Annotated in this window: 41 protein-coding genes, 5 tRNA genes and 1 riboswitch (1 of these 47 running past the window's edge); of the genes, 20 read left to right on the top strand and 26 right to left on the bottom strand. The window is 69.7% G+C overall.

Annotation, left to right across the window (positions count from 1 at the left end; translation table 11 throughout):
- Nucleotides 1-356 precede the first annotated feature (356 nt).
- Nucleotides 357-905: a MarR family winged helix-turn-helix transcriptional regulator gene (locus tag ABD269_RS13870; RefSeq protein ID WP_301886506.1), complete on the bottom strand. Its 549-nt coding sequence runs from the start codon at nucleotides 903-905 to the stop codon at nucleotides 357-359.
- Nucleotides 906-1,044: 139 nt separating this feature from the next.
- Between ABD269_RS13870 and ABD269_RS13875 the strand changes: the two genes are divergently transcribed.
- Nucleotides 1,045-2,355, top strand: a complete 1,311-nt coding sequence (locus ABD269_RS13875) for an MFS transporter (protein ID WP_344118434.1) — start codon at nucleotides 1,045-1,047, stop codon at nucleotides 2,353-2,355.
- Nucleotides 2,356-2,456: 101 nt separating this feature from the next.
- Here the strand turns inward: ABD269_RS13875 and ABD269_RS13880 are convergent, their stop codons facing one another.
- Nucleotides 2,457-4,205, bottom strand: coding sequence for an ATP-binding SpoIIE family protein phosphatase (locus ABD269_RS13880; RefSeq protein WP_301886505.1), 1,749 nt, complete (start codon nucleotides 4,203-4,205; stop codon nucleotides 2,457-2,459).
- A 266-nt stretch (nucleotides 4,206-4,471) separates the two neighbouring features.
- Entirely contained in the window at nucleotides 4,472-5,815 is a 1,344-nt protein-coding gene (locus ABD269_RS13885) for an NAD(P)/FAD-dependent oxidoreductase (RefSeq protein WP_425572891.1), read from the bottom strand.
- Between the two features lie 403 nt (nucleotides 5,816-6,218).
- On the opposite strand from ABD269_RS13885, the gene ABD269_RS13890 reads away from it, so the two are divergent.
- Together ABD269_RS13890 and ABD269_RS13895 are read left to right on the top strand one after the other, a co-directional pair.
- Nucleotides 6,219-6,956 (top strand): TetR/AcrR family transcriptional regulator, encoded by a 738-nt coding sequence (locus tag ABD269_RS13890; protein WP_301886503.1) that lies wholly within the window; start codon nucleotides 6,219-6,221, stop codon nucleotides 6,954-6,956.
- Nucleotides 6,957-7,690: 734 nt separating this feature from the next.
- A complete protein-coding gene (locus ABD269_RS13895) occupies nucleotides 7,691-9,496 on the top strand; it encodes a sigma-70 family RNA polymerase sigma factor (protein ID WP_344118163.1) in 1,806 nt (601 codons plus the stop codon).
- Between the two features lie 165 nt (nucleotides 9,497-9,661).
- Here ABD269_RS13895 and ABD269_RS13900 read toward each other — a convergent pair whose 3' ends face one another.
- A complete protein-coding gene (locus ABD269_RS13900; protein ID WP_344118164.1) occupies nucleotides 9,662-11,809 on the bottom strand; it encodes an asparagine synthase-related protein in 2,148 nt (715 codons plus the stop codon).
- Nucleotides 11,810-12,508: 699 nt separating this feature from the next.
- Between ABD269_RS13900 and ABD269_RS13905 the strand changes: the two genes are divergently transcribed.
- The 4 genes from ABD269_RS13905 (at nucleotide 12,509) to ABD269_RS13920 (ending at nucleotide 17,992) form a co-directional block, all read left to right on the top strand.
- Entirely contained in the window at nucleotides 12,509-13,954 is a 1,446-nt protein-coding gene (locus ABD269_RS13905; protein ID WP_301886500.1) for an NsdA family TPR-like regulatory protein, read from the top strand.
- A 300-nt stretch (nucleotides 13,955-14,254) separates the two neighbouring features.
- Nucleotides 14,255-15,463, top strand: a complete 1,209-nt coding sequence (gene lhgO / locus ABD269_RS13910) for an L-2-hydroxyglutarate oxidase (protein WP_344118165.1) — start codon at nucleotides 14,255-14,257, stop codon at nucleotides 15,461-15,463.
- A gap of 262 nt (nucleotides 15,464-15,725) precedes the next feature.
- Nucleotides 15,726-16,511, top strand: a complete 786-nt coding sequence (gene trmB / locus ABD269_RS13915) for a tRNA (guanosine(46)-N7)-methyltransferase TrmB (RefSeq protein WP_301886486.1) — start codon at nucleotides 15,726-15,728, stop codon at nucleotides 16,509-16,511.
- Nucleotides 16,512-16,648: 137 nt separating this feature from the next.
- Complete coding sequence (locus tag ABD269_RS13920; protein WP_425572892.1) at nucleotides 16,649-17,992, top strand: PrsW family intramembrane metalloprotease; 1,344 nt, start codon at nucleotides 16,649-16,651, stop codon at nucleotides 17,990-17,992.
- Nucleotides 17,993-18,075: 83 nt separating this feature from the next.
- Here ABD269_RS13920 and ABD269_RS13925 read toward each other — a convergent pair whose 3' ends face one another.
- The 4 genes from ABD269_RS13925 to ABD269_RS13940 are packed head-to-tail and all read right to left on the bottom strand — an operon-like array spanning nucleotide 18,076 to nucleotide 25,842.
- Nucleotides 18,076-19,176 (bottom strand): DEAD/DEAH box helicase, encoded by a 1,101-nt coding sequence (locus ABD269_RS13925; RefSeq protein ID WP_344118166.1) that lies wholly within the window; start codon nucleotides 19,174-19,176, stop codon nucleotides 18,076-18,078.
- On the bottom strand, nucleotides 19,173-21,074 hold the full coding sequence (gene drmB, locus ABD269_RS13930) for a DrmB family protein (protein WP_344118167.1): 1,902 nt from the start codon (nucleotides 21,072-21,074) through the stop codon (nucleotides 19,173-19,175). The genes ABD269_RS13925 and drmB overlap by 4 nt, the downstream gene beginning before the upstream one ends.
- A complete protein-coding gene (locus ABD269_RS13935) occupies nucleotides 21,071-24,229 on the bottom strand; it encodes a helicase-related protein (protein ID WP_344118168.1) in 3,159 nt (1,052 codons plus the stop codon). Before ABD269_RS13935 ends, drmB begins: the two co-directional genes overlap by 4 nt.
- Nucleotides 24,226-25,842 (bottom strand): NERD domain-containing protein, encoded by a 1,617-nt coding sequence (locus ABD269_RS13940; RefSeq protein WP_344118169.1) that lies wholly within the window; start codon nucleotides 25,840-25,842, stop codon nucleotides 24,226-24,228. Before ABD269_RS13940 ends, ABD269_RS13935 begins: the two co-directional genes overlap by 4 nt.
- A 104-nt stretch (nucleotides 25,843-25,946) precedes the next feature.
- Here ABD269_RS13940 and ABD269_RS35370 point away from each other — a divergent pair, with 104 nt between their 5' ends.
- The 3 genes from ABD269_RS35370 to ABD269_RS13960 are packed head-to-tail and all read left to right on the top strand — an operon-like array spanning nucleotide 25,947 to nucleotide 31,452.
- The gene (locus ABD269_RS35370) at nucleotides 25,947-29,579 is read left to right on the top strand and encodes a sigma-70 family RNA polymerase sigma factor (protein ID WP_425572893.1); all 3,633 of its coding nucleotides are present in this window, start codon (nucleotides 25,947-25,949) and stop codon (nucleotides 29,577-29,579) included.
- The gene (locus ABD269_RS13955; protein WP_344118170.1) at nucleotides 29,576-30,568 is read left to right on the top strand and encodes a hypothetical protein; all 993 of its coding nucleotides are present in this window, start codon (nucleotides 29,576-29,578) and stop codon (nucleotides 30,566-30,568) included. Before ABD269_RS35370 ends, ABD269_RS13955 begins: the two co-directional genes overlap by 4 nt.
- Nucleotides 30,565-31,452: a DUF6339 family protein gene (locus ABD269_RS13960; RefSeq protein WP_344118171.1), complete on the top strand. Its 888-nt coding sequence runs from the start codon at nucleotides 30,565-30,567 to the stop codon at nucleotides 31,450-31,452. The genes ABD269_RS13955 and ABD269_RS13960 overlap by 4 nt, the downstream gene beginning before the upstream one ends.
- Here the strand turns inward: ABD269_RS13960 and ABD269_RS13965 are convergent.
- The 5 genes from ABD269_RS13965 to ABD269_RS13985 all read right to left on the bottom strand — a co-directional run bounded on the left by ABD269_RS13965 (nucleotide 31,421) and on the right by ABD269_RS13985 (nucleotide 35,590).
- Complete coding sequence (locus ABD269_RS13965; protein WP_344118172.1) at nucleotides 31,421-32,740, bottom strand: DNA cytosine methyltransferase; 1,320 nt, start codon at nucleotides 32,738-32,740, stop codon at nucleotides 31,421-31,423. The two genes, ABD269_RS13960 and ABD269_RS13965, sit on opposite strands and share 32 nt — an antisense overlap.
- Nucleotides 32,737-33,750: a DNA cytosine methyltransferase gene (locus ABD269_RS13970; RefSeq protein ID WP_344118173.1), complete on the bottom strand. Its 1,014-nt coding sequence runs from the start codon at nucleotides 33,748-33,750 to the stop codon at nucleotides 32,737-32,739. The genes ABD269_RS13965 and ABD269_RS13970 overlap by 4 nt, the downstream gene beginning before the upstream one ends.
- On the bottom strand, nucleotides 33,747-34,202 hold the full coding sequence (locus ABD269_RS13975) for a very short patch repair endonuclease (protein WP_116212677.1): 456 nt from the start codon (nucleotides 34,200-34,202) through the stop codon (nucleotides 33,747-33,749). The genes ABD269_RS13970 and ABD269_RS13975 overlap by 4 nt, the downstream gene beginning before the upstream one ends.
- A 337-nt stretch (nucleotides 34,203-34,539) precedes the next feature.
- Nucleotides 34,540-34,770: a DUF397 domain-containing protein gene (locus ABD269_RS13980; protein WP_344118174.1), complete on the bottom strand. Its 231-nt coding sequence runs from the start codon at nucleotides 34,768-34,770 to the stop codon at nucleotides 34,540-34,542.
- Nucleotides 34,739-35,590 (bottom strand): helix-turn-helix domain-containing protein, encoded by an 852-nt coding sequence (locus tag ABD269_RS13985; RefSeq protein WP_344118175.1) that lies wholly within the window; start codon nucleotides 35,588-35,590, stop codon nucleotides 34,739-34,741. Before ABD269_RS13985 ends, ABD269_RS13980 begins: the two co-directional genes overlap by 32 nt.
- A gap of 267 nt (nucleotides 35,591-35,857) precedes the next feature.
- On the opposite strand from ABD269_RS13985, the gene ABD269_RS13990 reads away from it, so the two are divergent.
- Complete coding sequence (locus ABD269_RS13990) at nucleotides 35,858-36,334, top strand: ATP-binding protein (RefSeq protein WP_344118176.1); 477 nt, start codon at nucleotides 35,858-35,860, stop codon at nucleotides 36,332-36,334.
- Nucleotides 36,335-36,417: 83 nt separating this feature from the next.
- Nucleotides 36,418-36,717, top strand: a complete 300-nt coding sequence (locus tag ABD269_RS13995; RefSeq protein ID WP_301886494.1) for a hypothetical protein — start codon at nucleotides 36,418-36,420, stop codon at nucleotides 36,715-36,717.
- 41 nt (nucleotides 36,718-36,758) lie between these two features.
- Here the strand turns inward: ABD269_RS13995 and ABD269_RS14000 are convergent, their stop codons facing one another.
- The 7 genes from ABD269_RS14000 to ABD269_RS14030 form a co-directional block, all read right to left on the bottom strand.
- On the bottom strand, nucleotides 36,759-37,703 hold the full coding sequence (locus ABD269_RS14000; protein ID WP_344118177.1) for an aldo/keto reductase: 945 nt from the start codon (nucleotides 37,701-37,703) through the stop codon (nucleotides 36,759-36,761).
- 37 nt (nucleotides 37,704-37,740) lie between these two features.
- Nucleotides 37,741-39,201, bottom strand: coding sequence for an MFS transporter (locus tag ABD269_RS14005; RefSeq protein WP_344118178.1), 1,461 nt, complete (start codon nucleotides 39,199-39,201; stop codon nucleotides 37,741-37,743).
- Nucleotides 39,202-39,348: 147 nt separating this feature from the next.
- The gene (locus tag ABD269_RS14010; RefSeq protein WP_344118179.1) at nucleotides 39,349-40,572 is read right to left on the bottom strand and encodes a peptidoglycan DD-metalloendopeptidase family protein; all 1,224 of its coding nucleotides are present in this window, start codon (nucleotides 40,570-40,572) and stop codon (nucleotides 39,349-39,351) included.
- An 11-nt stretch (nucleotides 40,573-40,583) separates the two neighbouring features.
- Nucleotides 40,584-40,718, bottom strand: a riboswitch (cyclic di-AMP (ydaO/yuaA leader).
- A gap of 211 nt (nucleotides 40,719-40,929) precedes the next feature.
- On the bottom strand, nucleotides 40,930-42,150 hold the full coding sequence (locus ABD269_RS14015; RefSeq protein WP_344118180.1) for a PP2C family protein-serine/threonine phosphatase: 1,221 nt from the start codon (nucleotides 42,148-42,150) through the stop codon (nucleotides 40,930-40,932).
- A 235-nt stretch (nucleotides 42,151-42,385) separates the two neighbouring features.
- Nucleotides 42,386-44,005 (bottom strand): DEAD/DEAH box helicase, encoded by a 1,620-nt coding sequence (locus ABD269_RS14020; protein ID WP_344118181.1) that lies wholly within the window; start codon nucleotides 44,003-44,005, stop codon nucleotides 42,386-42,388.
- A gap of 241 nt (nucleotides 44,006-44,246) precedes the next feature.
- Nucleotides 44,247-44,450 (bottom strand): cold-shock protein, encoded by a 204-nt coding sequence (locus ABD269_RS14025; protein ID WP_301886473.1) that lies wholly within the window; start codon nucleotides 44,448-44,450, stop codon nucleotides 44,247-44,249.
- A gap of 215 nt (nucleotides 44,451-44,665) precedes the next feature.
- Entirely contained in the window at nucleotides 44,666-45,532 is an 867-nt protein-coding gene (locus ABD269_RS14030) for a DUF6227 family protein (RefSeq protein WP_344118182.1), read from the bottom strand.
- A gap of 179 nt (nucleotides 45,533-45,711) precedes the next feature.
- Between ABD269_RS14030 and ABD269_RS14035 the strand changes: the two genes are divergently transcribed.
- Nucleotides 45,712-46,056, top strand: a complete 345-nt coding sequence (locus tag ABD269_RS14035) for a hypothetical protein (protein ID WP_344118183.1) — start codon at nucleotides 45,712-45,714, stop codon at nucleotides 46,054-46,056.
- On the opposite strand, the gene ABD269_RS14040 is transcribed toward ABD269_RS14035, so the two are convergent.
- From ABD269_RS14040 to ABD269_RS14055, 4 genes are all read right to left on the bottom strand, one after another.
- Nucleotides 46,054-46,126, bottom strand: a tRNA-Lys gene (locus ABD269_RS14040). The genes ABD269_RS14035 and ABD269_RS14040 overlap by 3 nt on opposite strands.
- A gap of 131 nt (nucleotides 46,127-46,257) precedes the next feature.
- On the bottom strand, nucleotides 46,258-48,540 hold the full coding sequence (locus ABD269_RS14045; protein WP_344118184.1) for a DEAD/DEAH box helicase: 2,283 nt from the start codon (nucleotides 48,538-48,540) through the stop codon (nucleotides 46,258-46,260).
- Between the two features lie 204 nt (nucleotides 48,541-48,744).
- Nucleotides 48,745-49,263 carry a hypothetical protein gene (locus ABD269_RS14050; protein WP_344118185.1) on the bottom strand — a complete coding sequence of 173 codons (519 nt, stop codon included), beginning with the start codon at nucleotides 49,261-49,263 and terminating at the stop codon, nucleotides 48,745-48,747.
- A gap of 140 nt (nucleotides 49,264-49,403) precedes the next feature.
- Complete coding sequence (locus ABD269_RS14055; protein WP_344118186.1) at nucleotides 49,404-49,754, bottom strand: metallopeptidase family protein; 351 nt, start codon at nucleotides 49,752-49,754, stop codon at nucleotides 49,404-49,406.
- Nucleotides 49,755-49,937: 183 nt separating this feature from the next.
- Between ABD269_RS14055 and ABD269_RS14060 the strand changes: the two genes are divergently transcribed.
- From ABD269_RS14060 to ABD269_RS14085, 6 genes are all read left to right on the top strand, one after another.
- Nucleotides 49,938-50,010: transfer RNA gene (locus ABD269_RS14060), tRNA-Glu, on the top strand.
- Nucleotides 50,011-50,049: 39 nt separating this feature from the next.
- A tRNA-Asp gene (locus tag ABD269_RS14065) sits at nucleotides 50,050-50,124 on the top strand.
- Nucleotides 50,125-50,147: 23 nt separating this feature from the next.
- Nucleotides 50,148-50,221 (top strand) — tRNA-Phe (locus ABD269_RS14070).
- A gap of 165 nt (nucleotides 50,222-50,386) precedes the next feature.
- On the top strand, nucleotides 50,387-54,337 hold the full coding sequence (hrpA, locus tag ABD269_RS14075; RefSeq protein ID WP_344118187.1) for an ATP-dependent RNA helicase HrpA: 3,951 nt from the start codon (nucleotides 50,387-50,389) through the stop codon (nucleotides 54,335-54,337).
- Between the two features lie 117 nt (nucleotides 54,338-54,454).
- Nucleotides 54,455-54,529, top strand: a tRNA-Asp gene (locus ABD269_RS14080).
- A 195-nt stretch (nucleotides 54,530-54,724) separates the two neighbouring features.
- Complete coding sequence (locus ABD269_RS14085; RefSeq protein WP_344118188.1) at nucleotides 54,725-54,943, top strand: DUF6274 family protein; 219 nt, start codon at nucleotides 54,725-54,727, stop codon at nucleotides 54,941-54,943.
- 449 nt (nucleotides 54,944-55,392) lie between these two features.
- Here the strand turns inward: ABD269_RS14085 and bldC are convergent, their stop codons facing one another.
- A complete protein-coding gene (gene bldC / locus ABD269_RS14090) occupies nucleotides 55,393-55,599 on the bottom strand; it encodes a developmental transcriptional regulator BldC (RefSeq protein WP_003949541.1) in 207 nt (68 codons plus the stop codon).
- Between the two features lie 499 nt (nucleotides 55,600-56,098).
- Nucleotides 56,099-56,947: a DUF8083 family protein gene (locus tag ABD269_RS14095; protein WP_301886448.1), complete on the bottom strand. Its 849-nt coding sequence runs from the start codon at nucleotides 56,945-56,947 to the stop codon at nucleotides 56,099-56,101.
- A 202-nt stretch (nucleotides 56,948-57,149) separates the two neighbouring features.
- On the opposite strand from ABD269_RS14095, the gene ABD269_RS14100 reads away from it, so the two are divergent.
- Nucleotides 57,150-57,671: the 5' portion of a Leu/Phe/Val dehydrogenase gene (locus ABD269_RS14100; RefSeq protein ID WP_344118189.1), read on the top strand. 594 nt of this gene lie beyond the right edge of the window; only the first 522 of its 1,116 coding nucleotides appear in the window; it begins with the start codon at nucleotides 57,150-57,152; its stop codon lies off the right edge, out of view.

A 57,671-nucleotide genomic window follows, 5' to 3' on the forward strand; every position in this document is an offset into this window, starting at 1 on the left:
CGGGCTTTCCTCCGGGCGCTTCCCTTCGGTATTTCGTGTTTCCAACCTTACCAGATCCGTTTTCCGGCCCGTTTCCGGTCCGAATTCCGTTTCCGGCCCCCTGTTGGAGCGGGGTTTCTCGCGCCTTCCGGCGTGATCACTACTTTAGCGTATTTCCCCGGCGGCTCCTAATCGGAACCCGGTCCGGAATTCGGCACGCCGAAATCCATCCCGTTCAGGGGTCAAACAAGTAGAGATTGCCACCGATGCGGCGTGAGTGGCTGCCTCAGAACCGTGCGGTCCGTGTGGCAACCCGGAGAACATTACCCATGACCCCCACCCGTGTCAACAGCCCAGGTGCCGGGGCCCGTACGGCCTCAGTCCAGGTCGCTGAGCCGACCGCCGGCGTCCGGCTGGGCCTTCTCCACGCGGCGCAGCAGGCGGGTCAGCATCTCGCCCAGCCTGCCCCTCTCCTCTCCGGTGAGGTCCTGGAGCAGCTCCTCCTCGAAGACCGAGGCCATCCGCATCGCCTCGAGCCACTTGGCGCGGCCGTCCTCGGTGATGCCGACGATGACACGCACGCGGTTGTTCTCGTCGCGCTCTCGGGTGACGAGGCCCTCCGCGACCATGCGGTCGATGCGGTGGGTCATCGCGGCCGGGGTGAGGCCGAGTCGCTTGGCGAGGTCGCCGGGGCCCATGCGGTAGGGGTCGCCGGCGAGGACGAGCGCCTTGAGGACCTCGAATTCCGCGTTGCTCAGTCCGAGCTCCGCCGTCTGCCGCCCGTACGCGACGTTCATGCGCCGGTTGAGGCGGCTGAGGGCGGAGACGACCTTCTCCACCTGGGGATCAAGGTCCTGGAACTCGCGCTGGTAGGCGGCGATCTGCTCGTCGAGGCTCGGCTCGCGGGTGCCGGGGGTGTCAGCCATGAGCCGCAGTATGACACGACTGATTGGTGCTAAAGCCCTTTGATGTGTACTGTTTAGCTTCGAAGTTTACAGTTGAAGTCTTCAGGCTTGGACTGTCCGCCTCCGTCCCATCCTCTTCTCTCGACCTAGGTAGGTGAGTGTGACCACCGCGATGGGCGCAGCACTGCGCCGGATCCAGCTGGGCAACGCGCTGAGCGCGTTCGGCAACGGCTTCACGGTCCCGTTCCTGTTCATTTATGTGTCTCAGGTGCGGAACCTCGGCGCGAGTACGGCCGGCATCGTGCTCGCGACCTTCGCCGTGGCCGCGCTCGTCGTGCTGCCCCTCACCGGTCGGGTCATCGACCGGCGGGGCCCGCTGCCCGTCGCCATCGCCGGTACGGTCTCCGCCGCCATCGGTTCCATGGGCCTGGGCCTGGCCGACAGCCAGTCGCTCGTCGTCGCCGCGGCCGCCGCGCTCGGTGCAGGTATCGCGGTGATCCAGCCCTCGCTGGCCACGATGATCGTGTGGTGCTCGACGCCGACCACGCGCTCGCGCGCCTTCGCGATGCAGTTCTTCCTGAACAACCTCGGCCTCGGCGTCGGCGGGCTGCTGGGCGGGCAGCTCGTGGACACGTCGGACCCGTCGAGCTTCGTGCGGCTCTTCGCGATCGAGTCCGCGATGTTCCTGGTGCTGGGTGCGGCGATCGCGACCGTACGCCTGCCGAAGGTGCCCAAGGTCGAGGACGCCGTGCCGACCGACGAGTCGGCCAAGGGCGGGTGGCGGTCCCTGTTCGCGGACCGGGCCATGGTGCAGCTGTGCGTCCTGGGCTTCGTGATGTTCTTCGCCTGCTACGGGCAGTTCGAGTCGGGGCTCGCGGCGTTCGCCGTCGAGGTGACCCGGATCTCGCCCGCGACGCTCGGCATCGCCCTCGCAGCGAACACGGCTGCCATAGTGCTGGCGCAGTTCGTGGTGCTGAAGCTGGTCGAGCGGCGGCGGCGCAGCCGGGTGATCGCGCTGGTCGGGCTGATCTGGACCGTGGCATGGATCGCGGCGGGCGTCTCGGGGCTCGTGCCGGGTGCGCATGGTGTGGCGACCGCGCTGTTGATCTCGACGTACGCGCTCTTCGGTATCGGTGAGTCGATGCTGTCGCCGACGATGGCCCCGCTGGTGGCGGACCTGGCTCCGGCGCGGCTGGTCGGTCAGTACAACTCGGCCTTCGCCCTGGTGAAGCAGCTGGCGCTGGCGGTGGGCCCCGCGGTGGGCGGTCTGATGGCCGGTGGCGGGATGTACGTCGCGTACATCGCGATGCTGATCGTCTGCTCGCTCGGCATCAGCGCGCTGGCGCTGCGGATGGGCCGCCGGTTGACCCCGGAGCAGGAGACCCCGCTGCGAGCGTCCGCTGCGCGTACCGGGACTGCGGAGAAGGCCGTGGTTGTCGAGGAGACCGATCGGATGCCCGTCTCTGTGTGATGCCTCCCCCAGGCACACGGTCTCACTGCATAAATTCGCTGCACATATATACGAGAGAGCGGCTGTGGCCCGGAAACGTTTCCGGGCCACAGCCGCTCTCGTCATGTGTGACCCGCGGGGAGGGCGAATTCGCACCAGACGGCCTTGCCGCCGCCCGGTGTGCGCCGTGAGCCCCAGGACGAGGCGATGGTCGCGATGATCGAGATGCCGCGCCCCGCCTCGTCGGCGGGCTCGGCGCGACGGCGGCGGGGCAGGTGGTCGTCCCCGTCGGTGACCTCGATGATCAGCCGGCGGTCCGTGCGGCGCAGCCGCAGCCGCATGGGCGGTGTGCCGTGCTGGAGGGAATTGGCCACGAGCTCGCTGGCGGCCAGGACGCCCAGGTCGCGCAGCTCGGTCGGGAAGCGCCAGCTGACCAGGACGCCCGAGGCGAAGGCACGCGCGCGTGGCGCCGCTTCGATGCCGCCGAGCAGTTCGAGGGCGGCGTTGTGGAACAGCTCGGCGTCGTGGCCGGTGCGGGCGGGGTGCTGGAGGACGAGCATGGCGACGTCGTCGTCGTGCTCGTCGGTCACGCCGAGGGCGCGCATCAGCCGGTCGCACATGACCTGGGGCGAGCCGGTGGCTCCGGAGAAGGCGCGCTCCAGGGCCTCGACGCCCTCGTAGATGTCCTCGTTGCGCCGCTCGACGAGGCCGTCCGTATAGAGGACGGCGCTGGAGCCGGGGCCGAGGGGCATGGTGCCGGAGGTGTGCACCCAGCCGCCGGTGCCGAGCGGTGGGCCGGTGGGCTCGGCCGCGCGGCGGACCGTGCCGTCGGGGTCGCGCACGAGGATGGGCAGGTGGCCCGCCGAGGCGTAGACGAGGCGGCCCTCGTTGGGGTCGTGGACGGCGTAGACGCAGGTGGCGATCTGTGTCGCGTCGATCTCGGTGGCGAGGCCGTCGAGGAGCTGGAGAACCTCGTGCGGCGGCAGGTCGAGACGGGCATAGGCCCGGACGGCCGTGCGGAGCTGGCCCATGACGGCCGCGGCGCGCACTCCGCGGCCCATGACGTCGCCGATGACGAGTGCCGTACGGCCGGCGCCGAGGGTGATGACGTCGTACCAGTCGCCGCCGACGGCGGTGTCCTTGCCGCCGGGCTGATACGTCGCGGCGACGCGCAGGTCGTCGGGCTGTTCGAGCTCCTGCGGGAGGAGGCTCCGCTGGAGTGTTACCGCGGCTTCGCGCTGGCGGCGCTCGCTCGCGCGCAGCCGCTCGGCGGCCTCGACCTGGTCGGTGACGTCGGCGGCGAAGACGAGCACGCCCGGCTGGGTGGCGTCGTGGGGGCCGACCTCGATCGGGGAGCAGGTGAAGGTGTAGTACCCGTGGCGGGTGTCGGTCTCGGCGCCCGTCGGCGTGTCGGGGCCGGTGGTCCGCGCGTCGGCCGTGACGCGGCGGGACTTGACCGTGCGGGGCCTGCCGCTGCGCAGGACCTGGTCCATGAGGGGGAGCAGGCCGAGCTCGGTGAGCTCCGGGAGGGCCTCGCGGGCGGGAGCGCCGGGGGTGCGCGGGCCGAAGAGGGCGGCGTAGGCGTCGTTGACGTAGGCGACGCGGTGGTCGGGGCCGTAGACGACGACGGCGAGTGCCGGCACCTGGCCGAGGATGTCGTGGACGGAGAGGCCCGCGAGGCTGGGGACGGGATCGTCGGGGCCGGGCGGGGCGGACGGCGTGGTCTCGGCGCGGGCGGCGGGCACGGAGCCGGCGGTCGCGGGCGTGGGCTGGGGTGCGGCGGCCCGGTCGGCGCGCTCCATGCGTTCGGCGCGTGCGGCGGCTCGGCGCTGCGTTCCTGGGAGTCGGGCGCTCCAGCGGGTGAAGTTCACAGAGGGTTACCTCGCGGAGTCGTTCCGGGCCAGCTCGGCGACGTGTCCTGGCTGAGCCGCGCGCCCGGCGCGGGGCCGCGGTTGGCGGTACGGGGGCCTGTCCCCGGGGGAATGCTGCAAACGTCCGGATCCTCGTCGTCGTTACTCTTCGCAGATACGAGCCCACCCATGGTCACACGACCAGTGTGGCCGACGGGACTGACATTCGTCAGACGTCGGCCCCCTGTCGGGGAGTTCCCGGCTCCGCCACGGGGCCGGGACCTGCCTCAACTCGCTTCGGGGTGGCGGCCGGTGTCCGCGGCGAGTTCGAACTCGGCGCGCGGGTTCTCCAGCGAGCCGAGCGAGACGATCTCACGTTTGAACAGCCCTGTGAGGGTCCATTCGGCGAGGACGCGCGCCTTTCTGTTGAAAGTGGGGATCCGGCTGAGGTGGTAGGCGCGGTGCATGAACCAGGCGGGGTAGCCCTTGAGCTTCTTTCCGTAGACCTGTGCGACGCCCTTGTGCAGGCCGAGCGAGGCGACGGAGCCGACGTACTTGTGGGCGTAGTCCTTGAGCGGTTCGCCGCGCAGTGAGGCGAGGACGTTCCGGGCGAGGACCTTGGACTGGCGGACGGCGTGCTGGGCGTTGGGGGCGCACTCCTTGCCGGGCTCCTCGGCCGTGACGTCCGGGACGGCCGCCGCGTCGCCCGCGGCCCACGCGTGTTCGACGCCCGCCACGGTGAGGGCCGCGGTGCACTTGAGACGGCCGCGTTCGTCGATCGGGAGGTCGGTGGCGGCGAGGATCGGGTGCGGCTTGACGCCGGCGGTCCACACGAGCGTGCGGGTGGGGAAGCGGGAGCCGTCGCTGAGGACGGCGATCCGGTCCGCGCAGGAGTCCAGACGGGTGTCGAGCCGTACGTCGATGTTGCGGCCGCGCAGCTCGCGGAGCGCGTAGCGGCCCATCTCCTCGCCGACCTCGGGGAGGATGCGGCCGGACGCCTCGACGAGGACGAACTTCAGGTCGTCGGGCCGCACGTTGTGGTAGTAGCGGGCGGCGTAGCGGGCCATGTCCTCCAGCTCGGCGAGCGCTTCGACGCCCGCGTAGCCGCCGCCGACGAAGACGAAGGTGAGGGCGGCGTCGCGGACGTCGGGGTCACGGGTGGAGGAGGCGATGTCCATCTGTTCGAGCACGTGGTTGCGCAGGCCGATGGCCTCCTCGACCGTCTTGAAGCCGATGCCGTGCTCGGCCAGGCCCGGCACCGGCAAGGTGCGGGAGATGGAGCCGGGCGCGAGGATCAGCTCGTCGTAGTGCACCTCGATGGCGCCGGTGCCGTCCTCGCGGGTGGCGAGGGTGCTGATGGTCGCGGTCCGCTTGGCGTGGTCGATGGAGGTGGCCTCGCCGATGACGACCTGGCACTTGGGCAGCGTGCGGCGCAGCGGGACGACGACGTGGCGGGGCGAGATGGAGCCGGCCGCGGCCTCGGGGAGGAAGGGCTGGTAGGTCATGTACGGCTCGGGGTCGATCACGATGACGTGGGCCTCGCCCCGCTTGAGCTTTCGCTGGAGCCGGAGAGCGGTGTACATCCCGACGTAGCCGCCGCCGACGATCAGAATGCGCGCCGGTTCCTTCACCAGGGCCCCTCCTCGCGATGTCGCCCGGCCCGAGGGGGTCCGCGGCCGGGGTGCCGGGTCGCCCGGCCGGGCACAGCTTCTTCCCATGACGCACCGCCGACGGGCGTTTGTCCACAGGCCCTGCGAAATGTATGACCGGCCGCGGAGCTGATCCCTCCATGGCCTGGGCCTGGGTTCGAGGAACAAATGAGCAGGTCAGCCCCGATGTCATGGGGTTGTGGGGTGGTGCGGAAACGGGGCGGGTGAGGCTCGTACTCCAATCGGGGACGGCCTGTGCGGAACTACCCCTTCTTTCTTGACCTGGGCTCAACTATGTTCGTACTTCGTCGGGGTGTCAGAGACGTGCTCCGACAGTCAGGGCGGGGAGTCTCCGGGGGGAGACGTCATAACCGGGGGATCACATATGCACATTCAGGGCTCTCATTGGTCGACCGCTGTCGCGTCCGCCGACGCCAACGGCGGCCGGAGCACTCCGTTGCGCGTGGACGCTCAGCGCAACCTCGAACATGTCCTGCGGGCGGCTCGCGAGGTCTTCGGCGAGCTGGGGTACGGGGCGCCGATGGAGGACGTGGCGCGCCGGGCCCGGGTGGGTGTCGGGACGGTGTACCGCCGCTTCCCGAGCAAGGACGTACTGGTGCGGCGGATAGCCGAGGAGGAGACGGCTCGGCTGACCGAGCAGGCGCGTACGGCGCTGGGCCAGGAGGACGAGCCGTGGTCGGCTCTCTCCCGGTTCCTGCGCACGTCGGTGGCCTCGGGCGCGGGGCGGCTGCTGCCGCCGCAGGTGCTGCGCGTCGGCGTCGACGTGGAGGCCGAGGAGCAGATCGAGGCCCGGGTGCCGCAGCAGCGGCAGCCGGGGGTCACCGGGGGCCAGCTGCATGAACTGCGGCTGGTCGAGCAGCGGTCGGCTCCGGTCGCCGAGCGCGAGGACTCCGGCGCAGCGGCACTGCTGGAGGTCGTCGGGCGGCTGGTGGACCGCGCACGGGCGGCGGGTCAGCTGCGCGCCGATGTGACGGTCGCCGATGTGCTGCTGGTGATAGCGACGGCCGCGCCCTCGCTGCCGGACGCGGTGCAGCAGGCGGCCGCCTCCTCGCGGCTGCTGGACATCCTCCTCGAGGGGCTGCGGTCCCGGCCGTCGGAGTAGTCACCCGCGAAGCCTTCGGGCGAGCGTTTCTGTGACGGGCGCGCCCAAGTCGCCTTGGGCGCGTTCGGGAAATCCTTCCCCGTTCGGGTGGCCGCCAGTGCTCCGCATGCCCTGGGACGCCCCGGACGAGTGGTTGATGCGCATGCCGGGGTGGTGACGGCCGACACTGTGCCACGCTTCTACGGTGTTCGGGTGCGCTGGCGTGTACAGGGGCCGCCGCTATGGGCGTTGACGGCCGGGATGAACGACGCGGGAGTGAGGAAGCAGGCTCACCGCCCTCTCGCCGGATGTCCGGGCGCGGCTCCCCCGACGGTCCGAGCGTGCCTCAGCAGCGGGAGGGGGACCGGGCCACCCGTAAGGGCGCGGGAGCCGAGGCGTGGCCGGCCGGCGCATGGCCGGCCGACCGGCAGTCGGACAACCCACAGCTCGGTGACGGGCCGTCGGGTGAGCTTCCCGCGCGGTCCGGCGAGCTCAGTCGGAGCGATCCCTGGCCGATCGGGACGCGGTCGGCGGATTCCTCGTCGGCGGATTCCTCGTCGGTGGATCACCGGTCGAGTGAAACGCTGAGTGAAACGTCGGGTGAAACGCGGCCCGTCGGTTCACGGTCGGCCGACTCGACGCCGCAGGATTCGCGGTCCGGCGCGCGGCCCGGCCGTGCGCGCCCCTCGCACGCGCGGCGGTCGTCGCGTGCGCGCTCGTCCGGCACACCGTCGGGCGACGGTGCGGCCTCAGGCATGCGGCCTGCCGACGTACCCGTCTCCGACGCGCCTCTCGACGAGCCGATCGTCGACGTACCACCGTCCGACATCGAGCTCGTCGCCCGGATGCGGTCCGGTGAGAGCGTGGCGTACGAGGAGTTGTACCGCCGGCACGCGGCCGCGGTGCGGCGGTACGCGCGCAGTTGCTGCCGGGACGACCACACCGCGGAGGATCTCACCAATGAGGTCTTCGCGAACGCCCTGCAGGCAGTGCGGGGCGGCGCGGGGCCCAACGCGGCGGTGCGGGCGTATCTGCTGACGACAGTGCGGCGGGTCGCGGCGGCGTGGGCGAAGACCACGCGCCGGGAGCAGCTGATCGAGGACTTCGCGGTCTTCGCCGCGTCGGCGGCGCGCGCGTCCTTGGCCTCGGACGACGACACGCTCGACCTGGGCGCGGACGTGCTGGCGATGCGGGAGGCCGAGCAGTCGCTGGCCGTGCAGGCGTTCCGCAGCCTGCCGGAGCGATGGCAGACGGTGCTGTGGCACACCACGATCGAGGACGAGACGCCCAGCGAGGTCGCGCCGCTGCTGGGTCTGACGGCCAACGCCACGGCGGTGCTGGCGCACCGGGCGCGCGAGGGGCTGAAGCAGGCGTATCTGCAGGCCCATGTGAGTACGTCGCTCACGTCCGGTGGGGCGTGTGCGCGCTATGCCGACCGACTCGGCGCGTACGCGCGGGGCGGGCTGCGGATGCGGGCCGAGCGGGGGCTGCGCAAGCATCTGGAGGACTGCGCCCGGTGCCGTACGGCGGCGCTGGAGGTCGCCGACGTCAACACCCGGCTGCGGGCGCTGCTTCCGGTGGCGGTGATCGGGTGGCTGGCCGCCGGGTTCTCGGTCAAGGTGGCCGCGGGCCTGGCCGCGGGGGCGGCCGGTGCCGGTACGGCGGCGGGCGCGGGGGTGGCGGCGGCCGCGAGCGGGGGCACGGCCGGCTCCGGTGCGGGCGGGGGCGCGGGCGGCGCCGCGGCGAGTGAGGGGCTGGGGGCGCCGGCGAAGATCGGGATCGCGGCGGGCGCGGTGGTCGCGGCCGGTGCCGTCACCGCGTACGCCCTGATGGGCGGCTCCCCCGCGCGTCACCACGCGCCGCGGGCCAAGGCTCCGGCCGGGCCGGTGGCGACCGCTCCGGCGAACGGGCCGACGCCGTCGCCGGAGCCCGTACGGAAGGCGGCGCCCGCCGCCCCGGTCCCCGTGGCTCCGCCGCAGCAGACGACCTTGCAGCCTGCGCCGGAGGCGGTGGCCACTCCCCCGTCGCCCCGGCCGACCCCGCCTCCCGCGCCCCGTCCGACGCCCTCGGTGCCGCGGCCGCCCGCGCCGCCCCCGGAGCCCACGCCCCCGGTGTCGGCCCCGCCCGTGACCGTCTATCAGCTCAACGAGCTGACGTACGGCGGTGTGGGGGACGGCACGAAGCCGGAGGTGCGGCTGTACGAGAGCAACTGGCTGTGGCAGCGGTACGGGCTGCGGATCGGTGGTGAGGCGTACGGCGACGGTGTGAGCATGCGCGCGGCGTCGTCGGTGACCGTCGAGCTGAACCGGTCCTGCACGGCGTACGACGCGGTGGTGGGGGTCGACGACCTGACGTTCGGCTTCGGAGCGGCGCGGTTCTCCGTCTACGGGGACGGCACGCGGCTGTGGGAGTCGGATGTGGTGCGGGCGGGTGAGGGGGCGGTGCCTGTGCATGTGCCGCTGTCCGGATATCGGACGGTTCGGCTGGTCGTCTCGCCGGTGAGCGTCATGGATTCGATGACGGTGGCGGACTGGGCCCGGGCGCGGATCAGCTGCGGCTAGGTGGTGGGGGTTTTCCCCTACCCGCCCCTTCCCGCAACTGGGGCGCGTGCCCCAGACCCCCGGCCGCGGGTCCGTTGCGCCTGCGGCGGAGCGCCCTCCGGGCGCGTCCTCAACCTCCCCCAGCTACCGCTGGGAGGTGCCCCCACGGGCTGAACTGCCCGCCCCTCACAAGCTCCCCCTCGGTTCCATTCCTCCCGCAACCGCGCGTTGGCGGGGTGGTGAGGCGCCCGTCCAGCATGTGCCGCGGCGGGCGAGGAGGCGGCGGAGCCAGACCTCGGTGGAGACGAGTTCCGCGAGGCCGTCGAGCGGCAGGGCCCGGCCGTCCGCCGCCGCGTGGAGGGCGGACCGTACGACCCTGGCCTCGACCAGGCCCGCGTCCGCCAGCAGGGGCGCGTCGAAGAGTTCCAGCAGCTGTCCCACGGACGCGCGGAGGCCGGCGCGTACGGCTGCCGCGTGCGAGGCGTGCGAGGTGGCGCCCCAGCCCGGGGGGAGTTCGCGGACACCGGAGCCCGCCAGGACGGCGCGCAGCACGGATGCGCGCGCCCCCGGTTGCACACGGAGCGCTTCGGGGAGCGCGCGGCAGGCTCGTACGACCTGGTTGTCGAGAAAGGGGGCGTGGAGGCGCTGGCTGCGGACCTCGGCGGCCTGTTCGAAGATGCGGTGGTCCGCCGCGTGGCGGGCGAGTGCCGCGGCGGCGCGCCGTTCCCCGGGCCGCTGGAGGAGGCCCCGGGGGCGGACGGCCGCGGCCTGGAGGCGAACCGATACTTCGGCGAGCGCCTCGCCAGTGAGCCAGCGCGCGGCGGGGCCGGGTCTGCACCAGGTGAGGGCGGCGAGCGAGGCGTCCACGGCCCCGCCGGGACCGGGCGGCCCGGCCGCGTCCACAGGGTCGTCCAGGACCGGGAAGTCGAGCGCCAGGAGCTGTCCGGCGGCGGCCTCCAGGCCCTCCCGGTAGGACGTACGGGCCAGGCGGCGCGCCGCGCGGTAGACCGTGAAGGGGACGAACAGGGACTGCGTGGTCGGTCCGTCGGCGCGCGCGAGCGCCGATACGGGGCGCAGCAGGTGGCGGCGCCGACGGTCCATCAACAGGTCGGCGAGCCGGGCGGGATGGGCGTCCAGGACCTGCCGGGCGCCGTGTCCGACGAGGTGGTCGGCGCTGCCCGCGGACAGCCGGCGGCGGTGCCGTTCGGCGGTGACGAGGGAGGGCCCGGGTTCGTCGGTGAGCGGGCCGCCGGCCAGGTCGGCGTACGGGAGGGCCTCCTCGCCCGCGGCGACGACCACGTGGCGCAGCCGGGGGTCGGCGGCGATGGCGCGGGCCCGGTCGAGTTCGGCCTCGCGGGTCCGGCTGCCGTCCGCGGCGAGGTCGTTGAAGGTGACGGCGAGGAGCCGTTCGCCCGCGCCGTTGCCGCTCCCGGCGTGCATGCCGGCCACTCCGGGGAGCCCTGCGGCGAGGAGCGCGAGGGTGGCGGAGGCGCTGCCTCCGGAGAGGTCGGCGCCGATGCCGGGCGCCGGTCCGCCGCGTGCGGCGCGGCGCTGCGCGGGCCCCATGCCGGGTACGGGGCCGGGGTCGAGGTGGCCGCCCTCCGGCGCATGGCGGGGGGCCGCGAGGCGGGCCCGTACGGCGTCGACCAGGGCGTCCCTTATGCCCTCGACGGCCTCCTCCGGGGCGAGTTGGGGCGCGGCGACGGCGAGCGAGGCGGTCGGTTCGTAGCCCGCGATCTCGCGCGCGCCGTCGCGCAGTACGAGCGCGTGGCCGGGCGGCACGCGCCGTACGCCCATGTAGGGCGTGCCGTCGCCGAGTGCCTCCGGGGAGTCGGGGCAGGCGAGCAGGGCGGCGAGGTGGCCGACGTCGAGCTGGGCCTCGATGAGGTCGGCCAGCGGCAGCGCGGCGGTGGCGTAGGCGGTGCCCCCGGCCCAGGCCGTGTGGAAGACGGGCCGGGCGCCGGCCAGGTCGCCCGCGACGGTGAGGCGGCGTCCCACCTGGGCGACGGCCGTATAGCTGCCGGGCCAGGCCGTGAGGTGGCGCAGGGCGCCGCCGCGGGCCGCGACCAGCCCGGCCCCCAGCTCGCCGTCGGTGGCGCCGCAGCGACCGAACACGGCGAGCCGGGTGACCGCGTCGGCCTGGACGACGCGGACCTCGTCCGGGCGCCAGTCGCCGACGGCCCACAGGGGCGCGGGGTCGCCCCACAGGAGCTGGGCGCCGACCGGGTGGACGGTGGGGCCGTCGAGGCGCTCGGGGCCGCTGTCGTCGTGGCGCGGCGCGGCGCGTGGACCGGTCCCTGAGGCGGTGCTGCTCCACCCCACCAACCAGCGCATCGCGCCTCCACAGGCTGTGGACAACCAACGGATTCCGTCATCGTGCACAGCGGACCGACGGTGACGACAACGAAGAACGCGACACACCGGTCACGCCCTCGGGCCTCAACTCGGCTTGCGGCAGCGCGAGGTGTCGGACCGTCATGCCCATTGCAGGGGCCATGCTGTCACGACTGGGGGCGGAGGAACCCGACGTGTACGCGCGTGGCGCGTTGCGGGGAGATGACGGCTCCGCGTCCCGGGGCGCCGGGCGGCGAGAACCGGCCAATCTCCGGGGCGGCCACGCGGCGGGGCGCACTCGCGCAGTGCTTCGAGTCGCAAGTGCCGGTCGTCCGGCAGGCGTCCATGGGCGTCCCGGCTGGACATGTGCATGTCCGGGAGGCGGCTGACCGCCCCCCGGACCGCTCCGCCGCCCGCGGGGAATGAGGCGGCGGCTCCCCCAGCCCACTGGATCCAGTGCAGCGGGCCAACCCACGCGCCTTCCATGGAAGCGCTCTTGGGATGGCGTGGACAGAGCGCACGGCGGGCGCACAGCCCCACACAACCGGAGCACGTGCCCCTCGGTGCACGCGCGCACGGACCAGAATCCCGCCATCCGGGACAGCACCTCTTAACGGTCGGGATGCGGGGAACTACGCTGGGTTTACGAATGCCTCGTGCCTATGCCGGGGCGGGCGTCGCTGTTGCCGAGGGGTGCGCATGTCCAGGGAGCCACGCGGGCCGAACGAGAAGCTCGGCACTGTCCTCGTCCTCGCCGGAATCAGCAACGCCGGTCTCGCGCGCCGGGTCAACGACCTCGGTGCGCAGCGCGGATTGACGCTTCGCTACGACAAGACCTCCGTGGCCCGCTGGGTCTCCAAGGGCATGGTCCCGCAGGGTGCGGCCCCCCATCTGATCGCCGCGGCGATCGCCGGGAAGCTCGGCCGGCCGGTGCCGCTGCACGAGATCGGCCTCGCGGACGCCGACCCCGCGCCCGAGGTGGGGCTCTCCTTTCCGCGCGATGTCGGCCAGGCGGTGCGCTCCGCGACGGAGTTGTACCGGCTGGATCTCGCCGGTCGCCGCGGGGGCGGCGGCATCTGGCAGAGCCTGGCCGGATCCTTCTCCGTCAGCGCCTATGCCACGCCCGCGTCACGATGGCTGATAACCCCCGCCGACGGCTCGGTCGCCCGCGAGGCCCACCAGGCCGCCCGGGAGAGCGAGAACGGCGGCCCCGAGGGCGGCCCGGTGCAGCGGGTCGGCCACAGCGACGTGACCAAGCTGCGGGAGGCGGCGGACGACGCCCGGCGCTGGGACTCCAAATACGGCGGGGGCGACTGGCGTTCGTCGATGGTGCCCGAGTGCCTGCGGGTCGACGCGGCGCCGCTGCTGCTCGGTTCGTACACCGACGAGGTGGGCCGCTCGCTGTTCGGCGCCACGGCCGAACTGACCCGGCTCGCCGGGTGGATGGCCTTCGACACCGGTCAGCAGGAGGCCGCGCAGCGCTACTACATCCAGGCGCTGCGGCTGGCCCGCGCGGCCGCCGACGTGCCGCTGGGCGGCTATGTGCTGGCCTCGATGAGCCTCCAGGCGACCTACCGCGGCTTCGCCGACGAGGGCGTGGACCTCGCGCAGGCCGCGCTGGAGCGCAACCGCGGGCTGGCCACCGCCCGCACGATGAGCTTCTTCCGGCTCGTCGAGGCGCGGGCGCAGGCGAAGGCGGGCGACGCACCGGCCTGCGGCGCGGCGCTCAAGGCCGCCGAGGGATGGCTGGAGCGGGCGCGCACGGGCGATCCCGACCCCTCCTGGCTGGACTTCTACACCCAGGAGCGGTTCGCGGCCGACGCCGCCGAGTGCTACCGCGACCTGCGCATGCCGCGGCAGGTGCAGCGCTTCACGGAGCAGGCGCTGTCGCGCCCGACGGAGGAGTTCGTACGGTCGCACGGGCTGCGGCTGGTGGTGTCGGCGGTCGCCGAGCTGGAGTCGGGCAATCTGGACGCGGCGTGCGCGGCCGGTACGCGCGCGGTGGAGGTCGCGGGCCGGATCTCCTCGGCGCGCACCACGGAGTACGTACGGGATCTGCTGCACCGCCTGGAGCCGTACGGGGACGAGCCGCGGGTGGTCGAGCTCCGGGAGCGGGCCCGGCCGTTATTGGTGGCGCACGGGTGAGGTCCGGCGGGGTGCGCGCGGCCGCGGGCGGCTCCGGTGGCGTACGGCCGAGGTCCGGCCCGGCGGCGTACGGCTGAGGTGATGCTGCGGCGTACGGCTGAGGCGGTGCGGCGGCTTCCTCCCTTTCCGCCCAACTCGGCCGGTTTTCCCCGCCCGTGATCATCTCGGCCCGGTCCCCCGGTTGACCTGGGTTTCGATCCGTTGTCAGTGGCGCAGGTCATGATGGGGGGTGTGGGTGAGGCGCCGAGGTCGCCGGGTGCTCGGTCGCGGGTGTCCGGTCGGCGCGGGGAGGTGACGTTGGTGAGGGCGTACGACTGCGATGTGCTGGTGGTCGGGGGCGGGATCGTGGGCCTGTCGACGGCGTATGCGATCACGCGCGCCGCACCGGGCACGCGCGTCATCGTGCTGGAGAAGGAGCCGGGGCCCGCGCTCCATCAGACCGGGCACAACAGCGGTGTGATCCACAGCGGGATCTACTACCGCCCGGGCTCGCTCAAGGCGCGGTTCGCGGTGCAGGGCGCGGCGGAGATGGTGAAGTTCTGCGCGGAGTACGACCTGCCGTGCGAGGTCACGGGCAAGCTGATCGTCGCCACGGAGCACGCGGAGCTGCCCCGACTGCACTCCCTGGCCCAGCGCGGCCGGGAGAACGGCATCCCGGTGCGGGAGCTGGGCCCCGCCCAGATCACGGAGCACGAGCCGCACGTACGGGGCCTCGGCGCCATCCACGTCGGCACGACGGGCATCTGCGACTACGGCGCGGTGGCCCGCCACCTGGCCGGTCTCGCGGAGGACGCCGGCGCGTCCGTGCGGTACGGCGCCCGGGTCGAGGTCATCGGGCGGCGCGGCCCCGCGATCGCGGTCCGTACGGCGCTGGGCGAGGTCCTGCGCGCCCGCGCCCTGGTCAACTGCGCCGGGCTGCACAGCGACGCGGTCGCCCGGCTGGCGGGCGACGACCCGGGCATGCGGATCATCCCCTTCCGCGGGGAGTACTGGGAGCTGGCCCCGGCCCGCGCGGAGCTGGTGCGCGGCCTCGTCTATCCGGTGCCGGACCCGGCGTTCCCCTTCCTCGGCGTCCACCTCACCCGGGGCATCGACGGCACCGTCCACCTCGGCCCCAACGCCGTTCCCGCCCTCGCGCGCGAGGGCTACGACCGCCGGGCCGTACGTCCCGGCGAGCTCGCCGGCACGGTCGCGTACCCCGGCTCCTGGCACCTGGCCCGCCGCCACTGGCGCTACGGCGCGGGCGAGGTCCGGCGCTCCCTCTCCAAGCGCGCCTTCACCGACGCCGTGCGCCGCCTCCTGCCGGACGTGACCCCGGACGACCTGATACCGGCCCCCGCGGGCGTACGGGCCCAGGCGATCCTGCGCGACGGCACGCTGGTGGACGACTTCCTCTTCGCGGAGTCGCCCGGAATGGTCCACGTCCTGAACGCACCGTCCCCGGCGGCGACGGCGTCCCTCCCGATCGGGAGGGAGGTGGCACGGAGGGTGTTGAGGGGGTTGGGTTGATCTTTCGGGGTGCGCGAATTCAGCCCGTCCGGCGTTTGAGGACGCTCCCGCAGGGAGCTCCCGCCGCAGGCGGCAACGGCGGGACAGCCGGGGGTCTGGGGCACGCGCCCCAGTTTCGGGAAGGGGCGGGGTGGGGGAAAAGGCCCGCCGCAGGCGCACGCCCCATACGTGCCACCGCCACCGCCACCGCGTACCCGTACCCCCAGGCCCGTAATTCGGGGCCCGGGACCACCCCGTGCCCCGCCCGTACTATGGAAGAACTGTGTCTGAGAACCTCTCCCCCACCCCAGCAACCGCCGCGGAGCGGACCTCGCGCGAGCCGAAGTTCCCGGCCGGACCCGCCGCGGACCCGGCCGGCTCCCACCACGAGCGCCGCATCCGCTCCTTCCAGCCGCGCCGCAGCCGCGTCACCACCGGCCAGGGCGAGTCGCTGCGCCGCCTGTGGCCGAAGTGGGGCCTGGACATCGACGGCCTGAGCCGCCTCGACCTGGGCGAGCTGTTCGGCGACCCGGAGCTGCCCGTCGTCCTGGAGATCGGCTTCGGCATGGGCGAGGCCACGGCGCAGATGGCGGCCGCCGACCCCGGCACCGGCATCCTGGCCTGTGACGTGCACACCCCGGGCCAGGGCAATCTGCTCGGTCTCGCCGAGCGGAACGGCCTGACGAACGTCCGCGTGGCCAACGGCGACGCGATCATCCTGCTCCGCGAGATGCTCGCCCCCGACTCCCTCGCGGGCCTGCGCGTCTATTTCCCGGACCCGTGGCCCAAGAAGCGCCACCACAAGCGCCGGCTGATCCAGCCGGAGTTCCTGGCGCTGGCGGCCACCCGGCTCGCGCCCGGTGCGGTGCTGCACTGCGCGACGGACTGGGAGCCGTACGCGGAGCAGATGCTGGAGGTGCTCTCCGCCGCCCCGGACTTCGAGAACACCCAGCCCGACGGCGGCTACGCACCGCGCCCCGAGTTCCGTCCGCTGACGCGGTTCGAGGGCCAGGGGCTCGACAAGGGGCACGTGGTGCACGACCTGATGTTCCGGCGGCGCGCGGCCTGATCCTCGGGCGGGCGTCATCCTCCGAAGGACGACGCCCGCCGGAAGGCATCCCGACGGTGACGTGTTTCATGGCCGAGGGCCGAGGCCGTGGTCGGAACCGTCGGTTACCCGCACCGGCCCTTGGTTAGGGTCATCGGGTGCATGACTCCCCGCCCCACCAGCAGCCGATCGCCGGGCCGGCGCCCGCCCACGGCCAGCAGCCGAGCTTCACCGCGATGCCTTCGCCGGAGGGCTGGCGGTACAAGCCGCGGCGCGCCCTGTGGGACAACAAGGCGGTACGCGCGGGTGCGCTGATCCTGCTGCTCGCCCTCAGCGGTCTGGTCATCCTCGCGCTCGTCCGCGAGCAGACCGGCACCGAGGGCTTCCTGGTGGGCCTCGGCCTCGCGGTACTGCCCGTGCCGCTGCTCGTCGCGGCGTTCCGGTGGATGGACCGGGTCGAGCCGAAGCCGTGGCGGAACCTCGTCTTCGCCTTCGCCTGGGGTGCCTGCGCGGCCACCCTGGTGGCGATCATGGCCAACGGCTACGCCACGAAGTGGCTGCTGACCACCGTCGACGTCACTCAGCGGGCCGACGCCGACAAGTGGGGTGCCACGTTCGTCGCGCCGGTGGTGGAGGAGAGCGCCAAGGCGGCCGCGGTGCTGCTACTGTTCCTCTTCCGCCGCCGCGACTTCAACGGCATCGTCGACGGCGTGGTGTTCGCCGGCATCACGGCCACCGGCTTCGCCTTCACCGAGAACATCCTCTACCTGGGCAACGCCTTCGCCTCCGACCAGAGCTTCGGCTACTCGGGGGTGCCCTCGACGACGGCCGCGACGTTCTTCGTCCGCGTGCTGATGTCGCCGTTCGCGCACCCGCTCTTCACGTCGATGACCGGCCTCGGCTTCGGCATCGCGGCGACCTTCGCCCCGCGCCGCCGCGTGGCCCGCGTCCTCGTACCGCTCGCCGCCCTGCTGACCGCGATGGTCCTGCACGGCTGCTGGAACGGCTCGGCGTCCCTGTCGCCCCTCGGCTTCTTCGCCGTCTACGCGCTCTTCATGGTGCCGGTCTTCGGCGTCCTAACCTGGCTGACGATCTGGTCCCGCCAGAACGAACTCCGCACGATCCGCACCCACCTCCCCGCGTACCAGGCCGCCGGCTGGCTCACTCCGCCCGAGCCGCTGGCCCTCTCCTCCATGCGCGCCCGAGGCATAGCCCGCGACCTGGCCCGCCGCACCGGCGGCCCCACAGCGGCCCGCACGGTCGCGGAGTACATCTCCTTCGCGACCTCCCTGGCCTTCCTCCGCCAGCGCGCCAACAACGGCACGGCGGACGCCGACTTCCCGGCGCGCGAGCAGGAGCTTCTCCACCACTTGTGGCAGCGAAAGCATGTGGCTCAGCCGGCGCTGGCCCAGGCGTCGGCGGCGGTACCGCGGCCGTTTGTTCCGGTACCGGTTCGTGGGTGGGCGCCGGGGCAGGGGTGGGGGCCTGGGGGCACTAACTAGCGGAGGAGGCTAGCCGCTCCCAGAGCACCGCGCCTCGTCTGTTTCTCCAGGATGTCCAGGGGCGGCAGGATCGCGCTACAAGATCAACCGGCGTGTCGGACCAACAGGGATTTCGGGATGCTCGACAAGATGGCGGGCTCTTGGGGTCCGCGGTGAGCGAAGTGGAGATCCTCGCGGGCGCGAGTGCACAGCACGAAGAAGCGAAGACGCGCGTCCACACTGGTCGGGTCCTCTGTGTACGCGTCCAGGTCCGGCACGAAGACGCTGTCGAACTCCAGGCCCTTCATGCTGGCCGCGCTCACGATTCGGATGGGGCGCACCGAGAAGTCGATGGCGTTCCGGTACTGATCATCGTGTGCATAGGCCTGGGTGTACTTGGCAAGCCCGAGGTGCGTGAGTCTGCTCTGGATGTCCCGCAGCAAATGGGTCGACCTGCAAATGATTCCGATACTTCGCTCCGGATGCGCGTTGAAGTACTGGGAAACACCCGTGAGGAGATACTCCATCGAGGGAACCTTCAGGACAGTGGGTGTACGACCGACGCGTGTCGGCAAGGCAATCTCATCCCCGGCCTCCTCGCGGAACTCGGACGCCAGCATCGCGATCTCCCGACTGTTCCGACGGTTCTCGCGCAGCACGAGTGGATCGGCCCGCGTGGCGAGGGCCCGGCATATCTCGGACACGGTGCTCTGATCGTCGCCGATCCGCTGGTTCTCGTCTGCGCACACGGTGACGTCGACGCCAAGGGTTCGACACAACCGGTAGAAGGCGACAGGCAGGTTCTGCCCCTCGTCGATCACCAGATGCGCGGTCGACCTGACCCCCTGCAGGATGCAGTCCCGCTGCATCTCGATCCAGTCGTAGAGCCAACCGTCCTCGTCGGTCTGTGGCGGATCGGTCCGGAAGCGCCGGCGCCAGAAATCCCTGATCCACCGGTGGTAAGTGGTGACGTTGAGAGCTTCCGTGAGGTCCGGCGCCATTTGAGCGAGGTACTGATGCAGCAGGTTGGAGCGCGTGAAGAGGGCGACGTCACGACCGACGGTCGCCAGAGCCCAGGCACGGTAGACGGCCATCACGGTCTTTCCGGCACCAGGTGTCCCGGTGATGACGTGTCGTCCGTGGAACGGAAGATCGATGACGGCCTGCTGCTCGATCTCGAGGTCCAGGAGGGAGGGGATCTTCATGTCAGATCGACAGCTCCGGCCGATTCCTCGAGCGCGGCCTGGACGACTCCCCGAAAGAATCCCGGGACCTCACCGTCACCGATCAACAGTGTTCTGTCCAGAAGGGAGTTGTCGATCTCGCAGCATGTCTCGGGAAGAAGCGTGCACGCATGGCAGGCAGCACGGTTGAGATTGGCCAGAGACCTACCCGTCGAGTCCGCGCACAGAGGGTCCTGCGAGCACCACTGCGCCGATTCGAGCAACCGGATCAAAGTCTCAACGAGATTCGGCGGTTGCCCCTGTCGGACGAGCCCGCCCAGCGTCCCTTCTGCATCCCCGGCGGCTGTGTAGATGAACACGCCGGCTTGAGGCGGAAGTTCGCTGCCAGGGTCGTGGCTCCGGGCGTAGACACGTTCCCGTAGCGAGGCTGCGTTGTACCCGCTGTCATATGACAGTTGGCGAATGAAGTGATGGGCCAGAGTGTGCAGCATCACGAATCGAGGGAGAAGCTCCGGACCTGATTTCCCTCTCAGACGGTCGACCTTGAAAGAGGCATCCAGGTTGCGCTCGATCCGTCGCGTCCAGTCGCGCACCGACGGGAGCTTCTCCCAGGTGCTCACGCGTTCCTCGTCGACAGCGATGAAGATTCCTTCACCGTAGGTCTCCACGGCAGGCAACCATTGGGCCCGGGTCTGCGTGTTGACCGAAACGACGCGTCCGCCCTCGTCTCCTTCGCCGTCGTCGGAGCTGGGTTCGTACCGTGAGAATCCTTGGAGCGCACGCACCTCGCGCACCCGGTCAGCGACGACGACGGCGGAGATGCCTACAGCCAGCTCCTGCATGGACTCAGGATCGTCGTGGCCGATCCCGAGGTGGGTGCGACGCACGGAGAATGTCTTCGAGTTGGCGACGGATTCCGGGGCAGAAAAAGCCGCCCATTCGGCGATACTGAGATCATCATCCGAACCGGCCGGCAACGGAGTCGACGAAGTCTCGTCGACATGATGCCGTCGCAATGTTTCCACGAATTCCTCTGAAACCTCGCACTCGTTGGCAATAAATTGCCCGAAGGCATCAGATATCGGACTACTCCCCGAAGCATTGAAGTCCGGCCACAGACGGTGATTGACGACTCTCTGCGCCAATTCGTCTTCCTCGGACAGGCCCGCAGGTGCGGGGATGTCGAGCGCAGAGTGCGTGATCGGGAAGTACACATTGGAAGCGCCGCGCTGTACCGCCTGGGGCGTTTCCTCGCAGGGATCCGCCTCATCGGTTTCGGGTTGCCAAGGGTGGGTTCCGGGGCACTGCAAGCCCGTTTGCTTGAGGATGTTCTTCTGGCTGATGCCTGCCAGAGTGCGACCGGCCCGGCAGACGGCACAGTAGACGAGCAGGGCTTCCAGCCCAGACGAATCAGGAGTGGCGACGAACCGAAGACGGCGAACCTGGCATTGGCGCTGATCATGCCCTGCACTCTTGGAGTGAGCCCATCTACGCCAGTCGATGTCGGCCATATGGCCTGCCCTGCACACCTGGATGAAACGCATTGGGGCCAGCTGCGGTTTTCCCGTACACCGCCCGCAGGTCGGCTGCTTGTCCCGCACCTCGAGGTCTGGGCGCCAGAGCTGCATTTCCCTGCACTGAGGGCAGAACAACCACTTGGGGAACCGTACGTACGAGGGCCCGGTGCGGGTAGCGTAGGCAGCCTTCCCGGAAGGGATGACGGGGGCCGAGCGGAAGCCCTCAACCCTCAATTTCTTTGCAAGTCGAGGCGACTCCACCTGTTCGGCATTCTTTGCCCAACTCCGAATATCGGCGGCTACGAACGACTCACCTCGGATGTCGATGATCCCGCCGACACCGAAGGGAACAATGGTCTGCGCCCTGCGGACTTTACGACGAATGTCTTTCATCGCCTTCATGCTCCTCTCACGGCGATGAGGCACTCCCGGTCGACGTTGCGCATCGACTGCGCTGTCTCCCACAGGCCACCTTGCTTGCCGAAGTCGGTGAGGAGCGATGTGTGCCCTCGCCCCTGAGGCTGGTAGTAAAGACGGCGGCCCTCGCCACGAGCGATCTCGGCCTCTTGCTTCCAGGTTTCGATCAGAGAGTCCAGCTGTTCGGCTGCGGCACCGGCCTCGTCAGGATCGGCTCGCCGCGCGTGGTCCACCACGAGGTCACGGATCCGTGCGACTTCGTCCGTGTGATTGAGGATGTCCCCGGCCTTGTTCTCCGCGGACAGGCCGATTCCATGTCGCACGAGGATGGTGAGCGCCGCGTGCAAGGCTCGGTTACGAGAGGGCATGGACCACGGTGTGACGCTGGTCGGTTCGACGTGCCGGTAGAGCGAGCGGTGGTAGACACCGAACGACTCGTAGTGGGACCGGTCACGTGGTTTGGTCGAGCGGAAGAGCGTGACGATCAGTCCCGGTACATGGCGCCGGCCGACGCGGCTGGTGGCCTGGATGTATTCGGATGTCGTCTTGGGCTGTCCGTTCATGAGCATGAGGCCGAGACGCGGAACGTCGACGCCCACGGAGAGCATGTTGGTCGTAGCGAGGAACGAGACGCTGTCGCGTTCCTTGAAGCTCTTGCCCAGACGCTCGAGGAGTCGTGGTTGAGCAGCGCGCGGAATGTTGCTGGTGAGCTCGACCACCGAGTCGTCGTTCAGCTTGCGCCGCCGATTGTCGTCTTTCGTCAGGTGCTCGAGACGTGCAGGGATGTCGTCCCTTGCGATCGTGACGGTTCGTCCGAGTTCCCGCAGGCTGTTGTGATAGGCGACCGCAGTCCAGTACGCGTCGCGGAGGGTGTCGTCGTCACAGATCTCGTTCGGGGCCTGCAACGCGGCGGCCCCTACGTGAACGGTCGATGTCGAGGCGGTGTGTCCCTGTGCCATGACACCTACGTACAGACGTCCAGGCTTGTCCTTGTCGGGCGAGGCGAAGTAGGAGTGACCGGCCTTGATCCCCGCCGGGGGGAAGAGCTGCGCGGGACGACCGTAGAGGCTGCGGATCTGATCCTCCGAGCGTCGGATCGTCGCTGTCGACGCGATGACCTTCGGCACGATACCGCCTCGGGCGCAGAGCTCGAGGATGGCCGACTCGTACAGACCGACCGTCGTCCCCAGTGGGCCGGCCAGCAGGTGCAGCTCGTCCTGGATGACCAGCGAGGGGGCGCGCCTGCCGTCTCTGCCGAAGAGGTTTCCGGCCTCCGGTTCCCACGCCAGTCGCGCGAACTTGTCCACGGTGCCGAGTACAAACGTCGGAGGCTCTTTGTAGATCTGCTCGTCCACGACGGACACCGGAAGCTGCTCGTGGAAGACGCAGGTGTCGCGCGGACAGAAGAACGAGGTGGTGACTCCGTCCGCCCGAATGCCGAAGTCCCGCTCCCGTCCCTGTCGTTCCGGGACAATCTCGGTGCCGCACCAGGGGCAGCGTTCCAGTAGAAAGCGATCATCCGGTGCGTTCATCTGTTTCAGGGCCCCGAGCTCGTCCTGCGCAGCGGAGATCCTGTTCGGCGTCGTGTCCCTGCCCACCCAGAGTCCGATGGAGATGGGCTCCTGCCCGAGGTCGTGGGGCAACGGCCCGTCGTGGCCCTTCCTGATGTATTCCAGGGCACAGATGGCCGTCGCCGTACGCTGAAACTGTTGCGTGGTGAGCAGACTCAGTGTGTATCGGCTCAGCACGGCCGTGCCGCCCCCGACTGCGCCGAACCGCAGCCGGCGCCAGAGAATCTCGAAGCAGGCGGTGAGGAGGTACGCCTCCGTCTTGCCTCCGCCCGTGGGGAACCAGATGAGGTCAACCGTCTTGCGGTCCTCGTGCTCAGGGTTCATCAGACCCTCGACCACGAGCAGGAAGTACGCGAGCTGGAACGGGTGCCACGCATGGTCGCCACTGGGCTCGGTCAGTTCGAGTACTTCGCTGTCCCTGCGGCGACGGCTGCCGGCCAGTTCCGGACGGCTGTGAAGCATTTGGAGCGCCATGGCCCGATTGGCCAGGCGGAACGCCTCGCGTGCCTTGGCTCCCGACGGCGTCGACGCGGTGAGTGCCTCCACCCCTGACACCATGCGGTCGAGCGCGCCCCTGATGCGCTCGAGGATGCGTTCGGCGGGTGCGGCGGCCCATTGCCGCAGGGACTCGGCCTCCGCCTGCTGAGTGTCGCACCACTTGCGATAGCCGAGGACGAAAGAGTGCAGCTCGGCCCGGAGGTCGTCCGTGGTGAGCCCGGTCTGGGAAAGATGAGCGAGGTTGAGCACCGGTAGGTCCTTGGGCCCGTCGGGTTTGATGTGCTCGACCACCTGCTGAGGCATGACCTCCGCTGTCACAGTGGTGACCTGGTCGGTTTCGTCGTCCCACTCGACGGCACACCCGTGTCCCACGGCCCTGGTCACGATATGCCGGTACTGGACGCGGAGTTCCTGCTCCTCCTCGTCTCGGCTGTTGAGACGGGTGCTCGGATACTCGAGGATCGTTCCGCCGAGTGTCTTCGCCTCCAGTTCGACCTGGAAGAGCATCAGATCGCGGTCCTTGTACGTGCTCTCCTCTTCGTCATGCGCGTTGGCCAACACGCACGTGACGAGATGTCCGGTGCCGAAGGGGCGCCACCGGACATGCAGACGACCGTGTCCGTCCAGAACAGAGATCGGGGTCGTCTGTTCCACAGCAACGGTCTTTTTTGTGGAGAGTCGCGGTTGCCTTCGCCAGCTGCGCCGCCCGCCGTCGCGATACGTCACGTAGCGGGAGGCCCCACATGTCACCTCGATGCAACGGGCGTTGGTGAAAAAGGAGAAGCCGAGAGAGGACGGAAGCCATGCATTCGCCTCGGCCACCGGATCGTCGGCGAAGCTGTCCTCTTCTCCGCTCCCGGCCGCCGTCTCGTTGAAATCCTGCTCGCCGTCTTCCTGCGAGTGCTCCAACAAGGAGGCGCCACGCGGATACAACGTGCCCATCAGGTAGCGCCGGTCAGGAGGGTCGACGAGAGTCTCGTCGGCGGCGACGGCCGGGCCCACCAACTGCTTACGAAGGTACTTCACGAAGTCGCCTCGGTGATCGGCGAGCCGTGATGCAGAGTCGTTCACTTGAGACGTCCCTCTCGAATCAGCCCGGCCACTCCCAAGTCTTTCAATATCCGACGGGTGCCGGGGCGACAGGCCACCCAGAGCTGGGCGCGAGCCCTGGTCCAGGCGACGTAGAGCGCGTCGAGGCGGCCCTCGAGGTGTTCGGGTTCGAGGTCGATCAGACAGACGACGTGGTTCTCGTGGCCCTTGAAGTCGAGGACGGACGACCAGGTGAGACGGTGCTTCGTGCGATCAGTCCCGACCACGTCGGCGAATCGCTCGATCTTCGTGGCTCGCTGGGACAAACGGGCCGAGCTCGATTCCCAGTCGCCGGAGGCGGACAGCAACGTGACGTCCCGCAGCGAGACACCTTCCTGCACGAGTTCGTTCACGTAGGCGTCGAGGGTGGAGGCCTCCTCAGATGCGTCGTGCACGTCGGCGAAACGGACCTGCTCACCCTCACCCGCGGAGGCGACGCCCAGGTCGGCGCCCGTGTAGAGGCGGACCTCGTCCACGATTTGCACGGTATTACGGCAATTGCGCCTCATAGGTCCGCACACCAAGCCCAGAGGGCGCAGATATTCCCAGGCGTCAGGATCATAGGCCTCCGGAGCCAGTACCTGGTTGTTCTGATCGAGCATGAAGATCCATCGGCCATCGCCGAGGCCACCCGAGACCAGCTTCTCCAGGGTGTCGAGACTCTCGATGGTCATCAGATCCTGGGCCTCGTCCACGATCAGTTGGTCGAAGGTTCGGTTCTGAACCTCGTCCAACCGGTCGAACGGCAGGACGGTGATCGCGTCGCTGGTGAGGACCCGGTCCATGTGGGCAGCCAGCGTGGTGCTCGCACAGGTGAACAGAACGCTGCCAGTAGCAGACTTGCGGCGAGCCGCCTCGGCGGCGAGGAACGTCTTACCCGTGCCTGCCCCACCGGTCCAGATGAGACGTGAGTTGGACTCCAGCTCGTCGAGTCTGTCGAGCTGCTCGTTCGTGAGCCGTTCGAAAGCGACATCGAGGTGAGTCAGCCGGGATTGCAGATTGGGTACGAGGTCGAAATCGGGGCGGATGGCCCCGAGCATCTTCCCCCGCAGGGTGGCTGACACGGGGGTTCGGGCCCACCAGTTCCGCGCCAGCCAGAAGCGAATGGCTCGTTCGATTCCCTGTGCCAGACCACGTCCACCGTCGTACGCGGTCGCGCCGAGGTACTGTTGCGGCTCGAACTCGGTCGTGCGTGGGATGTCGACGTCCGTGGTGATGACGAGGTATCCGCTGGGGATGCCCTGGTTCCTCAAGTCGCCGACCAGGGCCCCGATCTCCCGCTCGAACTCATGCATACCCCCACTGGCCTGCGCGAAGGGGCTCTCCTTCGGGCCCTCCTCGCGACCGGGCGGACCGTAGTACCACTTCCCGTCGCGTTGGTGGACCCGCCCCCCCTTGACCTCGATGAAGAGCAGGATGTCGGGCATGATGACAACGAAGTCGATCTCGCCGACACGCTTCTTGTGGTGCTGAGGGAGATGAACCGTGTGCAGAGCGACGCTCTGGTCATCAGGAATCGCCTTGAGCGCCGCGAACACGCTGCGCTCGGCCCGGCTCCTGGTGCTGCTCGAGATCTCGCTCGGAATGATGCGCATCAACTCTCCCCATGGTCACGCCAACACGTCTTCAAAATACCGAGTGATGGATCCTCAGGAGCATGGGCCCTGACGAGCCGGCGCTGGCAGCGACGGCCCTATGAATGATGGACTACAGGGGAACAGGGGCGGAGCGCGAGCGCGGGGGCGTGATGATCACGGAGCGGGGCGGTGCGCCCAGCAGGCGGATGAATGAAGCCGAACGGGATGTGCTCGTCGGTCTCATACGTCGATTCACAGCCGAAGGACTCGCACACCAGACGGCTCTGAGGCAGGTGACGAGGGCAGCGCGCCTCGACGCCGAGGGGGTCCAGGCCCTGTACGAAGCCGTGGCAGCGGCGGAGGCGGAAGAAGGAGACGTCGAAGAGGAACCGGACGTCACGCACAGTGCGACTCCCTACGACGGGGCCAGTTCCGACGAGGTTCTCGACGACTTGGACTCTCCCGATGAGGAAGAGGAAGGACCGGACCTCGAGTCGCTTCGAGGGACGGTGCGTGTCGACGACCTGGAAGCGGCTCGTCGTACTGCTCGGGACCTGCTCGAGGCCGATCGAAGGCGAGCGAACCCGCACGAGCGACTGCTGAGCGCCGAGGAGGAAGTGGGGCTCTGCCTCTTGTTCCGAGGAGCCAGACACCCATCGGAGTTGTTGCCCGATGGTTACCTGGCGACGCTTCCTCTAGACAGCGAGGCGTACCGGGCCTTTTCTGCAATGGTTATCCATAATCAGCGACTCGTGCACAAGATCCTGCACGCCTCAGGGAACCGATCGGGCAATCCCATGCACGAGGATCTCGCGCAGCACGGCATGATCGGGCTAATCCGCGCCGTGGAGAAGTTCGACGTTTCCTTGGGGTGCAAATTTTCCACCTATGCCACCTGGTGGATTCGGCAACGCATTACTCGAGCTGTGATCAACGAAGGGGCATCCATTCGGCTCCCGGTTCACGTCTGGACCGATGTGGAGAAGGTGCGGAAGAGGGAGCGAGCCTTTCTCGATCAGGGCAAAAGGCCGAATGTCGACGATCTTTCCCTGGCGTGTGGGCTAAGCCCCGCCAAGGTGATGGAGTGTCTACGACTGGGCCGTCGGGCGGTCCTGTCGCTCGAGCAACCCATCGGCGAGAACGCTACTCTCGGGGAAGTGGTTGTCGATGCATTTCGTCCGGTGCCGGGCCCGGAACAGGTGTTGTGGTCCGAATTTGAGCGCGAGGAAATATTCCAGCTGTTCGATGAGTGTGTATTCTCGGAGAGGATTCGGGATATTCTTCTGCTGCGATTCGGGTTCATCGATGACACATCCTGGACACTGGAAGAAATCGGCAAGCGGATCGGAGTGACGCGTGAACGCGTTCGGCAGATCGAGAAGCGAGCACTCAAGGATCTGAGAATCCAAATGGGACTGGATCCTGACGACCCTGAAGCGGAACGCCGTCGTACGAAGGCCGCTCGAAAGATCGCTCAGCAGGCCGCTCAGGGGACTGCGCTTCGCAGAGGCCCGGAGGGGCGAGAGGAAACGGAGGCCGGCCTGTCTCTGTCGAACGACAGCGTCGGCACACCGGAGACAGAGAGCAGTTCCGAAGAGAAAGAGGGAACGGTGGCCTCAAGGGAGACCGAGTTCGGTCGGTGGTTGGCCGAGCGGTTGCAGGAAAACGGGGTGGATGCAGTCGAGCTGGCACACAGCCTGGGAGCGACGCGAGCGCTCGTCGATGCCTGGCTCGACGGCCGTTCGGCGCCTCACCCGGACCTTTTGGTCAGGGTGCAGGAGGTCCTTGGAGTCGAGGAAGAAACCGGGCAGGTCTCCGTGGTTGGTCCGGCACGACAGGTCGAACCCGTGGAGACGTCAGTCGTGTGGTACCACCGCCCCGGACACGACGATGGTGGTCGGGAGTTCGGCAACGCGGCGGCCTTCGCCTTCCAGGCCGACTTGGAGGTCCTGGCCCGTGAGGCGACCCAGAACAGTCTGGACGAGCGCAACAAAAACAACGACCGCCCAGTCAGGGTTCGCTATACCCTGCACGAACTGACCGGCGACGCGCTGGCCCGGTTCCGTACGGCGATCCGTTGGCATGACCTCCACCCGCACTACCAGGCGGCCGCCGCGCAGGACCAGAAGGTCGGACGCGTCATCAGTGCCGGTCTGCGAGAGATGCTCGAGCGGGATCGGCTGGTCCTTCTTCGCGTCGACGACTACAACGCCAACGGGCTGACCGGCGACGACTACGAGGACGGTCGATTCGCTGCAGTGGTGCGGCGCCAACTCGAAAGTCGCAAGTCGGATGTGGCGGCCGGCGGTTCATACGGCCTCGGAAAGGCCACGCTTTGGGCGACCAGCCGTCTGGGGCTCGTCCTCATGAACTCCACCCTCTCCGAACCGCACGAGGGGCGCACCCGGCGACGGCTGATCGGACGGCTCGATCTTCCCTGGCGGGAGGTCGACGGCAGGAGATTCGCCGGCCCCGCTTGGCTGGGCCGACCGGATACCGAGGCGGACAATGCAGAGGTCGCACGCTCCTGGTGGGCTGACGAGGAGACGGTCGAGAGCCTGTATCTCACCCGCGAGGGCGATGATCCCGGCACTTCCTTCCTGATCGTCGGAGCACACGATGTTGCCAGCCTCGCCGAGGCCGGGCAGGGGGAAGAAGGGGACCTGGGCGACGATGAGGACAGTCTGGAGCGCATGCACCAGAGGTTGGTCCGTGCCCTCGGTCGCAACTTCTGGGCCGCGATGACCGTGGGCGGCGGCCGCGAGCCCCTGCTGGAGGCATCGGTGCGGACGTTGCGCAATGGCGTGGAGCACCTTGGGGAGGAGCGGGTCGAGCCACAAGTGCACCAGCCTGCGCGCTCACGTGCCCTTCAGGCCTTCTTGAGCGGCACCACGGTGGACCGGATCACCGAGGCAGGCCAAGTAGCGATCAGCACTGTGCCGTTGAAGGTTCCCGAGAGGGACGGTCTCGACGGAACAGCAGGCGAACACCAGGCGGTTCTCCTCGTCACCGAGGCCACGGACGCCGATGGCAGGATCAACCAGGTGACCGCGATGCGCGGCAATCGTATGACGGTCAAGACCAGCTGGGTGCCCGGACTCCCTGTGGGGACCAACCCGTTCCAAGCGGTCCTGCTCGTGGGCCGGGCAGCGGGCGACGGCGCGCCGTTCGCGGCTGAGGCCGAGGAGTTTCTACGATCCTCCGAGCCTCCGGAGCACAACAAGTGGGGTCAGACCGAGGAGTTGAGAATGCGCTATTCGCCGTCGGCCCATCGGCGGATTGCGGCGTTGACGTCGGAGACGAACAAGGCCGTGCACAAGCTTGTGGCGATCCCCAAGGAGAAGAAGCCCAGCGGCACGAGCAAGGTGAGCAACCGTCTCAAGATCTCGGGCAAGTCTGCCGCGAAGGTCAGAGGAACGGTGGGGCCTCCGAAACTGGACGATCTCGAGGCCGTGATCGACTCAACCGGTGCTTGGCAGATCACCGCCGAGGTCAAGGTGCCGCCTGCTGGAGAGCCCTGGCGCATGAGCCCCGTCGCCAAGCTGGAGGTTCGTTCCGGCCCTCGGCCAGTGGTCAAGTGGGCCGAGCTCGTCGCTGTCAGCAACTGTGAACTGACTGACGGCGTGCTGCGTTTCACGCCGGGGACCCGCCGTGCCGTATTTCGAGGCGTCACCGATGTGTCCACGCATCCGGTGCGGGCCGCATTGACGGGTCTTGTCGTCGAACTCCAGGAAAGCAAGGGAGGTGTCGCATGAGGGCCTACCCGTACCCTCGACTGACCGGCGCGGTGACGGCGCGAGTCACGGCCGTGCGGCTGCGCGGGCCCGGTGGCACCCGTGAGCAGCTGGACACCAAGGGATACTCGGTTGTCGAGCAGGTCGTGGCACTGGGTAGGGCCGAGCGCGACGATTGGCAGACTGCACGGCTCGCCCTGACGGCGACGCTGCCGACTCGTGAGATCGAAACGAAGGGCCACTGGTCCGACGTCGCGGTTGTCGCCGTTCTGACGGAGGGGGCCACCAACGCACGCACTGTAGCCCGATTGGAACCTGGCGTGGAGGGCGGCAGGGATTGGATCGGGGAGATCGAATTCGACCGGGACGACCACCTGGACCGCGCCTCCCTCGCTGTGCACGTGGTGGCCACAGTCGGGGGGATAGCGGGTCGGATCATCGCCTCCACCGACCAGGAATGGTTGATCGACATGACGGCCGAGGCCCCGCTCAGAGAGCGCCAGCTCGACGTCAGCACGGTCAGTTTCGCCCGCGGCACGGAGTGGCTCCGGAGTTTTCGGGACGCACCCTGGATCGTGGACACCGCGGGGCGGATGCCCACCGTCCGCCTGAACTCGGATTTCGAGGGTCTCGTCGAGCTTGTGGAGGGCCATGGCTCGAAGGTGGAGAGCGTGGTGGGCGAGATGCTGCTGGCCCAGATGTGTGCCGATGTGTGGACCGCGGTCTTCCACAGCGCTATCGGCGACCTCGAGATCGAGGATGACGGGACTCCGCTCTTCCCGCCCGACTGGCGAGGTGCGGTGCTCCGCGAGATGCTCCCGGACATCGTTCCCGGACGGTCGGTGGAGGACGCTCTCCGCGAGGTGCACATCCGACGCACCGGCGAAGGGAGCTGGATGGATCTTCAACCGCGCATCCAGTACGCAGCCGCCCGTCGCGCCGAGGTACCCAAAGCGTTGGCCGGCACTGTCCGCGACATCGAACGACTCAATCAGGAGACCCACGCGTGACTTCCCGCCCCGAGCACCTGCCGGAACGGCTTGCTCTGATCTCCGACGTGCAGGCTGCCGAGTACATCTCCACAGGCCTGCTCGAGGGACGCGAGGACGTCCCTTCCATCGCGCTGAACAAGGTTGCCGAGGCGCTGCCCGGCGACGATGCCCGGCTGCGACTGCACCGAGTGCGAGATCTGATCGACGACGCCATGACCAAATTCCGGGACGAGCGCCCCACGGCAGCGGACGCGTGGTTGGCGCCGCGTCTGCACGAAACCCTTCGGTTGACGCGCAGGGAAGCGGCCGAGAAGCAGCTCTGGACATATATGGCCCTCGGTGTGGCACCGGACTACGTCGTCTGGCGACACCTGTCCGAGCCGAAAGCGGACGGTTCGCGCAGACGCGTGGCCCGGGACAAGTTCGTCGGCGCGCACTACAAGCAAACGTTCGCCCGACTCTGGTGGGCGGCCGAGCTGTTCCGCGACGGCTCGGATTACCAACCCGTCGTCGTGGCCTGCGGGAACCAGGACATGCTCAACTCCGCCCTGCGGCTGGACATAGTCGACCATCGCCCAACCGCTCAAGCCCTCGTCGGACTCATGGAGAGAGGGACTGTGCGCACCGGTCGCGAGGTCAATGCGCTGGCCTCCGCGGTCAACGCGGCTGCAGCAACGCTGATGTACGACGACATCGCCCCGGACGTGGAGCGTGACGGGGAGCCTCTGCGTGAATGGGTCGCGGGGGCCGAATCAGCCCTCCCGTCCCTCAGGAACAACCTTCCCGAGGGCCCGGAGCAGGAGCGTGTCCCGGAGGAGGCAGTTCGAAGACTGATCGCCCACTTCGAGGAGCTGTTCGTGGACGCGTCGGTCAGGGGGCGGACTTCCGACGAGAACGAGTGACTTTATGTGAGTCCTTAGGGCACTGGCTCTGATCCCCGCAGCCGATGACGCGCAGTTCGTCTGTGGTGATCTCGGGGATAGTCGGCCAAGTGGTCGCAGCCGTCAACTCATCGTCCGAGGGGGTGTTCCCGCGCAGTGCCGTGCTGAGTACGTGCATGCCGAGCCGGGGTGGTACCGCGTTGCCCACTTGCTGCGCCTGGTCGTTTCCCGACCAGGGGAAGTTGTGCGGAAAGGTCTGGAGCACCCCGGACTCACAGATCTTGAATCGGTCGTACTTCTCGGCTTCGTAGTCCGCGATGCTCTTGTAAACCTTGTTCCGGGACACCTTTCCGGTGACAGTGAAGGCGGGCTCGGACGACAGGCGCTGCCCTCGGTTCTTCGGGTTGCCCCCGGAGCCGTAGTTCGAGACGACGAAGAACTTCGTCCTGCCCTCAGTCCGGAACCGGGCCACGTCCACGCGAGAGTCCTTCAGCTCGCTGGCCGCGTCCAGGGCCTCTGCCATGGAGAGCCAACGCTGCTTGGCCCCGGGAGTCGCGGAATCGGTCGGGAGCATATCCGCCTGAACGGCATTGCGTTTCCCCCGATGCAGGTCGAAGGGCATATGAGTCGCTTCGAGCGGTTTAATGGCCCCGTGTCCCGGACGCCGGGCGACGAGTACGGCACGTGTGCGCGTCTGCGGAACCCCGAACTGCTCGGTCTTCAACTCCCAGCATTCCGCTTCGTACTTGACGCCATTGAGTCGTCCTTCGCCACCGCGCAGAAGCTTGGCATAGACCTCCCAGAGGTCCAGGACCGCAGGCACCTGCTCCAAAACGATCACCTGGTACGGGTCGCGGCCCTCCGTCTCGATCGCCTTGAGGAGCCAGCGGAGGGGCTCCAGAACCAAAGCGGTGCGTGGGTCCACACCCTGAGCGTGCAGATCATTGTCGATCTTGGTTTCGTCCTCCCCTTCCACAAGACGGTGGATGAACCCCTTCACCGTGTCCAGCGCCCGCCGTCCCGCGCCGCTTCCCGCGACAGAGAAGGACTGGCAGGGTGGCCCTCCGGCGAGCACGTCGACCGATTTCGGGATCTCGTCGAAGCGGGTCTCGCGCATGACGCTCACGTCTGCGTGAATCGTCGGCAGTCCCGCCGCATAGCGCGTCTCGCACGCGTTCCGGTCCAACTCGATCCCGATGCTCTTGAAGCCCAGGAAATGCGCTGCCACGTCGAGTCCACCAGGACCCGCGAAGAGGTCCAAGATGCGGACACCGTCGAGATGGCGATCTTGTGTTTCTGGGCTGTTCATGGGGTTGAAGTGTAGCCGGCGACGGAGGGTGTGGACTTGGGCGCCTCGAGTGCGGCTCGGATCGCCAGCCCGAGCGCTCTGCCCACCGGCGGCGGTGAGGCGTGCCCGATCTGGCGATAGCGGGCTGTCTTCTTCCCGGCGAATCTCCAATCGGACGGGAAGCCCTGCAGGAGCGCGGCCTGGTCCGTCGTGATCTTGACCATCCCGTGACGTCCCGTCTCAGGGGCCCAGGCGAAGTCCGGGCCGGGAACGTCGTCGGCCACAGTTCCCCCATCGACTCCCATCCGGGCCCAGGCCTTCTTCGTCCCCGTCGGCCCGAGATCCGCGCCTCCCCGCCTGTCCGACCCACCCACCAGGGTCGGGGCCACGCTGAGCGCCTGGGCTGCCCACCGGTCGGCGTCCCGCCAACCACCCATGGCCATGGACCGGCGCAGAGCCCGACCGACGGACCGATGCTCGCGCACCGTCGGCTCCGGCGGACGGAACGCGTCGAAGTACTGCTTCCTGAGCGCGACGAGTACCCCTTGCTTCCGATCCTGTGGCACGCCGAAGTCGGCTGCGTTCAGGACGAACCACCGGAACCGGTAGCCGAGGTGATCCAGCTCCTTCCGTATGAGGGCGCGTATCGGCTCGAAGTCCGGCGCGCCCACCAGCTCCGGGACGTTCTCGATGATCAGAGCCCGGGGCTGGACGGCATGCGCCAGGTAGACGGTCGCCTCCAGCAGGCGCAGCTCGGCCTCGGTCTCGGTCCGCGCGACGGTCGCACTGGACTTCACGCGAGGTAGCCCGGCCGACAGCAGATCGACGTCGTAGATCTCTCGGTGCCGCGAAGGGGCGAATTCCAGCAGATCCGCTTCCAGAACCTGCCACGCCGGACGGTTCGTGCGCAGTGTGTCACAAGCCACAGGCTTCTTGTCCAGGAGCAGTACGGGGTCGAAGCCAGCGTGTTCCAGTCCCAAGGCCAGTCCCCCCGCCCCCGCACACACGTCGACGAATCGTAGTTCGCTCATCTGCCCCCGCCCTTCGTAAGTCGTTTCCGCCTGCTCGCCTTCTCCCGCTCGACAGCCGCGACCACCTGACGCATGACGGCGTCCGGTGACTCGTGTTCCCAGAAGCGCAGGACCGTCCAGCCCTCGGACAGCAGTTGTGCGTTCGTCTCCTGGTCCCGCTCGATGTTGCGATCGAGCTTCTGTCGCCACCATTCTGCGTTCGCCTTGGGGCTAGTGGCGTGCTCCGGGCAGCCGTGCCAGAAGCAGCCATCGATGAGAACGGCCAACCTGGCGCGCGTGAACGCGATGTCGATCTTCCGTCGGCGCATGCCCGGCACCGGATAGTGGATCCGGTAGCGGTATCCGGAGGCGTGGAGAAGCTGCCGCACCGCTCGTTCGGCGCCGGTGTCCCGGTTGGTCTGCCGGCTCATCCGGGCCGAGACGTCAGGGCTGGAGGGGGATGCAGCACGCATGATCCCAGTCTCCTATTTCCCGACGCCGTTTGTGTCCATGGCCATGGAGTCACGCAGAGTGGATACGCGGGTGCAGAAACGGGGGTATGTCCTCGTCTCATCCACTTGCGAAGGTGGGAGCGTCCAGGGCGAACACCCTGATCACATGGCCAGGATCATCTACCCCGTCGACAGGTAGGCACCTACACCCCGGGCTTCGGTAGCTGGCGACGCACAGCGAAGGTAGCGCCCGCCCATAGAGGGCACAAGCATGGACCGGCCCATCCATGAGACGGCATATGCCAAAAAGCCCCTCACCTGGGGAAGTGAGGGGCGACACGTCGAGACATTCATCAGGTCAGGTGATGAGCCCACCCGACTTGACGCTCGCGATCAGCGCCCGAAGTCTGACGTGGGTGATCCTCATGACGACATCGGGATCGTCGCTCTCACGCACGACGATGCCGCCCTCGTGTCGGGCAATCTCCACACAGCTTCCCTGCGATTCAGAGAACGAGGACTTCTGCCAGGCTATGAATGTGCTCATCGGGGGTCGCTCACAATTCCTTCGCGATTCGGTTGATGACATCTCGAGATTCGCCGACCTCTAGCGTTACTCGCTCGAGCGCGTCATACGTGGCCCGGTAATCGGCAAGTTGAGCATCCGTGTCCAGGAACACGGAGCCGTAGACGGAGTCCAGTTGAACGGTGTCGAGCTGCGGTACAACCCCGCCCGCGTAGAGCATGGTCTGGGCAGAGCCGATGAACTCCTCGCTGGCGAAGGCGATCACTCGCACCACAACCGTGGGCCACTCCGAGACTTCGAGCAAGTACCGCAGTTGATCACGGGCCACCCTCCGGCCTCCGTAGAGAACGTGGAGCGCGGCTTCGTGGATGATCGCCTCGAAGTGCGGCGGAGCTGGGCGTTCGAAGATCACCTTGCGCCTGAGCCGATGCTCGATCCTGGCGTCGAGCTCACCGGCGGGTAGTGCGGGGATGCTGCTGCCGAAGATGGTCCGCGCGTACTCCTCGGTCTGGAAGATTCCAGGGACGGTCAACGTCTGGAAGGCGCGGAGGTACCTCGCATGGTGCTCAAGTTCCGCGATATTCAGAAACCCGGCCGGCAGGACTCCCCGATAGGTTTCCCACCACCCCTTACCGCGCTCCTCAGCCATGGCGCAGAGGGCATCCACCAATTTCGTGTCGGTCGCGGAGTAGAAGGTGGCGAGGCGGCGGACTCGCTCGGCGCTGACGCCCCAGCGTCCGGATTCGATGTGGCTGATCTGTGCTTGGTTTCCGCCGAGCAACTCTCCGGCAGCGCGAGCGGGCAGGCCAGAGGCTTCGCGTAGCTTGCGCAGTTCCGTACCGAGCCGCGCCTGTCTCGCCGTTGGACTGCTCCGGGGTGGCATCAACTTCCCTCTCGTGACTGGCACATCAATTCTCCCGCGCCAAGTCTCACGGGTCCACAGCCGAGCGCACAGGCTTTGGCCCACGCTTGGCGAGGCACATGCATGTGCCCTAACGTCCTCATCAACACCGCGCCGCACCGCCGGGAAGACCCGAAGTGCAGCTGTTTTCATGCCAGTTGATGGTTGATGACTGACGGACAAGCGGCCGAGCCACGGACGGCAGGTGCAAGCGCGCGGAGGTCCACGACCCCACCGGGAGACCACGTCATGCGTACCGCCATGCTCATGCTCAGCAGCCCGCACTCCACCAGCGCCGACGAGGACGACGGCGAGCTCACCGGCACGTACCACCTCACCGCGCCCGCCGCCCCCAGCACCGCTCGCGTCGCGCGGGAGTTCGTTGCCGCCGCGCTTGAGGCCAGCGGTCGGCCGGGTCTGGTCGAGAACGCGCTCGTCTGTGTGTCCGACCTGGTCACCAACGTCGTGCAGCACGCCCGGGTGCGCACTCTGTCCGTGGAGGTCGCCGTGCGCGGAGGGCATGTTGTCGTTTCCGTGCTCGACGGGGATCACGCGCGGCGGCCGCGGCGGCGGGCCGCTCGGGCCGGGCAGGAGGACGGGCGGGGGCTGGCGCTGGTCAGATCGCTGTCCGTGGCGTCCGGGGTGACGCTCGTGTGGGACGAGTTGAACGTCGTCGGGAAGTGCGTGTGGTTCGAGCCGCTCGCGGACACGGGCCCGAAGCCGTAAGTACGTGCAGCCCGGCGGAAGCCCCCGTACGGCCCGGCGTAGCCTCGGAAGGCAAGGGTCTGTTGATGCGGAGGGTTGTGCTGATGGCTGGGATTCCGACATCCGTCGTGGCTGCTGGTGGGCTCGTCGGCGGGTACGGCGTGGCGCGGTGGACGAAGAAGCGGCCGCTCGGTGGGGTGGCGCTCGCCGCCGCCGGGACCGTTGCGGCGCGGCAGTGGGCGGGGAAGGCGGGGGCCGGGAAGGCCGCCGCGTTGACGGGGCTGTACGTCGCCGCGTTCGCCGGGTCGCACCCGCTGGCGAAGAAGATCGGCGCGTGGCCGTCCGTGTTCGCCGTGGCGGGTGGGGTCGCGCTGGCCTCCTGGGTCGTGGAGAGCCGGGCCTGAGAGCGGGGGGGGTGGGCGATCGAAGCCCACCCCGTCCTCTTCTACTCCGACGCCTCCGTCAGTTTCGTCAGCTCCGCGTCCGTGAGCTTCAGGTCGGCCACCGCCAGCAGCGCCGGGAGCTGCTCGACCGTGCGGGCGCTCGCCAGCGGGGCGACGACCGTGGGGCGGGAGGCGAGCCAGGCCAGGGCGACCGTGGCGAGCTCGGCGTCGTGGGCCGCGGCGACCTCGTCGAGAGCGGCGAGGACGCGGGGGCCGCGCTCGGACTCCAGGTACTTGCCGGCGGACCCGGCGCGGGCGCTGTCCACCGTGGCTCCCGGACGGTACTTCCCGGTGAGGAAGCCGGAGGCCAGGGCCCAGTACGGGACGGCGGCCAGGCCGTGCCGCGCCGCCGCGTCCGCGAGCGGGCCCTCGTACGTGTCGCGGGAGACCAGGTTGTAGTGCGGCTGGATCGCGGCGTACTTCGCGAGGCCCGAGGAATCGGAGAAGGCCAGGGCCTCCTCTAGCCGCTCGGCCGTGATGTTGGAGGCCGCGATCTCGCGGACCTTGCCCTCCTTCACCAGTGCGTCGAGCGCGGTGATGAATTCCTCCACCGGCACGGACGGGTCGTCGTAGTGCGTGTAGTAGAGGTCGATGTAATCGGTGCGCAGGCGGCGCAGGGAATCCTCGACGCCGGACTTGATGACGGCCGCGGACAGGCCGCGCGGCTCGGGGACGCCCCCGCCGACCTTGGTGGCCAGGACGACGTCGGCGCGGTTGCCGCGGGAGGCGAACCAATTGCCGATCACCGTCTCCGATTCGCCGCCCTTGTTGCCGGGCGCCCAGACGGAGTAGACGTCGGCGGTGTCGACGAAATTGCCGCCGGCCGCCGCGTAGGCGTCGAGTACGGCGAAGGATTGCGCCTCGTCGGCCGTCCAGCCGAACACATTGCCGCCGAGGGCGAGCGGGTGGACGGAAAGGTTGCCGATCTTCTTGCGGATGTCAGCCATGGATCTCTCCAACGTCCTTATGGGGCATGGTATTCCACTATTTCGCCGTCGCCGGGAGCGGTTCGGGTCGCCGGGTGGACAGCGGGGCCGCGATCGATTCGAGGGAGCGGCCCTCTGCCGGTACGGCCAGGAAGGCCGCGACCAGTCCGGCGGCGCACATCAGTGACGCGCCGATCTGAAAGGCGAGGACCGTGTCCCCGACGACGCCGCTGCTCGTCAGGTCGGAGAAGACCAGCGGTCCGGTGATGCCGCCGGCCGCCGTGCCCAGCGCGTAGAAGAAGGCGATGGCCATGGCGCGCGTTTCCATTGGAAACACCTCGGACACGGTGAGGTACGCGCTGCTCGCGCCCGCCGAGGCGAAGAAGAGGACGACGGCCCAGCAGGCGGTGAGGGTGTCGGCGGTCAACCGCCCGGCGCCGAAGAGCCAGGCCGTGCCGAAGAGGAGCAGGCCGGACAGCAGATAGGTCGAGGAGATCATGACGCGCCGGCCGACGGTGTCGAAGAACCGGCCGAGCAGGAGCGGGCCGAAGAAGTTGCCCGCCGCGATGACCGCGAAGAAATAGCCGGTACGGGACGTGGAGACGCCGAAGAACCTGGTGAGAATGGCGCCGAAGCCGAAGGTGATCGCGTTGTAGAGAAACGCCTGGCCGATGAAGAGGGCGAGGCCGAGCACGGCGCGCCGGCGGTACTCGCCGAACACCGTGCGCGCGATTTCCCGGAACGTGATGGCGGACCGCTGGTGAATGGCCATCTCGCCCTCGGCGGGCGGCAGCTCGCGCCCCTTTTCCGCCGCGACGCGTTCCTCGATCGAGGTCACCAGCTCTTCGGCCTCGGCTCCCCTGCCGTGGATGAAAAGCCAGCGCGGGCTCTCCGGCACGTGCCGCCGTACGAGCAGGATGACCAGGCCCAGGACCACCCCCAGGGCGAAGGTCAGCCGCCACCCCACGTCGATCGGGAAGATGCTCGTGTCGAGCATCAGGATCGACAACAGGGAACCGCCGACCGCACCGATCCAGAAACTGCCGTTGATGATGAGGTCGACCCGGCCCCGGTAGGCCGCAGGGATCAGCTCGTCGATGGCGGAATTGATCGCCGCGTACTCCCCTCCGATGCCGAATCCCGTCAGAAAGCGGAAGGCGAAGAACCACCAGGAGGAGAACGACAGCGCGGTCAGTGCCGTCGCCGTCAGATAGACGGCGAGGGTGACGATGAACAGCTTCTTGCGGCCGAAAAGGTCGGTGAGGCGGCCGAAGAAGAGCGCTCCGGAACACGCCCCCACCACGTAGAGGGCCGCGGCCAGTCCTGTGACCTCGCCCGAGGTGACCGACAGGCCGCTGCCCCGCTCGGAGAGGCGGCCGGCGATATTGCCGACGACGGTGACCTCCAGGCCGTCCAGGATCCAGACGGTGCCGAGACCGATCACCACCATCCAGTGCCAGCGGGACCAGGGGAGGCGGTCCAGGCGGGCCGGTACGGAGGTGGTGATCGCGGAGGTCACGGCATTCCGAGTGCCCTTGTTTGTGGCGGATATGCGTATGTTTGTGGCAGGTATGTGTACGGTGATTCGTTTGGTTGCCGTCCCGGGGCTCCGCCCCGGACCCCGGTCCTCAAACGCCGGACGGGCTGGATTTACGTACCCCGAAGGTTACGGCTGCAGGCCCCGTTCTCTCAGCCACGGGAGGGGGTCGATCGGGGCTCCGCCGTCCGGGCGGATCTCCAGGTGGAGGTGGGGGCCCGTGACGTTGCCGGTCGCGCCGACGCGGCCGATCACGTCGCCCGCGGACACCTTGCCCGAGGTGACCACCATCGACGACAGGTGGCAGAACCACACCTCCGTGCCGTCGTCCAGCTTCAGCACGATGCGGTAGCCGTACGCGCCCGCCCACCCGGCATGGGTGATCGTGCCGTTGCCGATCGCCTTGACGGGCGTGCCGGTCGGGGCCGCGAAGTCCTCGCCGGTGTGGTTCGCGGACCACATGTTGCCCGCTTGGCCGAAGCCGGCGGTCAGGGTGTAGGAGCCGACGGGCAGGGTGTACGCGCCCGGGCTGTGCGCGGCGGGCGTGCGGGGGCCGGTGTCGGCGGGGTTCGCGGAGGCGTCCTCCTCGGCCGCGGGGCGGGCCTCGGCCTTCGCCGCCCTGGCCTTCTCGGCTTCGGCGGCCTTCGCCGCCTTTTCCGCCTCGGCCGCCTCCGCCGCCTTCTTCGCCGCCGCCTGTGCCGCCTCGCGCTGCGCGGACTCGCGCGCCTCGTCGTCGGCGGCGTTCTGCTGGTGCTCGGCCTGCTGCAGTATGCGGGCGCGCAGGGCCTCGCCCGCGTTCGCGGTGCCCTGGGCGGCTTCCTCGGTGCTCAGGCCCGCCTGGGTCAGCGGCTGATCGGCACCGGGGGCGGCGGCCACGGCGTTCTCCTCCTGCCCTTGGCCGCCACCGAGGAGGGAACCCACTCCCGCCAGGTCGGGCACCGATATCGGCGCGGCCGGGCGGTCCTGGGCGCTCGCCATGCCGCCCGCGCCGACCGCCGCGATGACGCCGACACCGAGGACGGCGCCGCTGCGGGCCATCGTGCCGCCGCGCTGCTTGGCGACGCGGTGGCGGCCGCCGCTGCCACGGGCCGGGGCGGCGGAGTGGGGCGAGGGCTCCTCGGCGACGGGCTCGGGCACTGCCCAGTGCGGCACCGGGTGCGGCTCGGCCGCAAAGCCCGGGGCGGGGGCAATCGAAGACTTATTCATCCGCATGGCCGCCGGCCCCGCGTCGGCCTCGGCCGCGGTCATCGGCATATGCGCGGTCATATACGCGGGCACGATCGGAAGTTCGGGTGCGTGGGGCTCGTACGACCCATGCAGAGTGGGGTCGAGGGCAGGCTCGTTGGACGCCACGGGGGCGCACTCCTTTCCTTCCTTCTCGCCTACCGGGTTAGCTGACGGGTTCGGAGCAGGAAGGTCTCCTACGAGCCGGGTGCGGCCCGATTCACCCCAGGATGGGTGGTTCCCCGGTTCCCAGATGCTGCTGGTGTATCAGGTCTTGCTGTGCCCGCGGGATTCGGCGAAGGCGCACGGCGCCGCCTCTTGCGGCGGTGATGAGGACCGCACGTCGTTATCGAACGTTAATAGACAGACCGTGCAGTTTCCAAGCCGAAAGGCTGAATCGACCGGCTCCTTGGTCAGGACTTGGCAAGACGCCCGACCTCTTAATGCGGTCTTTATTCCGACGGAATGCGGAACGATCAAGATCCACTACTGCGTGCGCGGGCAGCATTTCGGTGCCGCGCGACTCTCTAAGCGCCGGTCAACGGCCGTACGGACAGCCGTCCCTGCCGCCGTGACCGTGCCGGACGCCCCGCCGCGGTGGGGCCGGCCGTCGCCGCGCCGGATCGCGAGCAGGGCCATGTCGTCCGTGGTCCGGCCGCCCGAGTGCCGGGTGACGTCGGCGACCAGCGTGTCCAACAGCACGTCGGGACTCTTGAACTGCCGGCCCGTCAGGCGCGCCCTCGGGTCGTAGAACACCCCGCGCGCGTCCCTCGCCTCTGTCACCCCGTCAGTGAAAAGGAGCAGGGTCGAACCCGGAGGGAACTCCACCTCCTCGACGCTGTCCGGCCACTCCCCCAGGTCGCCCATCCCCAGCGGCAGCGCGGGAACGGCGGGCTCCGCCTCGCTCGTGCGGCCGTCGGGGTGGAGCAGGAGGGGCGCGGGGTGGCCGCGGTTCACCAGGCGCAGTACGGGCGCGGCCACCGGCATCTCCGCGAGTACGGCGGTGGTGAAGCCCTCGAACTGATCCAGGTTCGCGCGCCGCGCGCCCTCCCTGCGCAACGCGCGCTCCAGCCGTGCGGCGAGCGCGTCCAGCGTGCGCTCCTGCTCGGCCGCCTCCCGGAACGCGCCGATGACCACCGCGACCGCCTCCACCGCCTCCAGGCCCTTGCCGCGCACGTCACCGACGATGACGCGCACGCCGTACGGGGTGTCCTGGACCGCGTAGAGGTCGCCGCCGATCCGGGCGTCCGCCTCCGCCGCCACATAGCGCGCCGCGACCCGCAGGCCGCCGATGCGGGCGGCCGGGCTCGGGAGGACGGCCCGCTGGGCAGTCTCCGCGATGTCCCGGGCGGAGGCGAGCCGCTGATCGCTGCGGCGGGCGATGCGGTTGATGCCGAGGGCGAGGAGGGAGACCACGACGACGGTGACGATCTCGCTCATGGCCTGCCCGGCGTCGTCGGCCCGCTCGTAGAGCGTGAGGCTCATCGAGGCGGCGACGGCGGCCAGGGCGATGGCGGCGGTCCCGCGCAGGGAGTGGAGGGGCGCCGCGACGAGGGGGGCGGCGTTGACGAAGGGGGCGCAGGTGTAGGCGGGGGGTGTGCCGATGTCGAAGAGGACGCCGCCGATGACGAGGGCGTAGGGGAGGGTGCGGGCGGCTCGCCACGCCAGGGGTTTCGCCTCGGGTTCCGGCCCGTCTCGCTGACCCACGGCGTTCTCCTGACCGGCCGTTCGCGTTGTGTCCAGCGTTGCCGCGTGGGCGCGTGGCGTCGAACGGGGGTGGGCCAAGTGGGGGGCGGGGGTTTTTCCCCTACCCGCCCCTTCCCGAAACCGGGCTCCGCCCGGACCCGGTCCTCAAACTCCCCCAGCTACCGCTGGGAGGTGCCCCCACGGGCTGGATTCGCCGGCCGTAGCCAGCAAATCCAGCCCGTCAGGGACTTTCGGGTCAGACCTTCGGCGCGCGGCGCGTGCCGCCGCCACCGCCGCCCCGGCGAACCGCGTTGCCCGGGCGGGTGCCGGTGGAGCGGCGGGAGCTGCCGCCCTGGCCCTGGCCGGTGCCGCTGCCGAAGCCGCGGTAGCCGCCGCCACCGTTGCCGGCGCTGGGCTCCGTACGCGTACGGCCACGGCCGCCGGCGCCCGAGCCGCGCGAGCGCGACGGCTTCTTCGTGCCCTGCTGCGGCTGCTGAGCGGCGGCCGGGGGCGCTATGACCACCGCGACGCCGCTGGGCTCGCGCGCACCGGTGATCCGCTCCAGCTCGGGGTCGCGGGGGTGCGTCTTGATGACGTTGGGGGTGATCTTCGCCGTGACCATCATGCGGGTCATCTCGCGCCGCTGCTCGGGCAGGACGAGGGTGACGACCGTGCCGGACTCGCCCGCGCGCGCCGTGCGGCCGCCGCGGTGCAGGTAGTCCTTGTGGTCCATCGGCGGGTCGATGTTCACGACGAGGTCGAGGCCGTCGATGTGGATGCCGCGGGCGGCGACGTTCGTGGCGATCAGCGCGGTGACCTGGTCCGTACGGAACAGCTCCAGCGTGCGGTTGCGCTGCGGCTGGCTCTTGCCGCCGTGCAGCGCGCCTGCGCGCACGCCCTCGGAGAGCAGCTTCTTCACCAGGCGGTCGGCGCCGCGCTTGGTGTCGACGAACATGATCACGCGGCCCTCACGGGCGGCGATCCGGGTGACCGCCTCCTTCTTGTCCGCGTCGGTCACGAAGAGCAGGTGGTGCTCCATCGTGGAGACCGCGCCGACCGAGGCATCGACGGAGTGCGTCACCGGGTCGGAGAGGAAGCGGCGCACGAGGCGGTCGACGTTGCGGTCGAGGGTCGCGGAGAACAGCATGCGCTGGCCGTCCGGGTCGACCTGGTCGAGCAGCTTGGTGACCTGCGGCAGGAAGCCCATGTCGGCCATCTGGTCGGCCTCGTCCAGGACCGTGATCCGCACGTCGCCGAGCTTGCAGTCGCCGCGCTGGATGAGGTCGGCGAGCCGGCCGGGGGTCGCGACGAGCACCTCGGCGCCGCGCGCGAGGCTCTGCGCCTGCCGGCCGATGGACATGCCGCCGACGACCGTGGCGATCCGCAGGTTGACCGCGGTGGCGTACGGGCTGAGCGAGTCGGTGACCTGCTGCGCCAGCTCGCGGGTGGGGACGAGCACGAGGGCGAGCGGGCGGCCCGCCTCGGCGCGCCGGCCCGCCGTGCGGGCGAGCAGCGCGAGCCCGAAGGCCAGCGTCTTGCCGGAGCCCGTACGGCCGCGGCCGAGGACGTCACGGCCGCTGAGCGAGTTGGGGAGGGTCGCGGCCTGGATCGGGAACGGCTCGGTGACGCCTTCGCGGGTCAGGGTGGCGAGCAGGCCGTTCGGCATGTCCAGGTCGGCGAAGGAGGCCACCGGCGGCAGGGCCGGAGTGGTGGCGACCGGCGTCTCGAACTCCCCCTGGAGGGGAGCCGCGGGACGGCGGCGGGGCGCCTGGCCACCGCGGGCGGACTGACCGCCGCCGCCACCGCGCTGGCGCGGGGGACGGGCGGAGGAGCCGCCGTCGGAGGAGGACGAGAAAGAGCGGGCGGAGCGAGTCATACGGGGACCTTCCCTCAATGGGGTGGCACGCCCGGAAGGGAGACTTCGCTTCGCGGGACCGTCCGGACGGACGGGTGGCGGAAAAAGCCTGGGCGCGCTTGTGCGGGGGCAGCAATGGGGCCCGCACCCAGTGGTGCGGGCCCCATTACGTGATGCTTCATGCGGTGCCCGGCGAGGACGTCGGACTCACGGCGCTAGGGCCGGAAGTCCCGTCACCCGGACCGGGCGGGGCATGTGATCGTCAGGCGCCGACGATGTTCTCGGCCTGCAGGCCCTTCTGGCCCTGCGTGACGTCGAAGGAAACCTTCTGGCCCTCGAGCAGCTCACGGAAGCCGGAGGAGGCGATGTTCGAGTAGTGGGCGAAGACGTCCGGGCCGCCGCCGTCCTGCTCGATGAAGCCGAAGCCCTTTTCCGAGTTGAACCACTTCACGGTGCCAGTAGCCATGTCTATCTCCTTGTGAATGGGATGGGCCCCACACCGGAATAGACCGGCAAAAACAAAAATGCGCCTTCGGCTACATAACCGTCAGGCGCACACGAGTTCATGGGTACCACAACTGCAACTTCAAAAGACCATAGCACACGGAGGGCGGCCCCCGTAACCCCCGTCTTTCCCGCCCGCCGTCTGCCGGCCCGACCCCGGCGGCCCGGCCGCCCCGGCTACAGCTCCACGCCCTGGGCGCGGGCGTGCCGGTCCGCGGCCACCTCGGCCTCCGCCTCGTCGAGGTAGACCTCGCAGACGAGCCTGCCGTCCGCCGTCATGTTGTGCTCCAGCTCCCACAGGCTCAGCTCGCCGCCGCCCTCCAGCAGGAACGCGTGCTCGTAGAAGCGGCACCAGGTCGCGTCCCGGCCGGTGCCCCGGCGGCGCGGCTTGGTGATCAGCGCGATGTGGTGGCCGAGCGCCTCCTGGAGGAGCTCGCGCACGACCTCGCCGGGCCCGTCCTCGTTCTCCGCGCGGCGCAGCAGCCGCCGGGCGTGGTCGGGCGAGGCGTCGGAGACGTACTCCCGGCGGGGCTGGGTCGGGCCCATGGCGAGCAGCAGCTCCTCCGCCAGCCAGGCCGGCAGCTCCTCGGCCTCGTTGCCGGGGCCGATGCCGCCGCCGATCCGCTCGTGCACCCGGCGCTCGGCCTGGTCGAGGGCGTCCTCGTGGGCGTAGAGCTCGTAGAGGAACCGCTCGTCGGGCCCGGTGTCGTGCTCCAGCTCGTACAGCAGCAGGCTGCTGCCGTCGGCGAGCAGGAAGATGTGCCGGTAGGTGTTGCACCGCAGCGGCCGCGCCTCGTCGTTGCGCTGGCGGTACGAGCGGAGCTCGGCCTGGTGCATCAGGGCGGTCCGCAGGCGGGTGAAGACGGCCTCGTCGATCTCGAAGCCGTTCTGCGCCCGGTCCAGCAGCCGCTCCACGTGCTCGGCGGGCGTGAGCTCGCCGCCGCCCGCTCCCCGGCCGTGCTCCTCGCGCCCCCTGACGCCCTCGCGCTCCGTGCCCTTCCCGCTGCTTCCGCTCCCGCTCTCACCCGCTCGCGAGTTCTCCATGCCGCTCGACCTCCCGACCTCGGCCACACCCCACCCCGCGCACTTACCGTAGCGGCGCGAACACGGCATCGGGGCCGGGTTCGGACGAACTGGTCGGGTCACCCGTCCGGACCCGGCACCGGGCGCACCGCGCCCTACGCGCCTGGCATCCCGCGCATGGACACCCCTCCGCACCCGCCGTGACCGCCGGGGCCCCTCCCGGCTTCGCCGCCGCCGGTGCCCGGCTGTTCGCACAGGACGGCCGTCCGCCGCCGTTCCTGGGCAGACGGCTCGAACAGCCGGGGGCGCTCGCCGTCGAGCGGGGCAGTGGACGCGGCAGGCCGTACGGCCCTCGCCCCGGCCGTCCGGGAGGCGGAGGGCGCGTACGGGCCACGGGCGCGCTCGTCAACAGCGCCGGGGTGATGCTCACCGGCGGTCCGATGACGCCCGTCGGTTCTGAGAGCGCGTCAGCCGGGCCGTCGTGGAACGCCGAAACCCCCGCCGACCGAGGTCGGCGGGGGTTTCGATACCAGTGGAACCGGTAGGCCGTGTGGGACTCGAACCCACAACCAATGGATTAAAAGTCCACTGCTCTGCCAATTGAGCTAACGGCCCGCACCCGCAGCATAGCCCGGCCGACCGCGTTATCCCGAGTCGTTATGGCCGACTCATCGGCCGGGGGTGGATACGCAGTGGGGCCCGTACGGCACCGAAGTGCCGTACGGGCCCCAATTCACCTGCTGTGATCAGCCGTTGCGCTTCCAGCGCGGCTTGTCGTCGCGGCGGCCGAAGGAGGAACCGGTGCCGCCACCGCGGTGGTCGTCACGACGGCCGGCGGGACGGTCGCCACCGGAGCGGTAACCACCGGTCGAGGGGCGGTCGTCACGGCGGTCGCGGTTGAACGGACGGTCGCCGCCACCGGAGCGGTAGCCGCCGGTCGCGGGGCGGTCGTCACGGCGGAAGCCACCACCGGAGGACGGGCGGTCGTCACGACGGTCGCCACCGGAACGGAAGCCACCGGACGGACGGTCGTCACGACGGAAGCCGCCGGAGGGACGGTCATCGCGACGGTCGCCACCGGAGCGGAAACCACCGGAGGGACGGTCGTCGCGACGGAAGCCACCACCGGAGGACGGACGGTCATCGCGACGGAAGCCGCCACCGGAGGACGGGCGGTCATCGCGACGGAAGCCACCGGAGGGACGGTCGTCACGGCGGAAGCCACCACCGGAGGACGGACGGTCGTCGCGGCGGTCGTCACGGCGGAAGCCACCGGACGGGCGGTCGTCACGACGGAAGCCGCCGGAGGGACGGTCGTCACGACGGTCGTCGCGGCGGAAACCACCGGAGGGACGGTCGTCACGGCGGAAGCCGCCGGAGCGGTCGTCGCGGCGGTCGTCGCGGCGGAAACCACCGGAGCGGTCGTCACGACGGTCGTCGCGGCGGTCGAAGTTGCCACGGTCGTCACGGCGCTCGTGCGCCGGAGCGGCCTGTGCGGGCACGGCGGCGGCCTCGGCGGCCTCCTCGGCCTTGGCCTCCGAGGCGGCGGCCTCGGCAGCGGCGGCCACGGCGGCCTCCGGGTCCTCGCCGCGCTCGCGGGCGGCGCGCGCCAGGAGGCGGTCGGCCTCCTCGCGGAACTCGGTGGCGCGGCGCTGGACGCGCTCCAGCTGGCGGGTGAGCTCCTGGACCTCGCGCTCGGCCTGCTTGGCGGAGTTGGCCGCGGAGTCGGCCTGGACCTCGGTGAGGGAGCGGGCGCCGGTGATCTTGGCGACCTCCTCGTCGAAGGCGCCGGAGCCGCCGACGATGTGGCGCGAGGCGTCGACGCCCGCGTCCTCCATCAGACGGAAGATCTGCTTGCGCTGGTGCGGCAGGGCCAGGGAGACGACCGTGCCGGACTGGCCGGCGCGGGCCGTACGGCCGGAGCGGTGCAGGTAGTCCTTGTGGTCACCGGCCGGGTCGACGTTCAGGACCAGGTCGATGCCGTCGACGTGGATGCCGCGCGCGGCGACGTCGGTGGCGACGAGGACGTTGACGTAGCCGCCCTTGAAGTCCTCCAGCACCCGGGTGCGCGCGCCCTGCGTCATGCCGCCGTGCAGCGCGTCGGCCTTCACACCGGCGTCGAGCAGCTGCTCGGCGACGCGGTCGGCGCCCAGCTGGGTGCGGACGAAGATGATCGTGCGGCCCTTGCGGGCGGCGATGGCGGCCGTGACCGGCGCCTTGTCCTTCGGCTTCACGACGAGGACGTGGTGGGTCATGGTGGTGACCGCGCCCTGTGCGGCGTCGACCTCGTGCGTGACCGGGTCGACCAGGTAGCGCTTGACGAGGGTGTCGATCTCGTTCTCCAGGGTGGCGGAGAACAGCAGGCGCTGGCCGCCGGCCGGCACCTGGTCGAGGATCTCGGTGACCTCGGGCAGGAAGCCCATGTCGGCCATCTGGTCGGCCTCGTCGAGGACGGCGACCTGGACCTTGTCGAGCTGGGCGGCACCGCGGTTGAGGATGTCGCGCAGACGGCCCGGGGTGGCGACGAGGATGTCGACGCCGCGCTCCAGGGCGTAGATCTGGTTGCCCATCGACGTACCGCCGCAGACGACCTTCATCTTGAGGCCGAGCACGTCACCGTACGGCTGGAGGGCGTCGGCGACCTGCATCGCCAGCTCGCGGGTCGGGGTGAGGATCAGACCGCGGGGGCGCTTCTTCTCCGTGTGGCCGCCGGCCAGCGTGGAGAGCAGCGGCAGACCGAAGGAGAGGGTCTTGCCGGAGCCGGTGCGGCCACGGCCGAGGATGTCCTTGCCGGCCAGGGCGTCCGGGATGGTCGCGGCCTGGATCGGGAACGGGGTGGTCACACCGTTCTGCGCGAGCTTGCGGACGATCGCGTCGTCCAGGCCGAGGTCGCCGAAGGTGATCGTCGGCTCGGCCGGCTCGGCGGCCTCCTCGACCACGGTCTCGACGGCGTCGACGGTCTCGAGCGCCTCGGTGACGACGATCTCGTCGCCCTCGGGCATGACGGTGTTCTCAGTGGAAATAGACATGCGAAATGCGAAACCTTCCGGAGTTTCGGCACGCGCCCAAGCTCCGTGTCGGCTTCACAAATGACCGCCTCGATGCGGTCAGCCACGGCAAGGTAAGGAACGCGCCACACGGCGCGCTTCTGTCAGGCGCCGGGCAAATGGGATCAAACGATCTACCACCATACGCACCCACCACCCCGGAGCGCAAGCCGCCCCCCGAATGGCCTAGGCCACAGGCCCGGCCTGCGGGCCCGGCTGGGGCGCGGGCGGGGGCGAGGAGACGGGCGGCGGGCTCGTCGGGGGCTGCGGCGGCGTGCTGCTCGGCGGCTGCGGGGGCGTCTGGGTGGGCGGGGTCGTACGGCCCTGTGTGGGCCCCGTGCCGGAGCCCTGCCCGGCCGGCGGTTTCGGCTTGGTCCCCGGCTTGCCCGGCTTCGCGGCCCCCGGCGACGCCTCCTCGGCCTGGTCCTCGGAGGGCGAGGCGGACGGCGCCCCTGCGGACGCGCCCTTGGCGGCGGGACTGCCACTCGCGCCCCGCGCCGCCTTCGCGTCCGTACGGCCGGGCCTGCTGCCCGGCATCCGCACCCCGCCGTCCGGCTCCGGCCGCGCGTCGCGCTGCTTGCCCGTGCCCGACGACGAGGCGGGCTTCTCCGGGTCGCTCACGCTCATGCACCCCCCGAGGGCCAGGGCGGCGACGGCCACGGCCGCGATCCGGGTGGCGGCTGTCTGAGCGGAGGAGGGGCGCATGGAGGGGACCGCCTTAGGAGTGCGTGGGACAGGCGCCCTGCCCAACTGGCCCCGCCCCGCGCAGGACACGCGCGGCGCGCCGCCACCCGCCCACTCCCGTCCCGGGCGCACCGCCGGGCACACCACCGGTCCCCCAGGGCTCACCCGTAACCGAGCGCGTGCAGCCGCGCGTCGTCGATCCCGAAGTGGTGGGCCACCTCGTGAACCACCGTCACCTCCGTCTCGTGCACGGCCTCTTCCCGGGTGACGCACATCCGGAGCGTCGGCCCGCGGTAGACGGTGATGCGGTCCGGCAGGACGCCCGCGTACCACTCGCCGCGCTCGGTCAACGGCGTCCCCTCGTAGAGGCCGAGCAGCTCCGGGTCGTCCGCCGGCGGCTCGTCCTCGACGAACACCGCGACGTTGTCCATCAGCCGCGTCAGCTCCTGCGGGATCCGGTCCAGGGCCTCGGCGACCAGTTCCTCGAACTCCTCGCGCGTCATCTCCAGCACGCTCGCCATTGTCCGCCACACGCGCGCTCCGCGCCGTAGCCCGGGCGGGCCGTGCGAGCCCCTCCGCCGCCGGTCCGGAGGCGCCGCGCGGAACGGTCGGCAAACCGTTTTGGCGTTCCCTCCTCCCATCCCATATGCTTCTCACGTCCCCGAGGCGCTGCGAAGCGCCCAGGTGGGCCATCAGCCCTCATCGTCTAGTGGCCCAGGACGCCGCCCTTTCAAGGCGGTAGCACGGGTTCGAATCCCGTTGGGGGCACGCTTAAACATGTGCGAGACTAGTGCTCGCACATAGCAAGGTCCTGTGGAGCAGTTTGGAGTGCTCGCCACCCTGTCAAGGTGGAGGCCGCGGGTTCAAATCCCGTCAGGACCGCTGCGATTCCTCGTGGATCGCGTGGCTGGGTAGCTCAGTTGGTACGAGCGTCCGCCTGAAAAGCGGAAGGTCGCCGGTTCGACCCCGGCCCCAGCCACTGTGAGCCCCTCATCCTCGGATGAGGGGCTCAGTGTTTTTTCCGGGCTCGCCCTCCGGCCTGCGGCCCGGGCGCCTTCCCGCCACATGGGCACCCGCGTCCGCCCCCGCGCCCCGGGAAATGGGTTCGCTCGTTTCGCGCGGCTGGTGCGATCCTGGACTTCGTATGTCTACGCAGCCTGCTTCCGCCACCTTCGCCGACCTCGGCGCCCGCCTGTCCGAGCTGATGCTGCGCGACGCGCAGCGGCTGGGCCGTCGGCTCGAGGGGGCCCGCCGCATCCGCAAGCCCGAGGCCCGTACGGCCGTGCTGGCCGAGATCGCGGCCGAGGCGGACACCGCCGAGCAGCGCGTCGCGCAGCGGCGCGCCGCCGTGCCCACGGTCACCTACCCCGATCAGCTGCCGGTCAGCCAGAAGAAGGACGACATCCTCGCGGCGATCCGCGACCACCAGGTCGTGATCGTCGCGGGCGAGACCGGCTCCGGCAAGACCACCCAGATCCCCAAGATCTGTCTCGAGCTCGGCCGCGGCGTCCGGGGCCTCATCGGCCACACCCAGCCGCGCCGCATCGCCGCCCGCACGGTCGCGGAGCGGGTCGCCGAGGAGCTGCGGACGCCGCTGGGCGAGGCGGTCGGCTGGAAGGTCCGCTTCACCGACCAGGTCGGCGGCGACACCCTCGTCAAGCTGATGACGGACGGCATCCTGCTCGCCGAGATCCAGACGGACCGCGAGCTGCGCCAGTACGACACGATCATCATCGACGAGGCGCACGAGCGCAGCCTCAACATCGACTTCATCCTCGGCTACCTCGCCCAGCTGCTGCCGCGCCGCCCCGACCTCAAGGTCGTCATCACCTCGGCGACCATCGACCCGGAGCGCTTCTCCCGGCATTTCGGCGACGCCCCGATCATCGAGGTCAGCGGGCGCACGTATCCGGTGGAGGTGCGGTACCGGCCGCTGCTGGAGGAGGACTCCGCCGACTCCGACCGCGATCAGATCACCGCGATCTGCGACGCGGTGGACGAGCTCCAGCGGGAGGGCGACGGGGACATACTCGTCTTCCTCTCCGGTGAACGGGAGATCCGCGACACGGCGGACGCGCTGGAGAAGAAGAAGCTACGGTTCACCGAGATCCTTCCGCTGTACGCGCGGCTGTCGCACGCCGAGCAGCACCGGGTCTTCCAGCGCCACACGGGCCGCCGTGTCGTCCTCGCGACGAACGTCGCCGAGACCTCGCTGACCGTGCCGGGCATCCGCTATGTGATCGACCCCGGCTTCGCCCGCATCTCCCGCTACAGCCACCGCACCAAGGTCCAGCGGCTACCGATCGAGGCGGTCTCGCAGGCCAGCGCCAATCAGCGCAAGGGCCGCTGCGGCCGTACGAGCGACGGCATCTGCATCCGGCTGTATTCGGAGGACGACTTCCTCTCCCGGCCGGAGTTCACGGACGCCGAGATCCTCCGTACGAACCTCGCCTCCGTCATCCTCCAGATGACCGCCGCCGGGCTCGGGGACATCGAGCGGTTCCCGTTCATCGACCCGCCGGACCGGCGCAACATCAAGGACGGCGTCGACCTGCTCCACGAGCTGGGGGCGCTCGACCCGAAGGAGAAGGACCACAAGAAGCGGCTGACCCCGCTCGGCCGCAAGCTCTCGCAGCTTCCGGTGGACCCGCGGCTGGCCCGGATGGTGCTGGAGGCCGACCGCAACGGCTGTGTCCGCGAGGTCATGGTGATCGCGGCCGCGCTGTCGATCCAGGACCCGCGGGAGCGGCCCTCGGAGAAGCAGCAGCAGGCCGACCAGCAGCACGCGCGGTTCAAGGACGAGACGAGCGACTTCCTCGCCTTCCTCAATCTGTGGCGCTATGTGCGCGAGCAGCAGAAGGCGCTGTCGTCTTCGGCCTTCCGGCGCATGTGCAAGTCGGAGTTCCTGAACTACCTCCGGATACGCGAGTGGCAGGACATCTACTCCCAGCTGCGTACGGTCGCCAAGCAGATGGGCGTCCACCTCTCGGAGGAGGACGCGCCGGAGGACCGCGTACACCAGTCGCTGCTGGCCGGCCTGCTCTCGCACATCGGCCTGAAGGACACCGAGAAGAACGAGTACCTCGGCGCCCGCAGCGCCAAGTTCGCGATCTTCCCGGGCTCGGCGCTGTTCAAGAAGCAGCCGCGCTGGATCATGTCCGCGGAGCTGGTGGAGACCTCGCGGCTGTGGGCGCGGGTCAACGCCAAGGTCGAGCCCGAGTGGGTCGAGCCGCTCGCCGAGCACCTGGTGAAGCGCAATTACAGCGAGCCGCACTGGGAGCAGAAGCAGGCGGCCGTGATGGCGTACGAGCGGGTCACGCTGTACGGCGTGCCGATCGTGGCGCAGCGGAAGGTCAATTACGGGCGCATCGACCCGGAGACCAGCCGTGAGCTCTTCATCCGCAACGCCCTGGTGGAGGGCGACTGGCGGACGCACCACCAGTTCTTCCACGACAACCGCAAGCTGCTCGGCGAGGTCGAGGAGCTGGAGCATCGCGCCCGCCGCCGCGACATCTTGGTGGACGACGAGACGCTCTTCGACTTCTACGACCAGCGGCTGCCCGAACACGTGGTCTCGGGTGCGCATTTCGACTCCTGGTGGAAGCACAAGCGCCGGGACGAACCGGAGTTGCTCAATTTCGAGCACTCCATGCTCATCAACGAGAACGCCGAGGCGGTCACCAAGGACGACTACCCGGACTCCTGGCGGCAGGGCCGGCTGAAGTTCAAGGTGACCTATCAGTTCGAGCCGGGCGCGGACGCCGACGGTGTGACCGTGCACGTCCCGCTCCAGGTGCTCAACCAGGTCTCGGCCGAGGGCTTCGACTGGCAGATCCCGGGGCTGCGCGAGGACCTGGTCACGGAGCTGATCCGGTCGCTGCCCAAGCCGATCCGCCGCAACTACGTACCGGCGCCGAACTACGCCAAGGCCTTCCTGGACCGGGCGGTGCCCCTCCAGGAGCCGCTGACGACCACGCTGACGCGTGAGCTCCAGCGGATGGTGGGCGTGCGGATGGAGCCGGAGGACTTCGACCCGGCCAAGGTCCCGGACCACCTGAAGATCACCTTCCGGATCGTCGACGAGCGCAAGCGGAAGATCGCGGAGGACAAGGACCTGGAGGCGCTGCGGATCAGGCTGAAGCCGAAGACGCAGGCCGCGATCACCAAGGCCTTCGAGCAGGCCGCGGAGAGCCCGGGCGAGGCCGGTGCGGCGCGCGCCCCGGAGCAGCGCTCGGGGATCACGCAGTGGACCGTCGGGACGCTCCAGCGCACCTTCGAGACGCGGCGTGCCGGGCAGCCGGTCAAGGCGTACCCCGCGCTGGTGGACGAGGGCAGCTCGGTCGCGGTGCGGCTCTTCGACACCGAGGCGGAGCAGCAGGAGGCCATGTGGCGGGGCACCCGCCGCCTCATCCTGCTCAACCTCCCCTCCAACCCCGCGAAATTCGCCCAGGACAAGCTCAGCAACCAGCAGAAGCTCGCCCTGTCGCGGAATCCGCACGGCTCCATCCAGGCCCTCTTCGAGGACTGCGTGGCCGGTGCCGCGGACAAGCTGATCGCGCTGCGCGGCGGTCCGGCCTGGGACGAGGAGTCCTTCCGGAAGCTGTTCGACGCGGTGCGGGCCGACATCGTCGACGCGACGCTGGACACCATCCGCAAGGTGCAGGAGGTGCTGGCCGCCTGGCAGGCGTGCGAGCGGCGGCTGAAGGCGACGACGTCGCTCGTGCTCGTGCCGTCCCTCACGGACGTCAAGGAGCAGCTGGCGTCGCTGATCAAGCCGGGGTTCGTGACCGAGCACGGCGTGCGCCGGCTGCCGGACCTGCTGCGCTATCTGGTGGCCGTCGACCGCCGGCTGACGCAGATGCCGGCCAACGCGGAGCGGGACCGCACGCGGTTGGCGAAGGTCAAGGAGATGCAGGACGAGTACGCGTGGCTGCTGGAGCAGTTCCCCAAGGGGAGGCCGGTGCCACGGGAGGCGCGGGACGTGCGCTGGATGATCGAGGAGCTGCGGGTCAGCTACTTCGCCCACGCGCTCGGCACGGCGTATCCGGTGTCGGACAAGCGCATCGTGAAGGCGATTGATCAACTGGCGCCGTAGGAGGCGTGCGGGGCCCCTGGGCCCCGCACCGGACCCCTCGTGGAGGTCGGGTTCGACCACACCCCCTGACCTGCTGTAGAGTCTGTCTCGCAGCACCGCGAGAGCGGGAAAGCACAAGGTCCTGTGGAGCAGTTTGGAGTGCTCGCCACCCTGTCAAGGTGGAGGCCGCGGGTTCAAATCCCGTCAGGACCGCAGTAGAGTCAGAGCCCGCATCCGCATCGGATGCGGGCTCTGCTGCTGTACGGGCAGCCTCGCGCGCGACGGCAAGTCCCGTCGCCCCCCTGTCGATTGAAGGCCCGGACCCCCTCCAGGATCCGGGCCTTTTCGCATCCGACCTTGACTGGGACACGTGCCAGGGGTACCCAGGCAGTGGAGGTGCTGCGCTCCATGACGACGACCACCCGGACCGAGCCGAAGCGGACCGAGAGCATCCGGCATGAGACGAGGGCGCTGCTGCGCGCCCATCTGTCGGCCGCCTCGGGCTACCGCCATCTGACCCGACACTGCGCGGTGTGCCACCGCCTCCTGCGGCTCGCCCAGGAGGCCGCCGGGGCGGCCAAGGGGGAGTCCGGGGCCGGCCGGGACGTAAGTCCCGTCGGCGAGTGACCAACGGCGGCTGTCGCGGCGGCAGTCGGATGCCAGGCTTGGGGCAGCAGCGGGGGCTTCGTCCCCATACCGCAGCAGCACGGTGAGTGACAAGCACGTCGCACTGTGACGGGAGTCACCGAAAGACTTTCCGTAGTGACGGAACTTACCCCTCACCTACAACGGGTCAATTTAATATGTGCAATTGCACCCCACCCGAAAGGGTCCGGCGGGCAACGGGAGTCCGTCCCGTGCCACGCGAGGGGCCGCGCGGGGACCGCTCCGGCGCGAGCACAAAAAGATCGCGCTGGACCCGGCGGAGTCCAGCGCGATCGACGACTCGCCCAAGTCGGTGGGCAAGGAACCTGTTGGGGCAGGTCCCCCTGTCGTGTGAAGCCAGGTGTTGCGTTGTGGGCGTCGGACCGGGTTGGGGGCCCCGGAGAACGCCCGGCAGTGCGCTATACGGTTGTTCAGGCCTCGCTGCGCTGCTGCGGGATGCCCGCCAGCAGTGCGCGGACCTCCGCTTCGCGGTAGCGGCGGTGTCCTCCGAGCGTGCGGATGGACGTGAGCTTGCCTGCCTTGGCCCAGCGGGTCACGGTCTTCGGGTCCACGCGGAACATCGTGGCAACCTCAGCCGGGGTCAGCAGCGGCTCGGCATCAGGGGTGCGAGCGGTCATGAGCGGCCTCCTCGGGAGAACCGGACTTGGAGTCGGTTCTTTCCTCTAAATTCTGCACCTTGACCCACGTTGCCCGAAATGGCGGACGCGGGCCGAGTCGGTTATAGGACGAACGGCTTGTCCTCGGCACTACAACTACACCATCTGTCCAGCCACGTCGGCCAAACCTATGGAATTGCCCTCTCAGGTGTTCAACCTCGACGGAAGCCGATGGACCATGCCATAGCGGACAGTCACGCCACCGTGACGATCAGTCACAGCGGGATCAGGGGTCACCAGACCCGCCAAGGAGTGCAATACCGATCTATCCGCCCTTAGTTGGACGGAAGGAGCCCTTCCCGGACTCCTTGTCCTATTTTGCCACGAGGGTGGGCGATGGGCGCAAGACCTGACGTAAGTGCGTTAGGTCACGGTTGCCGCAATGGCCCGGATCGGGACCTAGGTCCCCCGCACCCGTCCCAGGAGCCTCCGGGCGTCCCTCGAACCCCGCTATGGGACTTCAGTTCGCATACTGACGGTTCCGCACAGCGCTCCAACGCTCCGTCAGCCGTTCGTATGCCTCGCCCGCCCGGGCCCCGTCCCCCTCGCGCAGCGCCGCGAGACCCTCCGCGGTGTCGCCGGCCGAGTGGTCCTCCGCGAGATCGGCCTCGGGCACCATGTGCACCAGCCCGCCGTAGTCCAGCTCCACCAGCGAGCGCGGGTGGAACTCCTCCAGCCAGCGCCCCACGTCCACCAGGCCGTCGATCAGCGGGCCCTCGTCGATCGCGTCCTTGAGCGTCCGCAGGCCCCGCGCCACCCGGCGCCTGGCCTCGACCATGGGCGTGCGGTAGCGGAGGACCAGCCCGTCGCGGCCGGGGTCGCAGCCCTTGCCGTACTCCCGCTCCTCGTCCGCGAAGAGGACGAACCAGCGCAGCGGCACCTGCCAGGTCGCCGTGCGGATCCAGGGCCGGGCGTCGGGGTTGCGCTCCAGCCAGCGCTCGTAGTCCGCCTCCGCCTGACGGCGCACCACGGGCGGCAGCGCCGCGTCCAGGACCGGTGCGGGCAGGCTCTCGGCCAGCTCCTCCAGCGCCAGCCAGCCGCGCAGCCGGGTGCGCCAGGGGCAGACGCACAGGACGCCGTCCTGGAAGGCGACGAACGCGTCGCCGCTCTCGTGCACCGGGACCGGCACCGGGGGCGTGGGCAGCAGGTCCGCGAGCGACCGGCGGAGCTCGTCCTGGACCCCCGGGAGCGCGTCGCGGCGGGCGTAACGCGCCCAGTGGCCGCGCTCCGGTTCCGGGAAGGCGCCCAGAGGCTCGTAGACCCGCAGATACGCCGCGTACGGGACGGTCACCGACGACGCCAACCCCACACCCGCTCCCTCAAACCGGAGGACCCTCCGGGGAGTTGCCCAGCGCTCCCCCTTGCTGTCCAGATCGTCCCATGGCGTCGCACCCCGGGAGAGTGATCCTCGGCACCGGACCCGTCCTGCGGGCCGACAGGTCTTACCCTCGTCCCAACCGGCCCTCCACCACCCCCGGAGGGCGAACTCCGCGACATATGGAGTCACCACAGTGACTGACGTACGTCCCACCAATGACGTTGACGGCGTGCTGCACACCCTGTTCGGATCGGACCAGGGCGGCCACGAGCAGGTCGTGCTCTGCCAGGACCGCGAGAGCGGCCTCAAGGCCGTGATCGCCATCCACTCCACCGCCCTGGGCCCGGCCCTCGGTGGCACCCGCTTCTACCCGTACGCCTCCGAGGAGGAGGCCGTGCGGGACGCGCTCAACCTCGCCCGCGGCATGTCGTACAAGAACGCCCTCGCCGGGCTCGACCACGGCGGCGGGAAGGCCGTGATCATAGGTGACCCCGAAACGGTGAAGAGCGAGCAATTGCTGCTCGCCTACGGTCGGTTCGTGGCGTCCCTGGGCGGCCGCTATGTCACCGCGTGCGATGTCGGCACGTACGTGCAGGACATGGACGTCGTCGCCCGCGAGTGCCGCTGGACCACCGGCCGCTCCCCCGAGAACGGCGGCGCGGGCGACTCCTCCGTCCTCACCGCCTTCGGCGTCTTCCAGGGCATGCGCGCCGCC

Origin of the sequence: Streptomyces blastmyceticus, from assembly GCF_039521185.1 — a bacterium.
In the GTDB taxonomy this organism is placed as follows: domain Bacteria; phylum Actinomycetota; class Actinomycetes; order Streptomycetales; family Streptomycetaceae; genus Streptomyces; species Streptomyces blastmyceticus.

Excerpts from the sequence above, each read along its gene's own strand:
- ABD269_RS13870 (WP_301886506.1), bottom strand. The coding sequence starts at position 905 with ATGGCTGACACCCCCGGCACCCGCGAGCCGAGCCTCGACGAGCAGATC.
- ABD269_RS13890 (WP_301886503.1), top strand. The coding sequence starts at position 6,219 with ATGCACATTCAGGGCTCTCATTGGTCGACCGCTGTCGCGTCCGCCGAC.
- ABD269_RS13895 (WP_344118163.1), top strand. The coding sequence starts at position 7,691 with ATGCGGCCTGCCGACGTACCCGTCTCCGACGCGCCTCTCGACGAGCCG.
- ABD269_RS13900 (WP_344118164.1), bottom strand. The coding sequence starts at position 11,809 with ATGCGCTGGTTGGTGGGGTGGAGCAGCACCGCCTCAGGGACCGGTCCA.
- ABD269_RS13905 (WP_301886500.1), top strand. The coding sequence starts at position 12,509 with ATGTCCAGGGAGCCACGCGGGCCGAACGAGAAGCTCGGCACTGTCCTC.
- ABD269_RS13925 (WP_344118166.1), bottom strand. The coding sequence starts at position 19,176 with ATGAAGATCCCCTCCCTCCTGGACCTCGAGATCGAGCAGCAGGCCGTC.
- drmB (WP_344118167.1), bottom strand. The coding sequence starts at position 21,074 with ATGAAGGCGATGAAAGACATTCGTCGTAAAGTCCGCAGGGCGCAGACC.
- ABD269_RS13940 (WP_344118169.1), bottom strand. The coding sequence starts at position 25,842 with ATGCGCATCATTCCGAGCGAGATCTCGAGCAGCACCAGGAGCCGGGCC.
- ABD269_RS35370 (WP_425572893.1), top strand. The coding sequence starts at position 25,947 with ATGATGGACTACAGGGGAACAGGGGCGGAGCGCGAGCGCGGGGGCGTG.
- ABD269_RS13955 (WP_344118170.1), top strand. The coding sequence starts at position 29,576 with ATGAGGGCCTACCCGTACCCTCGACTGACCGGCGCGGTGACGGCGCGA.
- ABD269_RS13965 (WP_344118172.1), bottom strand. The coding sequence starts at position 32,740 with ATGAACAGCCCAGAAACACAAGATCGCCATCTCGACGGTGTCCGCATC.
- ABD269_RS13970 (WP_344118173.1), bottom strand. The coding sequence starts at position 33,750 with ATGAGCGAACTACGATTCGTCGACGTGTGTGCGGGGGCGGGGGGACTG.
- ABD269_RS13975 (WP_116212677.1), bottom strand. The coding sequence starts at position 34,202 with ATGCGTGCTGCATCCCCCTCCAGCCCTGACGTCTCGGCCCGGATGAGC.
- ABD269_RS13980 (WP_344118174.1), bottom strand. The coding sequence starts at position 34,770 with ATGTCATCAACCGAATCGCGAAGGAATTGTGAGCGACCCCCGATGAGC.
- ABD269_RS13985 (WP_344118175.1), bottom strand. The coding sequence starts at position 35,590 with ATGCCACCCCGGAGCAGTCCAACGGCGAGACAGGCGCGGCTCGGTACG.
- ABD269_RS13990 (WP_344118176.1), top strand. The coding sequence starts at position 35,858 with ATGCGTACCGCCATGCTCATGCTCAGCAGCCCGCACTCCACCAGCGCC.
- ABD269_RS13995 (WP_301886494.1), top strand. The coding sequence starts at position 36,418 with ATGGCTGGGATTCCGACATCCGTCGTGGCTGCTGGTGGGCTCGTCGGC.
- ABD269_RS14000 (WP_344118177.1), bottom strand. The coding sequence starts at position 37,703 with ATGGCTGACATCCGCAAGAAGATCGGCAACCTTTCCGTCCACCCGCTC.
- ABD269_RS14020 (WP_344118181.1), bottom strand. The coding sequence starts at position 44,005 with ATGACTCGCTCCGCCCGCTCTTTCTCGTCCTCCTCCGACGGCGGCTCC.
- ABD269_RS14025 (WP_301886473.1), bottom strand. The coding sequence starts at position 44,450 with ATGGCTACTGGCACCGTGAAGTGGTTCAACTCGGAAAAGGGCTTCGGC.
- ABD269_RS14030 (WP_344118182.1), bottom strand. The coding sequence starts at position 45,532 with ATGGAGAACTCGCGAGCGGGTGAGAGCGGGAGCGGAAGCAGCGGGAAG.
- ABD269_RS14045 (WP_344118184.1), bottom strand. The coding sequence starts at position 48,540 with ATGTCTATTTCCACTGAGAACACCGTCATGCCCGAGGGCGACGAGATC.
- ABD269_RS14050 (WP_344118185.1), bottom strand. The coding sequence starts at position 49,263 with ATGCGCCCCTCCTCCGCTCAGACAGCCGCCACCCGGATCGCGGCCGTG.
- hrpA (WP_344118187.1), top strand. The coding sequence starts at position 50,387 with ATGTCTACGCAGCCTGCTTCCGCCACCTTCGCCGACCTCGGCGCCCGC.
- ABD269_RS14085 (WP_344118188.1), top strand. The coding sequence starts at position 54,725 with ATGACGACGACCACCCGGACCGAGCCGAAGCGGACCGAGAGCATCCGG.
- bldC (WP_003949541.1), bottom strand. The coding sequence starts at position 55,599 with ATGACCGCTCGCACCCCTGATGCCGAGCCGCTGCTGACCCCGGCTGAG.